Genomic DNA, 55,367 nt, shown 5'->3' with positions numbered 1-55,367 from the left:
GCATACCCGTTCCTCTTGATTCGTCTTGTCGCGCGATGCTGGCAGGTTGAATCGAGGGGCGCCAGCCCGGCGCAAGGCCGCCCACAGCGCGGTGGGGCTATTTGTCCAGGTCGACGATCATGTCGTCGGGATGCACCACGTTGAGCTTCTTGCGCGCCAGCTCGTCGACCATGTCCGGATCGGCATGGCGTGGATCGAGCAAGGCGACGCGGTTCTTCAGCTCGGCGCGCTGCTTCTCCAACACGGCGAGGTCGCTCTGGCGCTTGTCGAGCTGGCGCTGGATGTCGCCGTACGCGAGCGCGCCGTTCGGACCCATGATCGCATAGCCACCGAAAAACGCGCCCACGATCAGCAACGCAGCCGGCGGACCGGCGCGGTGGAGCATGGTGCGGAAGGTGGAACGCTTGGCCATCCCGCGATTCTCGCAGGTCGCGACTCGTGGATCAAGCAGGAATTTTACCTGTTCAAGATAAATCGAGCACGACATCGCGCCGACGAGTCAGCTGCGCAGAATCGAGCGCCCCGCATAGACCGCCGCCTCGTCCAGTTCCTCCTCGATGCGGATGAGCTGGTTGTACTTGGCGAGCCGGTCCGACCGCGCGAGGCTGCCGGTCTTGATCTGCCCGCAATTGGTTGCGACGGCCAGGTCGGCGATCGTCGCATCCTCGGTCTCGCCCGAACGATGCGACATGACCGCGGTGTAGCCGGCACGCTGGGCCATCGACACGGCCTCGAGAGTCTCGGTCAGGGTACCAATCTGGTTGACCTTCACCAGCAGCGAATTGGCGAGGCCGTCCTTGATGCCCTGCTTCAGCCGCTTTGGGTTGGTCACGAACAGATCGTCGCCGACCAGCTGGACCTTGTCGCCGATCAGGTCGGTCAGCGCCTTCCAACCCACGAAATCATCCTCGGCCATGCCGTCTTCGATCGAGAAGATCGGATAACGGCGCGTCAGGTCGGCGAGATATTCGGCCATCTCGTGGCTGGACAGGATCTTGCCCTCGCCCGAGATGTCGTACTTGCCGTTCTTGAAGAACTCGGTCGCGGCGCAGTCGAGCGCCAGCATCACGTCGTCGCCCGGCTTGTAGCCCGCCTTCTCGATCGAGCTCATGATGAAATCGAGCGCGTCGCTGGTCGAGGCGATGTTCGGAGCGAAACCGCCCTCGTCGCCGACCGAGGTCGCCAGGCCCTTGTCGTGCAGGCCCTTCTTCAGCGTGTGGAAGATTTCCGAACCGCAGCGCACCGCTTCGGCGATCGACGAAGCGCCGACCGGCACGACCATGAATTCCTGGAAATCGATCGGGTTGTCGGCATGCTCGCCGCCATTGATGATGTTCATCATCGGCACCGGCAGCACATGCGAGGAAACGCCGCCGACGTAGCGGTACAACGGCAGGCCCCGCGCATCGGCCGCCGCCTTGGCCACCGCGAGGCTGACGCCCAGGATCGCGTTCGCGCCGATCCGGCTCTTGTTCTCGGTGCCGTCGAGATCGATCATCACCCGGTCGACATCGGCCTGATCCTCAGCCTCGAGGCCGAGCACCGCGTCGGCGATCTCGGTGTTGACCGCTTCGACCGCCTTCAGCACGCCCTTGCCGAGATAGACGCTTTTGTCGCCGTCGCGCAGTTCGACCGCTTCATGCGCGCCGGTCGACGCGCCCGAGGGAACGGCGGCGCGACCGAAGGAACCGTCATCGAGCAACACGTCGACTTCCACGGTCGGGTTGCCCCGGCTGTCGAGGATTTGGCGCGCGTGGATGTCGATGATTGCGGTCACGTTATGATCCTTCTAACGATTGATGCCCCAGACAGACGGGCGTGCCTCTATCGGCTATCATCGGCGGCGGCAATTCGTCTCGTTCGATGGAACCGCGGACTGCGCTGGCCGGTTGACGATGGACAAGCGAGGAAAGGGCGACAGCATGGCTGACGAAACTCCCAAGGCCCCCAAACCGGCCAAACCGGTGAAGAAGGCCGCGACCACCGCGACACCGCGGAAAGCGGCTGCCGCCACGACCTCGCCTGCCGCGACAACCGCAAAGCCGGCCCCCAAGCCGGCCAAGCCGAAGAAAGGCCCGACCGTGGAAACCACCGCAGACACCGCCACCCCACGCTTCAAGGCCGAGACCAAGGCCGCGACGCAGACGCTGAAGGACAGCGCCTCCAAGCTCACCAAGGACGCCGGCGACAAGGCCCGCGCCTATGCCGAGGACGGCAAGGCCCGTGCGGGCGGCGTGCTCGACGAACTGGCCAAGATGATGACCGAGGCCGCCGGCACCGTCGACGAGAAGGTTGGCCCGCAATATGGCCAATATGCCCGCAGCGCCGCCGACGCCGTCTCGGGCTTTTCGGAATCGATCAAGCAGAAGAATCTCGACGACCTGATCGACGATGCGCGCGGCTTCGTGAAGAAGAGCCCGGCCGTGGCGATCGGCACCGCCGCGGCGATCGGTTTCGTGCTGGTGCGCTTGATCAAGTCGGGCCTCGACGCGGCCGACCGCGACGACGCCTGATCCGACAGGAACCGGGGGGAACATGGCCGAGCAACCGCCGGAAGAGCATGACAGCAACAGCATTGCGGCCCTGTTCTCGCGCCTGATCGACGACGCCGAACGCTTCGTGCGCGCGGAGATCAGGCTGTATCGCGCCCAGTTCCTCAGCCGCGTCGGCGAGGCGCGCACCGCGATCATCCTCGGCGTGGTAGCGTTGCTGCTGGCCCAGTCGGCGATGATCGCGACGGTGCTCGGCCTGTTGCTGATCCTGCGGCGTCCGCTGGGCGAGGTCGGGGCGACGATCCTGGTCGTGCTGCTCTCGCTCGGGGTCGCCGCCCTGCTTGTCCGCCTCGCCATCGCCAAGGTTCGCAAGATCACCGATATGTCGGACAAGCCCGAATGAGCCCGCCTAAAAACCTGCCCGAGGCAATCGACGACGCTACCGACCTGCCAGCGGCGAAGCGGCGGGCCGAGGCGGCGCGCGCTCGCCTGGCCGGGACGCTCGTCGACCTCCAGGCCCGGCTCAACCCGAAGGCGCTTGCCCGCGAGGCCATGGGAGAGTTGAAGGAGGCGGCGCAGGAAATCGGGCGGGACGGTCTGGAAAGCCTCAAGCGCCACCCCCTCACCCTCGCGGGGGGCGCCGCGGCGGTCGGCCTGCTCCTTGCCCGCGGGCCGATCAAGCATCTCATCGAGGTCTATCTCGATGAAACTCCCGAGCGTCCCGCGAGTTTGAAACCCAAACGGGCGCCTGCCCGACGGAAAGGATCCTCCGAATGAACGCCCCCACCACCGAAAAGCCCGCAACCCCGAAGGCCACGCCGCGCAGCACCGCCGAAAAGGCGCTGGAGACCACGCGTGACACCGCGCGCGAGGCCGTGCGCCGCACCGCCGAGGGGATCGAAGCCAATCCGCTCGCCGTTCTGGTCGGCGGCGTCGCGATCGGCGTGCTCGCCGGCGCGGTGATCCCGCGCACCGAGCAGGAGGGCAAGCTGCTCGGCCCGGTCGGCAAGCGCATCACCGACACGGCTGCCGGCGCGGCTCAGGCAGCGAAGGAAGCGGGCAAGGCGGAACTCGACGCGCTCGGCCTCAACAAGGCGGCAGCGCGCGACCAGGTCGGCAAGCTGCTCGACGGCGTGGTCAAGGCGCTGTCCAGCGCCGGTTCGGCCGCCGCCGCCAAAGCGTCCAGCAAGTAACAAAAAGCCGCGCTGGATGGTTCACCTCGCGGAATTCACGCTCTAAGGACGGGTGACTCCTCCCTTGGGAAGCCCGATCCATGAGCAAACTCCACCTGGTCTTCGGCGGCCGCGTCAAGGACCCCCGCCATCTCGATTTCGACGATCTCGATTCGATCGAGGTCGTCGGCATCTATCCCGATTATGCCAGCGCCGAGAAAGCCTGGCGCTCCGCCGCGCAGCGCACGGTCGACGATGCCGAGATGAAGTTCGTGGTGGTGCATCTCCACCGCCTGCTCCAGCCTGACGTGCTGGAAACGCCCAAGGCCTAATCCTTCGCCGCGAAAACGCCGTAGCGCTCGCGCCACGCCCCCACTTCGTCTTCAAGATGCGCGGGCGCGGCTTCTCCCGATAGCACGAGGCTGGCGACGTCGTTGTCCGGGTGCATCAGCATCTTCCTCGACCCGTCGCTGAACCAGACCGGGACCAGTTGATCGCACAGGCTGTCGAGGATCGTCGCCGCCATGCCGGTCTCGATCGCTTCACTGCCGGCGAGCGCGCGGACGTTGATCGATACGCCTTCGAAGCAGTTGCGCGGCTTCTTCTCGAAATTGAGCGACACGAGAACGCCTGACCGGTCCGGCCGGGCCTCGTCGGGCATCGCCGCGACCCGGCGCCAGGCGCAGAACCAAGTCCGGCAGATAGGCGGCCGCACCGCATGGATGCCGCATCCGCGCGCCGTCAGATAAGTGCAGGGCGTTCCCGCCGGCTTGCTGAAATCGGGCGTATCGACGGTGAGCACGGTGCAGCACGCCGTGCACGCCCCGCATACGCGATCGGCGAGGACCGGCCCCAGCAACATGGTCTCCAAGTCTGTCTCGCTGTCCATCCGGGGCCAATACAGGCGTCGCGGTCGCCGCGCCATCGGCCTCGGTTCGTCGCACGCCGCGCTCGAACCGACCGCCGGGACAGAGACTCTCCCGGCCCTGTTCATCTGGGAGACAGCTTCACCCGAACACGCAAGGGCCGTCGGGGGGCAAAGTAGAGGAGATTGCTCAATGCGTGTCATTCCCCAAAGGGCAGGCGTGCCTTTCCTGGCTGCCGCTCTGGCCGTGTCCGTGTCGGGCGCCGTGTCCGCGCAGGATCAGCAGCCGCAGCAGGACCAGCAGCAGCAGAGCGCGCCCGAGTCTAACGTCGTCGTCTATGGCACCCCGCCCGCGATGACCGCCGGGCCCGAGGTCAAGGGCGTCATCACCGCGCGCAATGGCGACAAGATGAAAGTCAGGACCGCCGACGGTAGCGCCGTGGTCATCGCCGTCACCGATTCCACCCGCATCAAGGGCGGCGGCGGGCTGTTCGGCGGTGGCGGCAAGCTCGGCGCAGATGCGCTGCTCAACGGCATGCCGGTCACCGTCAAGACCTTGCAGGCGGACGGCCAGCCAGGCGCCGAGCTGGTCGCGAGCCAGGTCAGCTTCCGCAAGAACGACCTCAAGACCGCGACGATGATCCGCAACGCGACGGACCAGCGCTTCGATGAACAGACCGCAGCAACCGAGTCGCTGCGCGGCCGCCTCGGCGATATCGACAAATATAACATCAAGGGCACCACCAACGTGCACTTCGATACCGGCAAGTCGGAACTCTCCGCTGAGGACAGGGCTCAGCTCTGCTCGACGGCCACCACGGCCGAGGCAACCGAAAACGCCCTGATCCTGGTGGTCGGCTACACCGATTCGACCGGCAGCGACGATATCAACCAGGCACTCAGCGAAAAGCGCGCCAACCGGGTCATCAATTACCTCCAGCAGAAATGCGGCTGGAAACCCTATCGCATGCTCACCCCCACCGGCATGGCCACGGCCGACCCGCTGGCGAGCAACGACACCGAAGAAGGCAAGGCGCAGAACCGCCGCGTCGCGGTCAATATCCTGGTCAGCAAAAGCGTCGACGTGATGTGAAGGGCGCGGGAGCAGCTCCGGAACGTGCCCAATGGCGCTTTCTAAGCTGAATTGATCCACCTCCCCGTTCCGGCTGAGCGGCGAACGGGGAGGTTATCCATCAGGCCGGGAGCGGCACCCCGCTCCCGGCCTGATGTCCGATCAGGTGAGCCGTCATTCCCGCGCCAGTGGCGCAAGGAACACCCGCTCATAGCTCCTTAACGGCGGCTCGGCGAAGCGTTCGATGACGGACGCAGCCTCGGGATCGAGCGGAACCTGTGTGCGATAGTTGTTGTAGCTTTCCTCATCGGGAAACCCGTACAGCGCGATCGCCACATCCTCGGCGCCGGGCTGTCCCTTGCCCGGAAAACTGATCGTCGCATCGCCCGGCGCCGCCCGCGGCATGAAAAAGCCGTAATGGACCCCGCCATGCCGTTCGATCAACCGGGTCCAGGCCCGGCCATAGTCCTCGAACGCCTCCAGCCTGTCCGGATCGAGCCGGTACCGGATCTCGCAAAACACCGGCTTGGCCTTCATCTTAATCCCCTTACGCAGCGTCACGCATAGGGCGTACCCGCCATCGCCGCGACCAGCCCCACACTCCCCCGGTCGACGACCGAGAGAAAGGCGTCATTCGCTGCCCCCCCATCCCCCGTCCGGCGATAGGTCCCATGCGCCTCGAGAAATGCCACCGTCCAGGTCGCCAGCAACAGGCCGGCCGCCAGACGCGCGTCGCCATCGGCCTCCCGTCCGACGCTCTCGGCCAGCGCCGCCGCGACCACGCCGGCCAGCTCGTCGCGGATCGCCCGCGCCCTCGCCTTCAGCGTGTCGCTCGCCTCGATCGTCGCGATGAAGCGCTGGCTGATCGCGGAGAACTCCACGAACGGCCGCCCTTCCGCCACCAGCCGATGCGCGAGCAGGCGCAGGCTCTCGATCGGCGGAACCCCCGGATCGCGATCCCGCAACGCCTCGCGCAGGACCGCGCGGCCCTCATCGTCGCGGTCGAAGAACATGTCCTCCTTGCGCGGAAAATGATTGAACACGGTCATGCGCCCGACATCCGCGGCGCCGGCGATCTCGTCGATCGTCACCGCGTCGAAGCCGCGCTCCAGGAACAGGCAGGTGGCGGCGTCCGAGATCGCCTGCCGCGTGGCGAGGCGCTTGCGCGATCGGCGGTCGGTCGGCGTTGACAGGTCGCTCATTCACTCCCACCTATTATGTATCGAGTATATATTGGGATTGAGTATATGGAAACGCCCTATGATGTCGTCGTGGTCGGCGCGGGTCCGGTCGGCCTCCTTGCCGCGATCGAGCTGACCCTTGGCGGCGCCAGCGTGCTTGTATTGGAACGGCTGACCGAACCGAGCAAGGTGCTGAAGGCCGGCGGCATCGGCGCGCTCGGCATCGAGGCACTCCGGCGGCGCGGCATGGCCTCGGCGATCGACGCCGCGCAGGCCCGCGCCTTCGCCGCGATGGCGCGGCCGACGGGCCATGGCCAGGCGGCGCCGCGCGGTCCCGGGGGCCGCTATAGCGGCCATTTCGCCGGCCTGATGCTGATCCGACGCAATGCGCAGGTCGAGCCGGACCGGCTCGGCAGCCCGATCGACCAGCAAAATATCGAAGCGATGCTGAGTGAGCGCGCCGGCGCGCTCGGGATCGAGGTCCGCCGCGGATGCGAGGTCCACCGCCTGACGCAGCGGCCCGACGGGATCGATGTCGACTGGAGCTCGGAGACCGGTAACGGCCAGGTCCGCTGCTCATGGCTCCTCGGCTGCGACGGCGGCCGCAGCGCCGTCCGCAAGCTGTCGGGCTTCGCCTTTCCCGGCTGCGACCCGACGATGACGATGTACCAGGCCATCGCCGCGGTGGATCATCCCGAACGGCTTGCCGCCCATGGCTTCCACTACACGTCCGGCGGCATGTACATGTCCTTCGCCGGCCGCCTGGTCATGCTGGATTTCAGCGGCCCGCCCGAAGCCCGCGACGCGCCGATCACCCGCGACGCGTTCGAACAGGTGCTGCGCCGGGTCAGCGGCGCGGACGTGCGCGTGACGGCGTTCGAAAATGCCAGCCGCTGGACCGACAATACGCGCCTCGTCGACACCTACCGCGACGGCCGGATACTGCTCGCCGGCGACGCCGCGCATATTCATTCGCCCTTTGGCGGCCAGGGCCTGAGCCTCGGGCTCGCCGATGCCGCGAACCTCGGCTGGAAGCTGGCCGCGGTGGTTCGCGGGACGATGCCGGAAAGCCTGATCGACACCTATCAGGCCGAGCGGCGGCCGGTCGCCGAAGCCGTGCTGGCCAACACCCTCGCCCAGGCCGCGATCATGCGGCCCGACCCGCAAGCGGCCGCGATGCGCGCCATCGTCGCGACGCTGATGGAGGGCGACGAGGCCAACCGCTTCATCGGCGGGATGATGAGCGGGCTGGCCAACCGCTACGATCTCGGCTCGGAGCATGACGCGGTCGGGCGGCTCATCGGCGACCGGCCAGTCGGCGGCGGGTCGCTCTACGACCTCATGCAGGACGGAATGGGCGTGTTCCTCGACGCCTCGCCGGACGGGTCGGCCTCCAGGCTCGTTTCAGCCGCCACGCAACGGGTGTGCTGTGCGACGGTCGATACGGGGCCCTCGATGCTGATCCGCCCCGATGCGTGCGTCGCCTGGGCCGGCGAGAAGGATAGCGTGCTCGGCCTGGAACAGGCGCTGGATCGTTGGTGCGTGCCGGCATAGGCTGGGTGCATGGCAGCCGTTGGGCTTAGCCCGTCAGACTCTTGGCGAATGCCTGCCATGCGGGCATCGCGTTCAGCGCGATGCGGATCAGCTGAGTCGCCAGGAAGAACCCGCCGCCCCAGATCGTCGCGGGATGCAAGGTGCCGCGCGTCCTGACATCATAGACCACCAGCGCCGCCAGCAGGATGTCGGTAAGGATCATCCCGCCGAACGCCGGGCTCAGCCCGATATGCGTGAAGCGCGTCACCCGGGCGAGCGGCGTGGTCAGGATCGCCAATGTACCCAGGAGCATCAACCGCTTGTGCCAGGTAGATCGCTTGCGCATCGTCACGCCCGCGCCGACCAGCACCGCGAAGGTGAGGATCGCCCCCAGGGGAAAGACCAGAGGCGGCCCCTGCGGCGGCAGGTGATGAACCGCCGCGACGTGCTTGGTGATGATCGCGGTCGCGATACCCAACGGGACCATGACGACGGCGAGCACGACCGCAACCGGCCCGACGAGCCGATGCATGTCGGTGCGCCCCGCCGAGATCAGCGCGGTCTGCGCGACATAGAGCAATATCCATGCGGTGAAGACGAGACCGTGAAGATGCAGCAGGGCCGATAGCGGCTTGGCATGGAACGCCGGCGCGAGATAATAGCTTGGCGCGAAGCCAACGAACGTGGCTACGGCGATAACGATCGCCATGGCTGCGAAGAATCGACGCTCGCCCACCGGCTTCCCGCGTCCCACCTTTGTTGGTGTAGCCACACTTGCTCCTATTGAGGGACGGCGACCCTTCATCCGGTCGTTGCGTGAACCATGCCGCGGCGGCACCGTGTGGGGCGCTCTTCATCTGGGTAGGAAATGGGAAAATCGCCATGCGGTCCGCGGTTGCCAAGCCCACAGCGATGAGTTTGAAGATGCACATCTTGCGCAATGTTGCCGAGGCCGGTCGACGCGCTTCAGCCCGGTCGCGGCAAAGAAAATTGGCGCCGTTCCCAAATGCGACCAGTCGTCATCCGTATCAAAAATTTACGAGACGATGTCGAATATCGATCCGCTCATTCGTCGTTCCGATGCCACTCGATGGGAGCGGTGGTCCGACGGCACGCCGGCAGCGACGGCGGCAATGCAGTCGTCACGTGGGAGAAACGAGGCTGTGCGGAGGTTATGCGCGTCGCGCCAAAAAGCCCCGCCCAGCAATCAGGTGCCGAAACTCGGCCGACAGCGAAAGGACATCGCATGACAAAAGTTTCGGGCAATCAGCCTGCCACCACAAGAGAGTCAGAACTCCTCGTTGCCATGACGGGCAAAGCCAGTTCGGCCAAGGCCGCAGAAGGGGACAAGCCGGTGTTCGCCTATATCGCCAGTCTACCGCAGCCGCACCGCGCTATCGCCGAGCGTGTCGACGAACTCGCCATGCAGGCAGTGCCTGACCTCAAGCGCGCGGTGAAATGGGGCATGGCCTATTATGGTGTGCCTGACGGCTGGTGCTTCTCGTCCGGCGCCTTTGTCGGCCATGTGAAGCTGATGTTCATTCGGGGCACCGAGCTAAGCCCCGAGCCTCCGGTAACGCCTGTCGGAATGGGCAAGGCCACGCGCGGCGTCGAGCTGGCATCGACGGATGAGCTGGACGAAGCCCAGCTACTGTCATGGATGTCGCAAGCTGCGCTGAAGCCGCTTGCTACGGGGAAAAAGCCGAAATCAGGCTGACGGCCCGTGGCTGGGCGTTTGGTGATGTTGTGAAGGCGCTCAGACCGGCGATTTGCGATCGACATGGTCGCGGGCGGCAATCGCGACGCCATCATCGCTCCCGACTTCAGTGCGTTTTACGAGCGGATTGGGGTTGAGGCAGAGGGCAGTCTAACGTCCTCCCTTAAGCCTTACGATAAGCCCAGGCCAGCATCGGCCGTGCCAGCGCCACGCCCGCCAGCAGCCCCCCGATCGGCTCGACGATCGTCACCGATACCGCGAAGCTTTGCGACAGCACGGCAAAGGCGATCTGGATCGCCATCCAGATGCCGGCAAGGATCGCGATCTGGGTCAGCCGGCTATGGTGCCGCGCGATCGGGATGGCGCTCGGCACGCCGTACAGCATGAAATAGGCGCCGATCACCGCGAACACCGATGCGTCGGCCCCGGCGCTGGCCAGCGCCGATCCGGGCGTCAGGATCAGCCGCGCGAGCGCGCCGCCATAGGCGCCCGCGACGAAGATAACGCCCAGCCCGACCGGCCGGATCGCCTTTTCGACATAGCGACCGGCGATCAGCAGGAAGACCAGGTTGAAGATCGCCGAGATGAAATCGCGCGCCAGAAAGGCGGAGGCGAGCGGCGACAGCCAGGACCGGATAGGGTCGTTGCTCCACCCGCCCGCCAGGAAATCACCCGGGGTGAAGCCGAACCAGATCGCGGCGGCGTCCAGGCCGAACACCGCCGTGGCGAGCAAGACGGTAAAGACCGACAGCGCAACCAGCGCGTCGGTGAACCGGCCCCGCGGAAGATCGATTCCGTTCAGATGAATTCGATCTTCGAGACGACGTAATAACGGTCGCCCGACGGCACCGTCACTTCGACCTCGTCGTCGACCTTGCGCCCGATCAGCGCCCGACCCAGCGGCGAATTGTACGAGATGCGACCGCCCTTGGCATCGGCCTCGGTCTGGCCAACGATCTGATAGCGGATCGGCTTGTCGTCCTCGTCGAGCAGGGTGACGGTCGCGCCGAACACCACCTTGTCGCCCGACAGGTCGCGCGGATCGATCACCTGCGCGCGGCTCAGCTTGTCCTCGATATCGGAGATCGACGCTTCGATCTGCCCCTGCCGCTCCTTGGCGGCATGATATTCGGCGTTTTCCGAAAGGTCGCCGTGCGCGCGCGCTTCCTCGATCGCGTCGACGATGGTCGGGCGCTCCGCTTTCAGCCGCTTCAGGTCCGCATTGAGCTTCTCATAGCCCTCTTGCAGCATCGGCATCTTGTCGACGGTCGCCATCCCTTTAGGTCCTTCGTCAAAAAATCTTCTTCAAGCCGGCCCTTCACGGACCCGCCCGCACGTCACTCTCATGTGGGAAATTATTTGTGCGAGTGCGAATAATAGGATTGCAGGGGCCGTACTTCAAGGCTGCGTGTCGCAAGCGCCACGATCGCCTGTGCCGCAGCCACGCTGGCGGGGGCCGTGGTGAAGTACGGGATCTTCTGATTCAGCGCCGACGCGCGGATCGGCTGCGAGTCCTTCAGCGACTGCCAGCCTTCCGTCGTGTTGAAGATCAGGCCGATCTGACCGTCCTTGATCCGGTCCACGATATGCGGCCTGCCCTGCGCCACCTTGTTCACGCGCTCGACCGGCACGCCGTGCGCGAGCAGATAATCCGCCGTGCCGCCGGTGGCGACGATGGCGAAGCCATTCTCGGCGAGCAGCTTCACGCCCGGCAGGACCACCGGCTTGTCGCTGTCCTTCACGCTGACGAACAGGGTGCCGCTTTTGGGCAGCACATTGCTCGCGCCGAGTTGCGACTTGGCAAAGGCCATGACGAAATCGCTATCGATCCCCATCACTTCGCCGGTGGACTTCATTTCCGGTGAGAGCACTGGATCGACCCCCGGGAAGCGATTGAACGGGAACACCGCTTCCTTCACCGCGACATAGTCGATCGCCCGGTCGATCGCCGGCAGCGCCGCGAGCTTCTCGCCCGCCATCACCCGCGCCGCGATCTTGGCGATCGGCGCGCCGATCGCCTTGGCGACGAACGGCACCGTCCGGCTGGCGCGCGGGTTGACCTCGATGAGATAGACAAGGCCGTCCTTCACCGCGAACTGGATATTCATCAGGCCGACGACCGACAGCGCCTTGGCCAGCGCCTTGGTCTGGCGCTCGATCTCGGCGATGATCTCGTCCGACAGGCTGTAGGGCGGGATCGAGCAGGCGCTGTCGCCGGAATGGACTCCCGCTTCCTCGATATGCTGCAGCACGCCCGCGACCGTCACGTCGGTCCCGTCGGAGATCGCGTCGACATCCACCTCGATCGCGTCGCGCAGATACTGGTCGATCAGCACCGGCGAGTCGCCCGACACCTGCACGGCGGTCTGGATATAATCGTCGAGCTGCGCCGGGCCGTCGACGATCTCCATCGCCCGGCCGCCCAGCACATAGCTCGGCCGCATCAGCACCGGATAGCCGATCCGCTCGGCGACCTTGATCGCTTCGTCGCGGCTGCGCGCGATGCCGTTGGCCGGCTGGCGCAGGCCGAGCCGGGTGATCAGCGCGGCGAACCGCTCGCGGTCCTCGGCCAGGTCGATCGCGTCCGGGCTGGTGCCCAGGATCGGAATCCCCGCCTGTTCCAGCGCATTGGCCAGATTCAGTGGGGTCTGACCGCCGAACTGCACGATCACGCCGACCAGCGTGCCGTTCTGCTGCTCGACATGCAGGATCTCGAGCACGTCCTCGGCGGTCAGCGGCTCGAAATAGAGCCGGTCCGACGTGTCGTAATCGGTCGACACCGTCTCCGGGTTGCAGTTGACCATGATCGTCTCATAGCCGGCCTCGGCCAGCGCGAAGCAGGCATGGCAGCAGCAATAATCGAACTCGATGCCCTGCCCGATCCGGTTCGGCCCGCCGCCCAGGATGACGATCTTCCGCCGATCCGACGGCATCGACTCATTCTCGGGCTCGCCGAAGCTCGGCGCCTCATAGGTCGAGTACATGTACGGCGTCTTCGCCTCGAACTCGGCCGCGCAGGTGTCGATCCGCTTGAACACCGGCCGCACGCCGAGCTTGTGGCGGAGCTTGCGCACCTCGTCTTCGGTGATGCCGCCGGTCATCGCCACCACCGCCTCATGGATCAGGCCCGATCCGCGCGCGATGCCGCGGTCCATGCCGCCATGGAGATTGGCCGATTTGAGCGCGAGCCAGGCAAGCCGCTTGTCGCTGAAGCCCATCGACTTGAGCCGGCGCATGCCCGCCGCATCGCGCGGCAGGCCGCCGCGGCACACCTCTTCCTCGGCCGCGATGATCTCGGCGATCCGCTCCAGGAACCAGGGATCGTATTTCGCGATCGCATGCACCTCGGCGACGGTGAAGCCCTCGCGCAGCGCCTGCGCCGCGACCAGCAGCCGGTCGGGCGTGGCGCGCGCCAGTGCCGCCTCGATCTCGTCGCGCGGCGCGCCGACCAGCGCATCGACCTGGTTGAAGCCGCTCAGCCCCGTCTCCAGGCCGCGCAGGGCCTTCTGCATCGATTCATGGATGTTGCGGCCGATCGCCATCACTTCGCCGACCGACTTCATCGCGGTCGACAGGATCGGCTCCGCGCCCTTGAACTTCTCGAAGGCGAAGCGCGGGATCTTGGTGACGACATAGTCGATCGTCGGCTCGAACGAGGCCGGGGTCGCGCCGGTGATGTCGTTGATGATCTCGTCGAGCGTGTAACCGACCGCCAGCTTGGCCGCGACCTTGGCGATCGGGAAGCCGGTCGCCTTGGACGCCAGCGCCGACGAGCGCGACACGCGCGGGTTCATCTCGATCACGACGAGGCGCCCGTCCTTCGGATTCACCGCGAACTGGACGTTGGAACCACCTGTTTCCACACCGATTTCACGCAGCACCGCGATGCTCGCGTTGCGCATGATCTGATATTCCTTGTCGGTCAGCGTCAGCGCCGGCGCGACGGTGATGGAATCGCCGGTATGGACGCCCATCGGATCGACATTCTCAATGGAGCAGATGATGATGCAATTGTCGTTGCGGTCGCGCACGACCTCCATCTCATATTCTTTCCAGCCGAGCAGCGATTCCTCGATCAGCACTTCGGTGGTGGGCGACGCATCGAGCCCCTTGCGCACGATCTCCTCGAACTCGGTCCGGTTATAGGCAATGCCCCCGCCCGATCCGCCCATGGTGAAGCTGGGGCGGATGATCGCCGGCAGCCCGGTCGTCTCGAGCCCGGCAACCGCTTCTTCCAGCGTATGCGCTATGGCGGAGCGGGCGGATTCCAGCCCGATCTTGTCCATCGCGTCGCGGAACTTCAGCCGGTCCTCGGCCTTGTCGATCGCCTCGGCATCGGCGCCGATCATCTGGACGCCGTATTTCTCCAAGGTGCCGTCGTTGAACAGCGCCAGCGCGGTGTTGAGCGCGGTTTGCCCGCCCATCGTCGGCAGGACGGCGTCGGGCCGTTCCTTCTCGATGATCTTGGCGACGATCTCGGGCGTGATCGGCTCGACATAGGTCGCGTCGGCCAGTTCGGGATCGGTCATGATCGTCGCCGGGTTCGAATTGACCAGGACGATGCGATAGCCTTCCTCGCGCAGCGCCTTGATCGCCTGCGTGCCGGAATAATCGAACTCGCACGCCTGGCCGATGACGATCGGGCCGGCGCCGATGACGAGGATCGAGGAGATGTCAGTGCGTTTTGGCATTAGTGGCTCGATCCCGTTTCGGCCATGCAGCCCCAACCTTCATATTCCACGTCGTACAATATCTCGATCTGCAGGCATTGCAGCGTCAGCGCCTTGATCGACGCCGCGTCCGCCTTCTGGTGTCTCGCGAGGAACAGCGATTCGCCGCCATCCTCATTCTCTTCGCGCTCGATCATCGAGAAGCCGAACTTGCCGGCCTCCTCGGAGAGCTGGTCCAGCGCATCCTCGTCGCCGGTGAAGCTGACATCGACCAGTCGCTCGAGCTCGGGCCGGTCGCCGCTCTCGGCCAGCCGCGCGAGCACGTCCTGGTCGCCGAGCCATTCCTGCTCGAACCTGGTCTGGTCTACCTCGGGCAGGCTCATGCCGCCTTCTCCAGCGATCCGACGAACTTTTCGAACAGATACAGGCTGTCCTGCGGCCCCGGGCTCGCCTCGGGGTGATATTGCACGCTGAAGGCCGGCCGGTCGGTCAGCTCGAACCCGGCGTTCGACCCGTCGAACAGCGACACATGAGTCTCGCGCGCGGTGGCGGGCAGCGTTTCGCTGACGACGGCGAAGCCATGGTTCATGCTGGTGATCTCGACGGCGCCATCGCTCAGCCGCTTGACCGGATGGTTCGCGCCGCGATGGCCCTGGAACATCTTGGTGGTCTCGGCCCCGACCGCAAGGCCGAGCAGCTGATGGCCAAGGCAGATGCCGAACAGCGGAATGCGCGTCTCGAGCAGGCCCTGGATCACCGGCACGGCATACTCACCGGTCGCGGCGGGGTCGCCCGGGCCGTTCGACAGGAAGATGCCGTCGGGCTTCAGCGCCATGACCTGTTCATAGGTCGCGGTCGCCGGCAGCACGCTGACCTTGGCGCCGGCCTTGACCAGGTTGCGGTAGATGTTGCGCTTGGCGCCGTAATCGATCGCGACGACATGCGGCCGCGCATCCTCGGCCCCGCCCGCGCCATAACCGAAGCCGAGCCGCCAGATGCCGCCCTCCCAGCCATAATGCGTCTCGGTGGTGACCGAGATGGCGAGGTCCATGCCCTCCAGCCCCGGCCAAGCCTTCGCCATCTCCAGCAATAGAGGGATGTCGAACTTGCCGTCCGCCCGGTGCGAGATGACGCCGTTGGGCGCGCCGCCGGTGCGGATGCGACGGGTCAGCGCGCGCGTATCGATGCCGGAAAGGCCGATTCGGTCATGCCGCTTCATCCAGTCGTCGAGCCGCTCGACCGAGCGGAAATTGGACGGCGCGGTCACGTCCTCGCGCACGATGATACCCAGCGCATGCGGGTCGTTCGCCTCGATATCCTCGGGGTTCGCGCCGACATTGCCGATATGCGGGAAGGTGAAGGTGATGATCTGCCCGGCAAAGGACGGATCGGTCATCACTTCCTGATAACCGGTCATCGCGGTGTGGAAACACACCTCGCCCACCGCCTCGCCTTCAGCGCCGAATCCGCGCCCCCACGCAATGTCCCCATTGGCAAGGACGAGGACTCCCGTCGCTCCTTCGGGCGCAGTTACGGGTTTGGCGTCGGCCATCGTGGCGGGCACTCCTTCGGGTTTCGATGTCGCTAAGCGGCGGTCGCTAAGCCTCGCGGGGCGGAGCGTCAATCTGTTAAAGATGGGGCCGCCGCGCTATCTGTACGGATTACCGAAAAGGACCGACAATGATTCGCGACGACATCAAGGCCGCGCTCATCACCGCCATGAAGGGCGGAGACAAGCAAGGCACCGCCGCCCTCCGCCTGATCCAGTCAGCGATCAAGAACCGCGACATCGAAGCACGCATCGGCAAGGCGCCGGAGGACGACGACACCCTGGTGGTCGAAGTGCTGCAGAGGATGGTCAAGCAGCGCCGCGAATCGATCGACATGTTCGTGAAGGGCGGCCGCCAGGAACTGGCCGACGCCGAATCCGCCGAGGTCGCGGTGATCGAACGCTTCCTGCCGCAGCAGATGAGCGAGGCGGAAACCACGGCGGCGATCGAGGCGATCAAGGTCGAGCTCGGCGCGAGCGGCATGAAGGACATGGGCCGGGTGATGGCGGAACTGAAGGCGCGCCATGCGCAGAGCCTGGACATGAGCAAGGCGAGCGGGCTGGTGAAGTCGGCTTTGGCGTAAGGTCCTTACGACCGAACATCACCCCTCCGTTCGTTTCGAGCGAAGTCGAGAAACCTGGCTGGCAATGCCCTTGTTGGGTCTCGACGACGCTCGACACGAATGGGGAGCGTGGGGCACAATGCCCCATGGCTTTCTGGGCATACATGTTGCGGTGCGCGGACGGCAAATTCTACACCGGCCACACTGACGATCTCGATCGGCGCATCGGCGAGCATCAGACCGGCGGGTATTGCGACTACACCTCGCGCCGCCTCCCGATCGAGTTGGCTTGGTCAGAGAATTTCGGATCGCGGATCGAGGCACTGGAGGCCGAGCGAATCGTAAGCGGCTGGTCCAGAGGCAAGAAAGAAGCGCTGATCGCTGGCGACTGGTCGATGGTCTCGCATCTCGCGAAGCCACCCAAGGAAAGAAACATACGTCCCGTGCCACAAGGTTTCTCGACTTCGCTCGAAACGAACGGTGGGGTGGGTGAATCTGCAAAAAACAAGCGGGGGAACAAAGGCGCGCGCCCGGAGGAGGCGCCACAATGAGCCTCTCCCCCCAATTCCTCGACGAACTCCGCAGCCGCACCCTCCTCTCGGCACTGATCGGCCGCACCACCAAGCTGCAAAAGGCCGGCCGGGAATTCCGCGCCTGCTGCCCGTTCCACAACGAGAAGTCGCCCAGCTTCTACGTCAACGACGACAAGGCCTTTTACCATTGCTTCGGCTGCGGCGCGCATGGCGATGCGATCCGCTGGATGACCGATCAGCGCGGCCTGCCCTTCATGGATGCGGTAAAGGAACTGGCCCAGGCCGCCGGCATGGAACTGCCGGCGATGGACCCGCGCTCGGCCGAAAAGGCGGAGCAAGCCAAGGGCCTGCATGACGCGATGAAAGCCGCGGCCGACTGGTTCGAAGGCCAGCTCGGCGGTCTCGATGGCGGCGAGGCGGTGGCGCTGCTCAAGCGCCGGGGGATTACGGACCAGGCGCGGCGGGATTTCGGTCTCGGCTTTGCCCCCGATTCGCGCGGCAAGCTGCGCACCGCGCTGCGCGATTTCGGCGATCCGATGCTGGTCGAGACCGGGCTGCTGATCTCGGTGGAAGGCAAGGACCCGTACGACCGCTTCCGCGGCCGGCTGATGATCCCGATCCGCGATCCGCGCGGGCGCACCATCGCCTTTGGCGGGCGCATCATCGGCGATGGCGAGCCCAAATATCTGAACTCGCCCGAGACGCCGCTCTTCGACAAGGGCCGCACGCTCTACAATCTCGACCGCGCCGCGCCCGCATCGCGCAAGTCCGGCCGGGTGCTGGTGGTCGAGGGCTATATGGACGTCATCGCCCTAGCCCAGGCTGGTTTTGGCGAGGCGGTCGCCCCGCTCGGCACCGCGCTGACCGAGGCGCAGCTCGAACGCCTCTGGCGCCTCTCCGACATCCCGATCCTCTGCTTCGACGGCGATTCGGCCGGACAGAAAGCCGCGATGCGTGCCGCCCACCGTGCGCTACCGATGCTTGCCCCCGGCCGCAGCCTCGCCTTCGTCACCCTGCCCGAGGGCATTGACCCCGACGATCTGGTCCGCATGAAGGGCCCTGCCGCGTTCGAGGAACTGCTCCGCGCGCCCGAACCCCTGGTCGACCGGCTCTGGGCGCATGAGCTCGCCGCCGAGCCGCTGAACACGCCCGAACAAAAGGCCGGGCTGAAGATGCGCCTCAACGAGATCGCCCAGTCGATCGCCGACAAGAATGTCAGCATCGAATATCAGGCCGAATTCCGCCGGCGCTTCGACCATCTGTACGCTCGGGTCCGCGAGCCCTTCCGCGCCTTCCAGCCGGGGCCGAAGCGCAAGCCCGGCCAGAAGTGGAAAGCGCCCGATCCACCCGTGGGCGACGTCGCCAAGGGCGTGCGTGCCACCGGAATCGACCGGATCCTCGCCAAGGCCGTGCTCGCCGGCCTGATCCGCCACCCGGCCGAAATCGCCCGTCACATGGAGGTTCTCGGCTCGCTGAAACTTGCCGACGGCGCGCTGGGAAGGCTGTTCGAGGCGGTCGTCGATCTCGCCGTTGAAGATCAGGCGCTTGATAGCGACGGCTTGCTCACCATATTGGCGAAATCAGGATTCGATAACATCGCCAGCAATCTGCTACGGGCCGACCAATTATCGTGGTCGTTCACGCTGAAAGGCGCCGAACCCGTGCGAGCGAGGGAGGATCTGGACGAAGCCATCGCCATTCTGGTGGCACGGCCGGAAGTGGATGCGGCACTGGCGGAAGCAACGGCGGCGCTCATGGCGCGTTATTCGGACGAAGCCTTTGAACGGCAGGTTTCGCTGGTGAAGGAACAACAGGCGCTCGACGCACGACTTGCAAATCTGGTGCAAGCGAACGAAGACGCCAGAGCTTTAGGTACCGAGGGCAATTAATGGCGAAGACGGAAATGGCGGACGTCGCTGACACGACCGAAAACAGCGATGCGCCGCTGATCGACTTGAACGATGCGTCGATCAAGAAGCTGGTCGCCCGCGCGAAAAAGCGTGGCTACATCACCTATGAGCAGCTCAACGAAGCGCTGCCACAGGACCAGATGTCGTCCGACCAGCTCGAGGACGTGATGTCCGCGCTGAACGAGATGGGCATCAACATCGTCGAGAACGACGAAGCCGGCGAGGACGGCGAAGAGGCGGATCAGCCCGAGGACGAGGTCGAATCGGTCGATTCGTCCGAGGAAAGCGCACCCGCGCTCGACGTGAAGAAAAAAGAGGTCATCGATCGCACCGACGATCCGGTGCGCATGTACCTGCGCGAGATGGGCGCGGTCGAGCTGCTGAGCCGCGAGGGCGAGATCGCCATCGCCAAGCGCATCGAGGCCGGCCGCGACACGATGATCCTCGGCCTGTGCGAAAGCCCGATCACCTTCAACGCGATCATCGACTGGTCGACCGCGCTCAATGAAGGCACGATGCAGCTGCGCGAGATCCTCGATCTCGATGCGATGCTGTCCAAGGACCCTGCCCCCGAGTCGCTGACCGACGACGACGCCGAAGGTTCGGGCGAAATCTCGGAAAAGACCGCCGGCCCCTCGTTCAAGGAAGAGGAAGAGCCGGAAGAGGCCGCCGCCGACGAGGACGAGGATTCGATGACCGAGCGGCGCACGCCGCGGCCGTCGGATGACGAGGAAGAGGACAACACCCTCAGCCTCGCCCAGATGGAAGAGCAGCTCAAGCCGCAGGCGCTCGAGCGGTTCGCCAACATCACGGCGATCTACAAGAAATTCTCGAAGATGCAGCAGCAGCGGCTCGAGGCGATGGCCGCGGGCGGCGAGCTGTCGGGTGCCGAGGAGCGCAAGTACCAGAAGCTGCGCGAGGACCTCACCGCCGAAGTCGAGAGCGTCCAGTTCCACAATGCGAAGATCGAATATCTCGTCGATCAGCTCTATGCCTTCAACCGGCGCCTGACCGCGCTGGGCGGCCAGATGCTGCGCCTTGCCGAGCGCCACAAGGTGCCGCGCAAGGATTTCCTCGACCGCTATATCGGCCATGAGCTGGACGAGCAGTTCCTCCCCAGCGTGTCGAAGCTCGACAAGAAATGGACGGCGTTCGTCGCGAACGAGAGCGATGCGGTCGACCGGATCCGCATCGAGATTTCGGAGATCAGCCAGGCGACCGGCATGTCGCTCGGCGAGTTCCGCCGCATCGTCAACATGGTCCAGAAGGGCGAGCGCGAAGCGCGCATCGCCAAGAAGGAAATGGTCGAGGCGAACCTGCGGCTCGTGATCTCGATCGCGAAGAAATACACCAATCGCGGCCTGCAGTTCCTGGATCTCATCCAGGAGGGCAATATCGGCCTGATGAAGGCGGTGGATAAGTTCGAATATCGCCGCGGCTACAAGTTCAGCACCTATGCCACCTGGTGGATCCGCCAGGCGATCACCCGCTCGATCGCCGACCAGGCGCGCACCATCCGTATTCCGGTGCACATGATCGAGACGATCAACAAGCTGGTGCGGACCAGCCGCCAGTTCCTGCACGAGCAGGGCCGCGAGCCCACGCCCGAGGAAATGGCCGAGCGGCTGTCCATGCCGCTCGAAAAGGTCCGCAAGGTGATGAAGATCGCCAAGGAGCCGATCAGCCTCGAAACGCCGATCGGCGACGAGGAGGATTCGCATCTCGGCGATTTCATCGAGGACAAGAACGCGGTCATCCCGGTCGACGCCGCGATTCAGGCCAATCTCAAGGAAACGGTCACCCGCGTCCTTGCCTCGCTCACCCCGCGCGAGGAGCGCGTGCTGCGCATGCGCTTCGGCATCGGCATGAACACCGATCACACGCTGGAAGAGGTCGGCCAGCAATTCTCGGTGACGCGCGAGCGTATTCGGCAAATCGAAGCGAAGGCATTGCGCAAGCTCAAGCATCCGTCACGATCGCGCAAGATGCGCAGCTTTCTCGATCAGTAAGAACCGCAATATCTATTTTGCGCAAAAAGCGCCCCGGATTTGTTTCCGGGGCGCTTTTTCGTACACTAAAGCCTGAGTGAATCCGGCTGACGAAGAAAATACGACTGATCCGGGGCGCAAGGCCGAGAAAATGGGTGCGATTTGGAAACGCCTAACGGGGTTTTAACCAAGTCTTTACGCCCTTCGGTATACTCCGTGAGCCCATTGATGAACCGCACCGGGATTCGCCGGCGCGTTCACGAAAACCCCGGGGGGTCATGGCTTTCGATTCGGCACTTGGTCAGCGTATCGGCGGCAGCTGGGGCACCATCGCCACGCTGGCGTCCGTCGACGGAACCGCGACTCATGCCGTGCCGCGCTCGCTGTCGGGCGCGAACGTCGCGGTAAGGGACCTGGCCGACGCGGTGCACGCCCTGTGCTGGCTGCATGGCCGCCACCCGGGCGTGGTCGATCGCGCCGCTGCCCATAATCACCAGCCCGCCGCGCAGGACTGGTTCGAGTCGGCCGCCGCGGCGTTCGTCGGCGAGCGTACCTATCTCGCGCGGCTCACCGCGGTGGCCGGCCCCCTGCCCTCGACTCCCGGCCAGGCCGAGTCCGAGGCCGCCGTCGCGGGTCAACGCCACGCGCTCGAGATGCTGGCCCAGTCCGACCGTACCGGCTGCGCGACCGGTGCGGCGATCGCCTTCGTGCTCGACTGGGCGGCGATACGAGTCATGCTCGATGCCGCCGCCCGCCGCTTCGGCATCGAGCCGCCCGCCGCCGACCTGCCCGACGAGATGGAGACGGCCTCCCTCGTCTCGGCGCTTGCCGAAACGCCGGCGATCGAACGCGCCATGGCGTTCGGCGCGCAGCAGATTCTCGCGCAGCATCGCGGCCTGTGGGATCTGCTCGAAGCCCGTGCGAGCGCGCGCAATCACCCGTAACGCCGGCTTGCGTCAGGCGTAGTATTCCCTCTATCCCCAAACCCGATATTCGAAACGGGATTGGACGGCTGAATGAAGCGCTTCGAGGGCACGCAAAGCTATGTGGCGACGGACGACCTGAAGGTCGCGGTCAACGCGGCCGTCACCCTGCGCCGCCCGCTGCTCGTCAAGGGCGAGCCCGGCACCGGCAAGACCGTGCTCGCCTATGAGATCGCCAAGGCCGTCGGCGCCCCGCTGATCGAATGGAACGTCAAATCGACCACCAAGGCGCAGCAGGGGCTGTACGAATATGATGCGGTCGCCCGGCTGCGCGACGGTCAGCTCGGCGACGAGCGGGTCCATGACATCTCCAACTATATCCGCCGTGGCAAATTGTGGGAGGCCTTCACCGCGCCCGAGGTGCCCGTTCTGCTGATCGACGAGATCGACAAGGCCGATATCGAATTCCCCAACGATCTTCTCCAGGAACTCGATCGCATGGAATTCCATGTCTACGAGACCAAGGAGACGGTCCGTGCGGTCGAGCGCCCGATCGTCGTCATCACCTCCAACAACGAGAAGGAACTGCCCGACGCCTTTCTGCGCCGCTGTTTCTTTCACTACATCAAATTCCCCGATCGCGAGACGATGCAGGCGATCGTCGACGTGCACTTCCCCGGCATCCAGAAGATCCTCGTCTCGAAGGCGATGGACATCTTCTACGACGTGCGCGACGTGCCGGGCCTGAAGAAAAAGCCCTCGACCAGCGAGCTGCTCGACTGGCTCAAGCTGCTCCTGCACGAAGACATGCCGCTCGAGGTCCTGCAGAACCGCGATCCGACCAAGGCGATCCCGCCGCTGCACGGCGCGCTGCTCAAGAACGAGCAGGATGTCATGCTGTTCGAACGGCTCGCCTTCATGGCAAAAAGGCAGGCGAACAAGAACTGATCATCGCGCGCGAAGCGAACGTCACGCGCAACTGGCGCGAAACAGGGTTTACGTGCTAGTAATCATCGCCGATCAGGCAGATGCGGAACCATCGGGACGACGGCGCTTATGCGTATCCTTTCCTCGAACGCCCTTTTGTCAGCGGCCGCCTGCGCCATGTCGTGCGCGGTAATGTCGCCCGCCGGCGCGGCATCCCTGCTCGATTATGTCGGCGAATGCGTGCCCTTCGCCCGCGCCGCCTCGGGCATCCAGATCTATGGCGATGCCTGGACCTGGTGGGACCAGGCCGATGGCAAATACAAACGCGGCGACAAGCCCAGGATCGGATCGGTCATCGTCTTTGCCAGGACCGCGCGCCTGCCGCTCGGCCATGTCGCGGTGATCAGCCGGGTCATCACGCCGCGCGTGGTGATGGTCACGCATGCCAACTGGTCGCGCCAGAATGGCGAACGCGGCCATGCCGAGCAGGACGTGACCCTGACTGACATGTCGCGCGACAATGACTGGAGCGAAGTGCAGGTCTGGTACCGCGACCGCGACGGCCTCGGCACCACGACCTATCCCGTCTACGGGTTCATCTATGGCACGCCGGAGTCGAAGCAGGTCGCCAAAGCCCGCCCGGCATCCGAACTGACCGGCGACGATCCCGACTATGTCGGCGCGATGATCGATGTCTACGCGCGCTGAGCATAAAAGCATCGACTTGACCGGGATGCAGCGCCTACTCTCCCGACGATGTTCCTGAACTTTCTCGACGAGCTCCGCGCCGCCGGCATTCCGGCGAGCATGAAGGAGCATCTGATCCTGCTCGAGGCGCTCGACCGCGACGTGATCGAGCATACGCCCGAGGATTTCTACTATCTCTCGCGCGCCGTGTACGTGAAGGACGAAGGCCTGCTCGACCGGTTCGACCAGGTCTTCTCCAAGGTGTTCAAGGGCGTCGCCACCAGCTTCGGCACGCAGCATGCAGACATCCCCGAGGAATGGCTCCGCGCCGTCGCCGAGAAATACCTGACGCCCGAGGAAATGGAGGCGATCAAGTCGCTCGGCTCCTGGGAAGAGATTATGGAAACGTTGCAGAAACGGCTCGAGGAGCAGCAGGGCCGGCACCAGGGCGGCAACAAATGGATCGGCACTGGCGGCACCAGCCCTTATGGCAATTCGGGCTATAACCCTGAAGGCGTCCGCATCGGTGGCGATAGCAAAAACAAGCGCGCGCTAAAGGTCTGGGACCAGCGCGACTTCAAGAATCTCGACAACACCAGGGAACTCGGCACCCGCAACATCAAGATCGCGCTGCGCCGCCTGCGCCGCTTCGCGCGCGAAGGCGCCGCCGACGAGCTCGATATCGACGCGACGATCGACGGCACCGCCCGCCAGGGCTGGCTCGACGTGGTGATGCGGCCCGAGCGGCACAATGCGGTCAAGCTGCTGCTGTTCCTCGACGTCGGCGGATCGATGGATCCCTGGGTGAAGCTGTGCGAGGAGCTGTTCTCGGCCGCGACCAGCGAGTTCAAGAATCTCGAATTCTTCTATTTCCACAATTGCCCGTACGAGGGGGTGTGGAAGGACAATCGCCGCCGCTTCACCGAGCGCACCCCGTTATGGGACGTGCTGCACAAATACGGTCATGACTATAAGCTGGTGCTGGTCGGCGACGCCTCGATCAGCCCCTATGAGATCACCCATCCCGGCGGCTCGGTCGAGCATTTCAATGAGGAATCGGGCGCGGTGTGGATGCACCGCCTGACCACCACCTATCCCGCGGCGATCTGGCTCAATCCGGTGCCTGAACAGCAATGGGGCTATTCGCAATCGGTCCGCATCATCCGCGAGCTGATGAACGACCGCATGTACCCGCTGAGCCTGGCCGGGCTCGACGACGCGATGCGGGAATTGACGCGGAAGCGGTGACGGATCAGGCAATTCAACGACCGACCGCAGTCCTTGTCTCCGAAGCGCTGAATATCACGACCATCGGGATGGCGGCTATGGTTCGCCCGGCGTGATCCATCTCGAATCGCTGGTTGACCTCACTTTCGTGCCGCGGCTTCGACCGCCCTTGCGATCGCGCTGATCTGATACCCCACTCGCCGGTTACCGGGCATCGCGTAGAGCGCCTTCAGATAGGCGACATCCACGTCGGTCACGGATTGCGGCGGGCTCGCCTCGGGATCGAACAGGGTGAGGATCGTACCGACCTTCGCCCCGCCTTCCACCGGCCTGGTTTTCGCCAGCGCGCGCATCGCGACATAGTCGGCAAGCTGGATCACCGTCTTGCCGGCCATGACCGGGGAGTCGATCACCACCGTCGAGGTGTCGATGATCCGCTTGCTCGATGGATTGAGGATCGATGCGGTCTTCACGTTGAGCGAGGAGGGGCCCATCGGGTTGCTGCTCGACGGCGCGGACAGGCGCTGGCCATCCTCGTTCACCGTGGCGGTCGCGCTCCATGCGCGTACCGGGCCGCCGCCGTCGATGAGCCGGCGGATCTGCGTGGTCTCCAGCCCGGCGAGCAATTCGGGATTGGTCGCCCGCATGCCCTTCACCAGCGCACCGCCATCGGGAGTCGCGACCAGCGCGACATTGCCCGTGCAGTCCTCCGGCGCCACCTCTGCGCCGACCGCCTTTGCGACCTTGCGGATGCGCGCCACGATCTGGCGCGATATCTCGGGCGTGAACCCGATCACCATCGGGCACACCGGCGCCTCGAACCGGGCCACCTGGCCGTCGCTCTTGCCGGCGGTGATGCTGCTGACGAAACGGGCCGCCTCTTCGCGATCCAGCGGCTTGCGCGCGGTCACGACGACATCGTCCTGCGACGAATCCTGGGCGGCGGCCTGTACTGCCCCCATCAGGCCGATCGCCATGGCGACACTCAATCCGATCTTACGCATCCCACGCTCTTTCCAAGGAAAATCGTGACTTCCCCCTGAACGTCCCGACGCCCGATGGCCAGCCGTTACGCCGCGGCCCTAGCCAATAATGCTTCAGCCAGCATCGGCTGTGCTGCGAACGCCCCGTCCTGCCAGCCCGGGACCAGCCGATCGACCACCAGCATCAGCGCCAACCCTTCATCCTGCGACCATTGCTTGCGCCCGCGTCGCACTGCCTTCACCGCCACCGCCGGCGCGTAGACCTTGTTCGGCCCATCGACATAATATTTGTAGATCAGCCATTGGCCGAGCCCTTCCATCTGCAGGAAGATATCGTCGAGCGGCTTCCACTTCTCCTCCGGCCCGACGAACCACATCGCGTGCCGCACGCGCACCGCCGTCAGCGCCTTGCGCGCCAGCCGGCGCGCCTCGGCATCGGTCGGTGCAGCCGCGGCGGCGTAGAGCAGGTCGGTCTCCGCCTGCCAGGCGCTCACATAGGCGGGATCGTCCTTGAATGCGGCCTGGATCGAATCGTCGTTGATGTCCTCGGGCAGACCATAGCGCTTGCTCAGCGCGGCCATTGCTGGGTTGGCGAAGGCGAATTGCCGCGTGTGCATCATCTCGTGCAGCAGCACCCCGTCCATCAGTGTTTCAAGGCCGAGCTCGCTCGTCACCCCGCCTTTCCGCCACACCGACGGCATACTCATCACGAAGAAGCCGCGCGGGTCTTTCGGATTCGGGCCCGCAAAGGACATCACGCCGACGCGCGCGCCGTTGCCGTCGGGCATCGTCACCTTGCCGTGATGCAGCCGCCCGCGCCACCGGATCGGCGCGCCGGTGTGCGGCACGGCATTCGCCTGGCAGGTCGCATCGACCGCCACCACTTCCGGCATCGGCACAGCCGGCAGGTGAAGCAGGTTCGCCTCGGCCCAGCGCCAATTCCCCAGCGCCCGTTCGATCCATAACCGGTCGGCCGGTTGCAGATGGCAAGCGCGTCCGTCACCTGCCGCGACCGATACCGGCCCCATGGCTAGGCAAGCCAGAAGGCCAAGGTGCCGCATCCACATCATCGGTCGCATGCTCGCCTCCCCCGGTCCCGCGGCGCATCAATACAGCAGATAGGGCTTCCGCTCTTCCACCCAGGCGCTCTCGTCCGGGCGCGCTACAGCATCCAGGTCGCCCGCGACCGCCGCCGCGTCGTCGACCCATTCGCGCAGGCCGGGCCCGCCATTGATCACATCGATCGCCAGCTTGCCGAATTCATATTCGTACGGAAAATCGCGCCACAGGTCATAGTCGGGGTATAGCAGCCGGATCGCCTTGAACCCGAGCGCCTGTACCCGCCACGGCTGGAAGGCGTGATGGTCGTAGAACGGCCCCTCGGCATGGATATGCACGCCATTGCAGAGCTTACCGACATGCTTGTGAAAGGTCGGCTGGAACCAGATGTCGCGCAGCGCGCAGCCCTTCAGCCAGTCGGGTGCGAGCCGCCGCATCTCGGCGATCACCGCGCGCGCATCCACATCAGGCGCGCCGAACAGTTCCAGGGGCCGCGTGGTGCCGCGCCCTTCCGACACATTGGTGCCCTCCAGCATCACGGTACCGGCATAGGCCCGCGCCATGTTGACATTGGGCGCGTTCGGACTCGGGTTGATCCAGATCCGGTCGTCCGGCCAGCCGAACCCCGGCGCAACCTCGGGCACCCAGCCCTCCATCTCGATCACCCGGTAATCGACATCGAGCCCCTTCAGCGCGACGAACCAGTGGCCGAGTTCGCCGAGCGTCATCCCGTGCCGCATCGGCATCGGCCCGGCGCCGACGAAACTCTCCCAGCCCGGCAACAGCGTCAGCCCCTCTACCGGACGCCCGGCCGGGTTGGGCCTATCGAGCACTACGACGGTTTTGCCATGCTCGGCCGCCGCCTCGAGCACATAGAGCAAGGTCGTGATGAAGGTGTAGATGCGGCAACCCAGGTCCTGCAGGTCGAACAGCATCACGTCGAAGGTGCCCATCGACTGGCCGGTCGGCCGGCGCACTTCGCCGTACAGGCTGAACACCGGCATACCATAAGTCGGATCGGTGAAGTCGGGCGACTCCATCATGTTGTCCTGCAGGTCGCCGCGCACCCCGTGCTGCGGCCCGAACACTGCGGTAACGTTCAGCCCGCTCGCCACCAGGGCGTCGAGCGAATGCGTGAGATCCGCCGTCACCGAGGCCGGATGAGCAAGCAAGGCGATACGCTTCCCCTCCAGCGGCGCACGCAGGGCGGGGTCGGCGAGCAGGCGATCGATACCGAATTTCATGGGGCGGTGGGTGCCGCGAGCCGTGCCGTAAAGCAATCCCGATCGTGGAAATCCTCCGGCCCCGCCGGATGCGCCAACGCCCAGAAGGACTTGGTCCCGTCGCGTTCCTCGATCACCGTGGTCAGCGCGACATCCCAGTCGACACCCGCCAGCCCTGGCAAGTCGGCGGCCGCCCGCAATTCCGCGACCTCCGCCTCCGGCTGCCACATCACGTCACTCACCGCCGCACCGGCCGCGCGGCGCATCCCGGTACGATGATCGTCGAAATCATAGGCCGCCCATTGCGCCGACGGCGCGATATTGAGCTCCACATAGCGCGACGTCCCTTCGTCCCCGACAAAGGCCTCGAAGCAGCTATGCCGCCACAGCTCGTCCCTGAAGCCGGGCTCCGCCGGCTCGGGCCACAGCACATCGCCGATCGCGCCGGTAACGCGATAGGTCAGGCTCAGCCGGTTCCCATCCCGCCGCGCCGTGACCGCGATCGATCGTACCGCATTGCTCGGACAATCGGGGTGCGGGACGAGCGAAAACGATTCCCCCTGCCCTTCTTCCTTCCCCGGCGAAGGCCGGGGTCCAGTCGGGATGTCGGTCATGGTTGCGCGATCCGGTCGTAAAGGTCTTCCCAATCGGGATTGAGCCCCTCGATCTCACGCACCTTCCACGCCCGCTTCCATTCCTTCATCCGAACCTCTCGCACCCTCGCAGACTCAAGATCGCCGTGCATCTCGTACCAGACCAGCAACCGGCAATCGTATTTCTTCGTGAAGCCCGCAATAACGCCGTTACGATGCTCCCACGCACGCCGGATCAGATGGTTGGTCGAGCCAATGTAGATCGCGCCGTTTCGCCGGTTCGTCATGATGTAAACGTAGAATTGCTCTTCCATTCCAGCGTCCCCCAACTGGACCCCGGCCTTCGCCGGGGAGGGCTATGGTGGCAAGAGCGACATCCTCAAATGCCCCTTATAGCAGCGCGAAAACCACGCCCATCACCGCATAAATCACCAGCCAATACCCCGCATCGATCAGGAACAGCCGCAGCGACTGGCGCGAGAACAGATAGTTCACCCCGATCGACGGCACGATGAAACCAAGCGCGATGCCGCCCGAGATCATCACCGACAGGCTCAGATCCGGCGCGCCGTAGGTGGTCAGCGTGTGATCGAGGATGAAGGCCGAGAACAGGTTGAGCAGGAAGGTCAGGCCGAAGATCATCGGCATGTTGGCGTTCTTCATCGCGTCGTCGCTCAGGCCGCGCGCTGCCTGCCACGCCTTGCCGAAGATCGGGCCGTACCACAGCCCGCCGACAAGAAACCCCGAAACCGCGGCGACCAGGATCGCCAGCCAGTGCACTTCCGTTCCCATCGTGCTTCTCCCCTCGTTTCGCCCACGGCACGATATGCCCGTTCTGGCCCGACTGGAAGTCGACTCTCCGGCCCATGAAGGCGATGACTGGAAAATCCCGCGCGATGCGCCTATGTGGCCCGTTCCCCATGGCAACGATTCTCCCCACCCCGCCGAAAATCGGCATGGTTTCGCTCGGCTGTCCGAAGAACCTGGTCGACAGCGAACGCATCCTGACCAAGCTCCGCTCGGACGGTTATGCGATGTCGCCCGACTATGCCGGTGCCGACGTCGTGCTCGTCAACACCTGCGGCTTCCTCGATTCCGCCAAGGAAGAGAGCCTCGAAGCGATCGGCGAAGCCATCGCCGAAAATGGCCGGGTCATCGTCACCGGCTGCATGGGCAAGGAAGCCGAGACGATCCGCGCCCGCTTCCCCAATGTCCTCGCGGTCACCGGGGCGCATCAATATGAGGAAGTGGTCGGCGCGGTGCACGAGGCAGCGCCGATGCCGCCCAGCGCCTTTCTCAACCTGGTGCCCGAAAGCGGGCTGAAGCTCACCCCGCGCCATTACAGCTATCTGAAGATCTCGGAGGGCTGCAACCATCGCTGCTCTTTCTGCATCATCCCCAGCCTGCGCGGCGACCTGGTCAGCCGCCGCCCCGACGCGATCCTGCGCGAAGCCGAGAAACTGATCGAGGCCGGCACGAAGGAACTTCTGGTCATCAGCCAGGACACCTCGGCTTATGGCGTCGACATCAAACACCACCCACGCATGTGGCACGGCCATGAAGTCCGCGCGCACATGACCGACCTGTCGCGCGAGCTCGGCAAGCTCGGCGCCTGGGTGCGGCTACACTATGTCTACCCTTACCCGCATGTCGACCAGGTCATCCCGCTGATGGCCGAGGGGCTGGTGCTGCCCTATCTCGACATCCCGTTCCAGCATGCCTCGCGCGCCGTGCTGAAGGCGATGCGCCGCCCGGCCAACGAGGCGAAGGTGTTGGAGCGCATCAGGAACTGGCGCGCGATCGAACCCGATATCGCGATCCGCTCGACCTTCGTCGTCGGCTTCCCCGGCGAGACCGAGGATGATTTCCGCTATCTGATGGACTGGCTGGAAGAAGCCCGGCTCGACCGCGTCGGCGCCTTCCGCTTCGAACCCGTCGAGGGCGCCGCAGCGAACGACCTGCCCGATCCGGTGCCCGAAGAGATCAAGGAAGAGCGCTACGCCCGGCTGATGGAGCTGACCGCGCGCATCTCGGCGGAAAAGCTGGAAGCCAAGATCGGCCGCACGCTCGACGTGATCGTCGACGCGGTCGAGGGAGACGGCGCGACCGGCCGGTCCAAGGCGGATGCGCCGGAGATCGACGGCGAGGTTCATCTTCGCGACGCCGGCCATCTCCGCCAGGGCGATATCGCCCAGGTCGAGATCGAGGATGCCGACGAGCACGACCTGTTCGGCGTGCCTGTCGCGTAACCAAAAAGGGAGGCGGCGCCCTGACGGTCGCCACCTCCCCCTCCGATCGCGGTCAACCCCTGTTGGTTACGCCGCCGATACCATCGACGATGCTGCCGACCAGCACACCGCCGGCAAAGCCGGTCAGGGCGCTGGCGAAGATCCCCGCCTCGCCGATCACCGGTGCGAAGACGGTGCCCGCGAGTACGCCGCCGATGGCCCCGGCAAGACCGACGATCCACCACCAGGGATCCGGCTGCGGCGGCCGTGGACCGCGCCACCAGCCGGGCCATTTAGTCCCGCACCACCCCATCATCGCCAAGAATGCATATCCCATGGACAACCTCTCCTGCGTCTCAAATGGCGGACATCGGTCCGACTGGCCGGTGTCTCGCGGGGAGCATCCTCTCATTTCGGGCGTATTCAAGTCATGTTGGCACCGATCTGAGGATTTTCGGGATGCAACTGGCATTCAACATGGCGCTTACTTGCTCACGACATGATATGGTCTTTCACCGTAACCAGTGTTTCCGTCGCTGCCGCATATTGACAGTGTATTGCTTAAACAATACACTTTCGCGACGATGACGAAGGGGTGACAATGGTCAAGACAGCGGTCCTGATGTCGGTGCTCGCGGCGACCCTCGCCGCCTGCGGCCCGGCGCATTTCGACGAGCTGGCCTATTCGGCCGATGTCGATGCGAATCAGAGCGTCGCTCTTTTCACCTGCCGCATATCGTCGAGCGGCAAGTGCGTCTTCCGCTTCGACGGCAATGCCAGCCCCTCCACCGCGACCGTCGCGGTGAACGAGACCGGGGCCGTCAGCGGAATCGGCCCCGGCACCAGCTATTGCGCGACGTCAGGCGCGGACGGCGCGACATGCCATCCCCAGACGCTCCAGGCAGGCAAGCAGACGATCCGCCACGTCAAGCGCAGCTCCTAGGCTTCGGCCCGCTCGCTGCGATAATAAGCGAAGGTCAGCCAGGTCGCGACGGCGCCGAGCAGGTGCCAGATCGCGTGCCCCTGGATCAAGCTGGACGGCGCACAGGCCAGCCCGTGCTGGTCGAGGTTCCAGATCGCGAAGGCGATCGCGTTGACCAGGATGCCGGCCAGATAGAAACGCAGCCGCACCCCCTGCCGACGGGGACGCGCAAGGCCGAGTTCGAGGACGATCGCCGCGATCAGCACCACCGCGAACAGCCAGCGCCGGACCTCGGGCGCGACGATCAACACCCCGACAAGAACGAGGCACAACAGCAGGTAGAGCGCGATCGCCTGCCCGTCCGCCATACGCCGCCAGCGAGCCAGCGCGCTCACCAGCAGGAACGACCCCACCAGATACATGCCGAGCACATCGAGGAACTGCCCCCACAAGGTCAGCGTCGCATGGAGCAGCACGGAGCCAAGCCCGACGATGATCGCGGTGATCCCGAAGGCGACCGCGGAAACCGGCGTCATCGCCGAATGCCAGGCCGGCGCGCGGGCCAGCACGATCATCAGGCACCCGGCAAACACGAAGCCCAGCGACGACCAGCTATTGGCCCGCTGGAGGATCAGCGCGCCGATGCGCGGCATCTCGCAGAAACATCGCGTCGCGGTGCAACTCGCCGGAGCATAGACGCTCCAGTCGGGGCCGAGCGCCAAAAGCAGCAAGACGATGCCGATCCCGGCAAGGGCAGTCGCCGCCAGGGCGATCGCCAATGGGCGCAGTCCTGTCTCCTGCATCGCTCTCCCCCTTTGGGGGAGGCTAGCGCGCGCGAGGCAGGTCGCCAAGCGCGCGCCGATCCGTCAGGCCAGGTTTGCCTTGTACAGCTTGAGCAACTCGCCCCACGCCTTTTCCGCGGCCGCCTCATTATAGGTCTGGCTGCCCGGCACGCACCAGCCATGGTCGGCGGGATAGACCTCGACCGTCGCGGGGCGCCCGGCGGCCTCGAACGCTTTTTTCAGTACGTCCTTCGCCTCGGGCTGGCGCGCATCGTCATTCTGGGCGACCGCGACCAGATAGGCCGCCTTGGTCTTCGGAATCAGCAGATGCGGGCTGGACGGCTCGGCGGTGACGAGCCCGCCGCCATGAAAGCTGCCGACCGCGCCGATCCGCCCCGGTACCGCAGCCGCCGTGCGGAACGACAATGGCCCGCCCATGCAATAGCCCTGCACGCCGACCTTCTTCTTTTTATTGGTCTGCGGTTGCTGGTCGAGAAAGGCGAGATAGGCGGCGGCATCCGTGTCGACGCCGGCGTCGGTCATCGCCTGGCGGAAGCCCATGACCTTGGCGCGGTCGTCCGGCTTGCTGAAATCGAACGCCCCGTCGACCACGGGCGCGCGCTTGCTGCGGTAAAAGGGGTTGGGCACGAGCACGACATAGCCTTCGTTCGACAGGCGCCGGCCCAGTTCGCGGAACACCGGGCGCAGGCCGAGAATGTCGGGCCAGACCACCACCGCCGGCCAGGGCCCCTTGCCCTTGGGGTAGAAGAGCGCGGCGTCGGCTTCGCCGTCGGCGGTCTTCACCGTCACGTCGGTCTCGACGACATTGTCCGCGAGCGCCGTCGTCGCCAGCCCGGCCACCGCCACGCCAGCGATCACGAACGCCCGGCGGGACAATGCGGACGTCTCTACCAGCCCTTGATGGATGTCGCTGTCACACATGCCGTCTCTCCCGGTTTTTGCGTGGCATCATTCGACGGGCGGCGTCGGCGCCTGTCAAGGGCTGTGGCGGCCCTATCGGCCCTAACTCCGCTGCGGCAGGGCATAGGCGATCACCTGGTCGCCGATCGGCGTCTCCATGAAATGATGCCCGCCGGTCACGATCACCAGATATTCGCGCCCGCCCTGTTCATAGACCATCGGCGTTGCCTGCCCGCCCGCCGGCAGCACGTCGGACCAGAGCGTCTTGCCCGTGCGCAGGTCGATCGCGCGGATCAGATTGTCGGTCGCCGCCGCGACGAACACCAGGCCGCCCGCCGTCACCACCGCACCGCCATTGTTCGGCGTGCCGATATGGAAGGGCAGCATCGAGGGGATGCCGAACGGCCCGTTGGTCCGCGCGGTGCCGAGCGGCCGGTCCCACAGGGTCTTGCCCGTGGCGATCTCGATCGCCCTGATCCCGCCATAAGGCGGCTGCTTGCAGAGGAGGCCGGTGAAGGGCATCCGCCAGCCGGCATTGACGTTGATCGCATAGGGCGTGTTCGCCTGCGGGTCGCCCGCGCCCTCGATGCCGCCGATCTTGCCGCGTGCCTGGTCGCGCGGCGTCCAGCCGCGCTTGTTCGCCTCGGCGCGCGGCACCAGCCGGACATAATTAGGCATGTCGTTGTAATTGGCGACGATCACCCCGCGCTGCGGATCGACCGCGATACCGCCCCAGTCGCTGCCGCCATTATAGCCGGGATATTCGATCGAGGGCCGATCAGCCTCGGGCGGCGTGAAGAAGCCCTTGTAGCTCGCCCGGTGGAACTGGATGCGGCAGATCATCTGGTCGATCGGCGACATGCCCCACATGTCGCGCTCGGTCAGCGCCGGCTTGCGCAGCGTCTGCCACAGCGAGACGATCTGGGTCGGCGCGCGCTGCTCGGGTTCGACCCCGCCGCCCGGCGCCCTGATCGTGCCCACCGGCGTCAGCGGCCGCCCGGTGCGACGGTCGAGCACATAGAGATCGCCCTGCTTCGACGGCAGCACCAGCGCCGGCGTGCCCTTGTAATCGATCAGCGTCGCCTGGCTGCCGAAGTCGTAATCCCACACATCCTTGTTCACCGCCTGGAAGCGCCAGCGCGGTTTGCCCGTCGTCACGTCGATCGCGACCAGCGAGGTGGCGAAGAAATTCTCCGCCGGGCGGCGCAGGCTCGAATAATAATCCGCCGTCGAATTGCCCATCGGCAGATAGACCAGGCCCAGCTGCTCGTCGCCCGACGCCGTGGTCCACATGTTCGGCGTGCCGCGCGTATAGGTCTGGCCCGCCGGCGGCATGCCGGTGATGTCGGGGCGCATCATGTCCCACGCCCAGCGCAGCTTGCCGGTCACCGCGTCATAGGCCTGGATCACGCCCGACGGCTCCCAGCGATCCTGTCCGTCGAGCACCTGGTGCCCGGTCACGATCACCCCGCGCACGATGGTCGGCGCTGAATTGATCGAGACATAGCCCGGCGGCACCGCGCCCATGCCGGCCTTGATGTCGACCTGCCCGCCCGTGCCGAAATCGGCACAGGGCTTGCCCGTCGCCGCGTCCAGCTCGAAAATCCGGCCGTCGAGCGTTCCCTCGACGATCCGCGCCGCGCAGGCCGTTCCGGCGGCGGCGCCCGGCACCGCATAATAGCTCACCCCGCGGCAGGCCGCGGTATAGGGGATCGCGTCGTCCGCCACCTTGGGGTCGAAGCGCCAGCGCTCCTTGCCGGTCGCCCCATCGAGCGCGATGGCGAGGTTCTTCGGGGTGCAGAGATACAGGCTGTCGCCGATCTTGAGCGGCGTGGTCTCCGCGCCATAGGTCCCGGCGATCGCCTTGCTCGACGGCATGTCGCCGGTGTGGACCAGCCAGGCACGCTTCAGCCCGCCGACATTGCCGTTGTTGATCTGCGCCAGCGGCGAGAAGCGCCGCGCGCTATAGGTGCCGCCATAGGCCGGCCAGTCGGGCCCGGTCGCCTGGCCCGAGGGGTCGGCGAACCCGGGCGATTGCGGCGCGGGCAGCGCGGCCACCGCCACATCGTCGCGCGTGCCGAGCATGCCGAACAGCACCACCGTCGCGACCAGCAGCACCGCGATCGCGCCCTGCGCGATGCGCCAGCGCTTCGGCGCGCTCGACAGGGTCGGCATCACCGCCAGCACCGCCACCAGCAGCACGATCGGCGCGACGATGCGCGGTACCAGCGCCCAGACATTGGTCCCGACCTCGGCAAAGGCCCATAACAGGGTGAGCGCAACCACCGCGACATAGATCCAGCCGCCCAGCAGCCGCTGGCGCACCAGCAGTACCCCGGCGGCGACCATCGCCACGCCCGTCACCAGATAATAAAGCGACCCGCCCAGCACGGCGAGCCAGACCCCGCCGATGCTCAGCACCGCCCCGATCAGCGCGACGACGAGGCCGATGATGGCGGCGATCCAGCTGTGACGGACCGGCATGACGATTTCCCTGTTGCCCCGCTTCACCCAAACCAGCGAAGGCACTGGTTGTTTCCATGACAAAATCGTCATCGCCGCCCCCTTCCCTTTGCGGCGCTAAGGTGAAAAGACGGGCTCCCCCGCCGCTGGCAAGGTGACTGATTGACAATGCTGCTCCGCTCGACGCTGACCCTGGTCGCGCTGTTCGCCGCGACCCCCGCTTTCGCCCAGGCCCTCACCGCCGAGGAACGCGCCCAGGTCGACCGGATCGTTACGGACTCGCTGAAGGCGACCGACGTCCCCTCGGCCTCGATCGCGGTGGTGCGCGGCGGCGAGATCGTCTTCGCCAAGGCCTATGGCAAGCAGGCCGAGAACCAGCCCGTTCCGCGCGACGAGGCGCCCTACCAGATCGCGTCGGTCTCCAAGCAGTTCACCGCCGCCGCGCTGCTGCTGCTCCAGAAGGACGGCACGCTCAGCCTCGACGACAGCGTCGCCAGATATGTCCCGGACATCACTGACGGCGACCGGATCAGCATCCGCCAGCTGCTCAGCCACACTTCGGGCCTGCAGGATTACTGGCCGCAGGATTACAGCTTCAAGGCCATGGCCACCCCGGTCACGCCGCAGGGCATCGTCGATCGCTGGGCGAAGAAACCGCTCGATTTCGCGCCGGGCACGCAGTGGCAATATTCCAATACCGGCTATGTCGTCGCCGGCATGATCGTCGAGAAGGTCGCCGGCATGCCGCTGCTCGACTTTCTCGAGCTGCGCATCTTCAAGCCGCTCGGCATCACCGCCTACGATCAGGATCTCGCAATCGGCAAGGGCTTCCCCCAGGGCTATGGCCGCGCCGCGATGGGCCCGGTGCGCGTCGCTACTCCCGCCGCGCATGGCTGGCTGTTCGCGGCGGGCGAGCTGGCGATGAGCGCGCGCGACCTCGCGAAATGGGACGTCGCCCGGCTCGACCGCAAGATCCTCGCCCCCGACGACTGGATGCTCCAGGAAACCCCGGTCAAGCTCACGGACGGCAGCTCGACCGGCTATGGCCTCGGCGTCTCGATCGGCAGCGCCAATGGCCGGCGCTTCATCGAGCATAGCGGCGAGGCGGTCGGCTTCCTCTCCGAGAATATCGTCTATCCGGACGAGAAGGCGGCGATCGTCGTGCTGACCAACACCTGGTCGAGCGACGCCTTCATCTCGATCAGCCAGGCGCTCGCCCGGACCCTGCTCCCGCCCCTGCCCCCGGCCCCGGCCGATACCGCGGACGCCGCCGCGCTCGGCACCGCGCGGCGCGTGTTCGATCAGCTCCGCACCGGCGCGCTCGACCGCGCGCTGCTGACCGACAATGCCAATTATTATTTCACCCCCGTCACGCTTGACGATTACCGTACCAGCCTGGTCCCGCTCGGCGATCCGGTCACCTTCGTCCAGACCGGCCGCGCCCGGCTGCGCGGCGGTTTCGTCGGCCGCTCCTACCGCGTCACCTATGCCAGTCGCGCGCTGACCATCAGCAGCTATGCCGACCAGAGCGGCAAGATCGAACAATTCCTCATCACCCCGGTGCAACGCTGATGCCGACGAAATTGCTCCAGCCCGATCGCGGCCAGCCCGCGCAGGCGATCGAGATCGTCGAGGCCGACGGCTTCGAGGCCTGGCTCAAGGCGCAGCCGCCCCGTATCCGCGCGGCGGTCGCGGCGCAGAAGCTCAGCAGCAAGACCGGCGCCAAAGCGGGCGCCAGCGCGATCCTGCCCGGCGAGGCCGACGACTGGTCGGTCATACTGGTGGTGAAGCACGCCGCGCTCGGCGCCTGGGACCTCGCCAGGCTGGCCGAGACGCTCCCGGAGGGAAGCTACCGCCCCTCGCGCGACGCGGGCGCCGCGATGCTCGGCTGGGTGCTCGGCCAATACCGGTTCGACCGCTACCGCAAGCCCGAGGGCGAGGGCCCGCGGATCCTGTTGTCGGGCGAGCCGGCGCGGTTCGAGGAGATCGTCCGCATCGCCGCCGCCACCAACAAGGTGCGCGACCTGGTCAATATCGGCGCGTCCGATCTCGGCCCGGCCGAGCTCGAGGCCGAAGTCGCGACTCTCGCCGAGGCGCATGGCGCGACGCTCCACGTCACCCGGGGCGAGGCGCTGGCCAAGGGCTATCCGATGGTCCACACCGTCGGCCAGGCCGCCGCCAAGGGCCGCGAGCCGCGGCTGATCGAGCTCGAATGGGGCGATCCGAAACACCCGCGCATCGCGATCATCGGCAAGGGCGTGTGCTTCGATTCCGGCGGGCTCGACATCAAGCCCTCGTCGGGCATGCGGCTGATGAAGAAGGACATGGGCGGCGCGGCGCACGCGCTGGCGCTGGCCGGGCTGGTCATGGCGGGGCGGCTCAAGGTCCGGCTTCACCTGCTGATCCCCGCGGTCGAGAACGCCATTGCCGGCAATGCCTTCCGCCCCGGCGACGTGCTCAAAACGCGCAAGGGCCTGACCGTCGAGAACACCAATACCGATGCCGAAGGCCGGCTGATCCTCGGCGACGCGCTCACCCGCGCCGGCGAGGACAAGCCCGCGCTGATCCTCGATTTCGCGACCTTGACCGGGGCCGCGCGCGTCGCGGTCGGGCCCGATCTCCCGGCGACCTTCGTCAATGACGAGCCGCTGGCCGACGCGCTGTTCGCCGCCTCGCGCGAAGTGGACGATCCGCTGTGGCGCCTGCCGTTATGGGACGGTTATGACGAAATGCTCAAATCCGACATCGCCGACATGGTGAACGCGCCCGATGGCGGCTATGCCGGCGCGGTGACGGCGGCGTTGTTCCTCCGACGCTTCGTGCCCGAGGGCACGCCCTGGGCGCATCTCGACACCTTCGCCTGGCGCCCCGCCGCCAAGCCAGGCCGCCCCAAGGGCGGCGACGCCCTCGGCCTGCGCGCCGCCTGGGCGATGCTGAAGGCGAAATATAGCTGAGGCGCCACACATCCCCCGTTCGCCCTGAGCTTGTCGAAGCCTGTCCTGAGCGCCTGCCTTGGCAGGCAGTCGAAGGGGGCTGCTCTTCTAAGTCGCCAGCCATGAAGAAGGTTAGTCGACGGGCTCGGCACGAACGGGTGAAGATGTAGGACCGGGCCCTACTGCACCACGATCGTCCCGGTCATCCCGAAGGTCGAATGCATGAAATGCGTGCAATGCGCCTCGTAGCGGCCGGCCACAGGCGCGGTCAGGTGCACATCGGCCGACTGGCCGCCGTCCAGCGCGATCTTGCCCCTGGCGACCACCGCCCGATCCTCCGATGCGACGCGCGCCGCGTCGAAGAACGCCTTGGCCTCGAAATCATGCCCGCCCTTCGCCTGGTTGACGACGTGCAGCACATAGGGCTGCCCGTGCTGCAGGGTGATCGTGTCGGGCGTGAACTTGAAATTGGACAGGTCGATCTCGACCCGCTGGGCGTTGCCCTGCGCGGGCGCCTGCGCCCCTACGAGGCCGAGCAGCGCGACGGCGGACAGAAAAAGCGGTTTCATGTGGCGATACTCCGAACGGGCACCCCTGCCGATACCTCAATAGGAGCGCGCTGCCGGTGCGTTCAACCATATCTTGGTTGGGGGCATTCTCGCCCTGCCCCCGCGGCGCAACGGATGTCACTGAATACCGTGCCGGCCGGCGACGTCGCCATCATGGATAAACTGAGCAGTCACAAACGGCCCGCCATCCGTAAGGCGATCCGCAGCGCCGACGCCAGGCTGTTGTTCCTGCCGCCCTACAACCCCGATCTCGATCCGATCGAGCAGGTCTTCGCCAAGCTCACGCACCTGATGCTCAAAGCCGCTGCAGCGGATCAGCCATCCCGGCGAAGGTTGGTTCGAGAAGGATCTGGCGTCGCTGTTCCTCGACCTTGCGCAACGGCTATCCGAAATAGAAGTCGTCGGGTGTCAGCGCCTCGAGAATCCCGCCCCACAGGGTGATCGTGTTGCCTTGCGATATCGTAATGACAACATCGCCGCCAACCTGGGCACTCGCGGCCATCACCGTATCGTAATCGGTGAAGACCGATGGATCGAACACCAGCAGGTCGTGTGCCGGTCCACGTCCGACCTCGGCGGAGAAATCGTAGATGATGTCGTTGCCGGTCGCCCGATCGCCGAAGTAGAAATGATCCTCGCCCGCCTCGCCGCGCATCTGGTCGTTCCCGGCACCGCCCATGAGGCCGTCATTGCCGGCACCGCCGTAGAGAATATCGTTCCCGGTGCCGCCGACCACCTGATCGTTGCCGTCGCCGCCCCAGAGCTGGTCGTCGCCCGCATCGCCATAGATGAAGGCACCGGTGTTGGTCCCGCTCACCTGGATCAGGTCGTTGCCGTCCTCGCCATAGAGCAGGTCGCCGCCGCCGGCCTTATCGAAGATGAGATCGTCGCCCGCGCCGCCGGCCAGCTCGTCCCGGCCCTCGCCGCCTTCGAGACTGTCATTGCCAGCCTCGCCAAAGAGGTGGTCGTCATTGCCATAACCCTCGAGCGTATCTTTTCCGTCGCCGCCGTAGAACCAGTCGGCAACGCCCCCCCCGAGCCCCGAGCCAACCGACGAGCCAGCGATGTGGTCGTTGCCCCCATAACCGAACACCGTCTCGGTAGCGCCACCACGACTCATATTAATGGAGTCGGCATACGGCGTTCCATAAACAAGATTACTTTCCGCGTTATCAACGAACGAGGCGCCTCTATTATTAGAGCGCGCGAGAAACCCATCTGTAACAAACAGATAAATACGTTCTACGTTCTCGACGCCACCCGTACTTTCGCTATCAAGCAACATGACAGTGTCATAGCCACCCCCCACTTCCTCCCGAACGCTATCATCGTTTCCTTGAGCCCCGACTATCCAATAGGTGTCGTCGCCGGCGCCGCCATAAAGCGTGTCCCTGATGGTGCCAGAGTTGTTGTTATAGACACCCGTGTAATTATACCCCCAGCTGTACAGGATATCGTTGCCGTCGCCGCCATAGAGCGCGTTGCTGCCCCAGCCGCCGTTCAGGAGATCGTCGCCGGCGCCGCCGTAGAGCGTGTCGTCCCCTGAAAGATTGACGAATTCGTCATCGCCGAACAGGCGGTCATTGCCGTCCCCGCCGTATAAGGTATCAGTGCCTTGCCCGCCTGCGACGAAATCGTCGCCCTCGTCACCATAGACGATGTCGTCGCCGCCGCTGCCGCGGCTCGGATCGAACGCCGATCCGCCGTACAGCGTGTCATTCCCCAGCCCGCCATGAATGAGGTCATAGCCCTCCTTGCCGTCCACCTGGTCGTCACCGGCACCCGCGTCGATATCGTCCTGGAGGTTGGTGCCCACCAGGACGTCGTTGCCCGGCGTGCCGGTGATCGTCGCCATGGCGACTATTCCAGGATCGTTCTCGGGCAGGATCGTCGCCACATAGCGTCCCCCGAAAGGATATCCGACGCCACCGATGGTCGAGACATCGACCCTGCCGCGATCATTTGCCAGAAAACTGCTAATGGCTGCCATGGAATCTCTCCGGATCAGCCACCTGAGCGCGTGACCGGGGCCATGAATAACTCTCTAACAGGCCGATGCAAATCGGTTTTTGGCGCCACTGTCCTTTAGGCTGGCTCGTTGGGAGGCGTTGACAAATTGTCGCATCCACAGGCGGATTGAGACGAGATGTACGAAGCCGAAATAGCTATCGATGGGTTGCGAGACGCCCGGCGTTCTTGACCTTGTCGAAGCAGCGCTCGACCATGTTGCGCAAGGCATAGATGTCGGCATCGACGGGTAGTTGCACCTATTTCGGCCCGCCATCCGTAAGGCGATCCGCAGCGCCGACGCCAGGCTGTTGTTCCTGCCGCCCTACAACCCCGATCTCGATCCGATCGAGCAGGTCTTCGCCAAGCTCACGCACCTGATGCTCAAAGCCGCTGCAGCGGATCAGCCATCCTGGCGAAGGTTGGTTCGAGAAGGATCTGGCGTCTCTGTTCCTCGACCTTGCGCAACGGCTATCCGAAATAAAAGTCGTCGGGTGTCAGCGCCTCGAGAATCCCGCCCCACAGGGTGATCGTGTTGCCTTGCGATATCGTAATGACAACATCGCCGCCAACCTGGGCACTCGCGGCCATCACCGTATCGTAATCGGTGAAGACCGATGGATCGAACACCAGCAGGTCGTGTGCCGGTCCACGTCCGACCTCGGCGGAGAAATCGTAGATGATGTCGTTGCCGGTCGCCCGATCGCCGAAGTAGAAATGATCCTCGCCCGCCTCGCCGCGCATCTGGTCGTTCCCGGCACCGCCCATGAGGCCGTCATTGCCGGCACCGCCGTAGAGAATATCGTTCCCGGTGCCGCCGACCACCTGATCGTTGCCGCCGCCGCCCCAGAGCTGGTCGTCGCCCGCATCGCCATAGATGAAGGCACCGGTGTTGGTCCCGCTCACCTGGATCAGGTCGTTGCCGTCCTCGCCATAGAGCAGGTCGCCGCCGCCGGCCTTATCGAAGATGAGATCGTCGCCCGCGCCGCCGGCCAGCTCGTCCCGGCCCTCGCCGCCTTCGAGACTGTCATTGCCAGCCTCGCCAAAGAGGTGGTCGTCGTTTCGATTGCCTTCAATCCGGTCGTTTCCTTCGCCGCCGTAGAGCCAGTCCGCCGCGGGATCGCCCCGGAAATAGTCATTGCCAGCGCCGCCATATACAAGCTCGGTGGTGTCGCCCTGATCCACATAAAAACGGTCGTCGCCCGGTGTTCCATAGACAACGTTGCTTAGCTTATTATCGTTAAAGGTCACGCCGCTAAAGGGCTGGATTGCTGCGAATCCGGGAGAAATGAATAGATAGAATCGCTCGATGTTCTCTCCAGGAAACATCCCGTCATTATTCAAGATCATGGCCGTATCGTAGCCACCGTTGGGGTCCTCACGCATGATATCCCGGAAACCGTTGGCGCCAATTACCCAATAGGTGTCGTCGCCGGCGCCGCCATAAAGCGTGTCCTTGATGTTGGCAGAGTTGTCATAGACATCCGGGTTGTAGTCATACCCCCAGCTGTACAGGATATCGTTGCCGTCGCCGCCATAGAGCGTGTTGCTGCCCCAGCCGCCGTTCAGGAGATCGTCGCCGGCGCCGCCGTAGAGCGTGTCGTCCCCTGAAAGATTGACGAATTCGTCATCGCCGAACAGGCGGTCATTGCCGTCCCCGCCGTATAAGGTATCAGTGCCTTGCCCGCCTGCGACGAAATCGTCGCCCTCGTCACCATAGACGATGTCGTCGCCGCCGCTGCCGCGGCTCGGATCGAACGCCGATCCGCCGTACAGCGTGTCATTCCCCAGCCCGCCATGAATGAGGTCATAGCCCTCCTTGCCGTCCACCTGGTCGTCACCGGCACCCGCGTCGATATCGTCCTGGAGGTTGGTGCCCACCAGGACGTCGTTGCCCGGCGTGCCGGTGATCGTCGCCATGGCGACTATTCCAGGATCGTTCTCGGGCAGGATCGTCGCCACATAGCGTCCCCCGAAAGGATATCCGACGCCGCCGATGGTCGAGATATCGACCCTGCCGCGATCATTTGCCAGAAAACTGCTAATGGCTGCCATGGAATCTCTCCGGAGATCAGCCACCTGAGCGCGTGACCAAGGTTATGAATAACTCTCTAACAAACCAGTGCAAATCGGTTTTTGCAGCCGCTGTCCTTTAGGCTGGAATTACGGTGACAGGAATTGCGGTGACATGACCATATCTCCACGCCTGCAGCCGCGCAGTGCCGGCCCAGCAGGTCGCGGTACAGCGCATAATCCTCATCGCCGAAGAAGGTCTGCGCGCGACCGCTGCCGCGCTGCGTCACATGGTGGGCGTGACCCGTGAAAACCGCGCGAGCACGGCGACCCATGCGGTAAACTATCGCGACATCGCCGACCGGTCAATTGAATGGACTGTCGCTGGAACTACGGTCAAATTGAGTGGACTGTCACCGGTACCATCCGTCGCCCCCGCCTTGACCTCGTGCTTCGAGATCTTCTGGCGGCCCGGCTGGATAGAACTCACTACCCATTTTACCGTCGACAGTTCCAATGAAACGAAAATGGCGCCAAGATCGGTGCGGATAGTGGTCTGTTCGATCGGGCAGTCCAAAAGCTTCACGGTCGCGTCCAGGGTTGGTGTTAGCAACCGCATCCTGCCAAAGGCCGGGCCGCCATCCACCCCACATGGAATCTGTCACCGGTACCTTCTCGCTCCAGGCCGATCATGGCGACGCGCGTGGACGCGGCACCGCGACCTCAAGGGCGGCGCGAACGTCCCTTACTGCACCACGATCGTCCCGGTCATCCCGAAGGTCGAATGCATGAAATGCGTGCAATGCGCCTCATAGCGGCCGGCCGCCGGCGCGGTCAGGTGCACATCGACCGACTGGCCGCCGTCCAGCGCGATCTTGCCCTTGGCGACCACCGCACGGTCCTCCGGCGCGACGCGCGCGGCATCGAAGAACGCCTTGGCCTCGAAATCATGCCCGCCCTTCGCCTGGTTGACGAAATGCAGCACATAGGGCTGGCCGTGCTGCAGGGTGATCGTGTCGGGCGTGAACTTGAAGTTGGACAGGTCGATCTCGACCCGCTGCGCGCTGCCCTGCGCAGGCGCCTGCGCCCCGGCTAGGGCGAGCAGCGCGACGGCGGACAGAATGAGCGGTTTCATGTGGCGATACTCCGGACTGACAACCCCCAGGCGCTACATGGGGGGGAGCGTTCGGGCCGTTCAATCATATTCAGGTATGAACGCCGACCACTCATAGCGCCCGCCGCCCTCGCACGCTCAATCTAGCAGAAGCGGGCCCGACTACGGGCGACCGGCACTCGCCTAGATGAAGATTTCGCGCCTCAACTAATGCCATCCGAACGCACAGGGTGCTATCGTGCCATTCCGTCATCATTCACATACGCTCTTGCGCCGAAGAACGGCTTTCTCATCGTCGCCATAGCCATGATAGGTAATGTCAACGCAAATCTTCTTCGAAGAAGTCCTGTCAGCAAATCCCTTGTCTAGAATATTGAATTCAACGTTCGTTTCTCCAGGCAACACCTCAATTTCGCACTCACCCGCTATATCTATCCCAGTCCGGTTCTCATAATTTCTGGTAACGCCGAATCTATTATAATACATCTTGTAGGTAACGATGCAGATTTTTTCGGACGCCGTTATACGCCCGACTAAGCCGCCCTCTCCTCTTACGACATTGACGTCAAAACCCGGACCGACATCGCGACATCCGCAGAGAAGGAAGATCAGCAATAAATATAGCGATCTCATTTTAATGCCCCACCACCAACGCCGCATAGCTGTCGGCGTTATTCAACCCGTCATTCCAATGCCATGGCAGATAGCTGGACCAGCTGTGCGTCAGCGCGGCGTCCGCGGTCATCCTGTAGGCGTTGTCCACGGCCCCGAATATATGTGTCGGTTCATGGATCAGTGTGCCTTCGCGATGCCACGCCGGCTCCGTGTAATAACTCGGTAGGATATTTATCTTTTGAGAGCCCAGGCTGGTGTAGGCCACGGCGTTGCCCGGCGCGCGCGCTGCGGTGACTTCACGGGCCGACGGCGTATGGTAATTATATTTCGCCCCGCTGTCCGCCAACACGCGCTCCGAATTGCCAAGCATGGCATCGACTTTCTTGAGCGTCGAATTGCTCGTCGAACCGAAGACTTTCGAAATAGCGGCTTTCACGGCCGCATCGCCGGCGGAGAGCTTACCGCCGCCCTCGATTCGACCGATCGCGCTCCTGACGGACCGCACATCTGTGAGCGCCTTGGCCTGTTCCTGCATGAGAACCGCACAATCGCTCTTCGAAACCGTGCCATCGCAGCCTGCAAGGCCTCTGGGATCGCTGCGATTGATCGGATCGTTTCCGACATAGGAATACAGATCCATTTGATCCTTGTATCCGATCGGGTCGGTCTGCAGAAATCGGCCCAGCTTTGCCGAGTAGATCCGCGCCTTGTAATGATACATCCCAAGGTCCGGCAGCCATGCCTGCCCGGTATATTGAAAGCGGCCGACATTGCCCGATCCAGGCACGCCATATTCGTCATAGCGATTGATCGCGGTCGGATTGCCCCAGCAATCTGCCTGCGCCACGATCGAGCCCTGGTGATCGCTGTGGAGGAACCGCGTCTGCGAACAGTCCAGCGCGCTGCCGGTATCCGCCAGGATCGGCTCATCCTGGCCGGCGCCATGAACATAACGTGCCAGCATCGCACCCGCGCCGTCATATTCGGCGACCAGCGCATCGCCATCGTACAGAAAGCGGGTGGTGCCCGACGCTCCGCCGGAGGTCTGGAACAGGCGGCCGAGGGGGTCATAGACCATGGTCGTCGTGAGCGTGCCCACCGCCGAGACCAGGCGGTTTTCCACGTCATAGGTGAAGCTGCTTCCGCCGGTCGATGCCAGGTTGCCGTTTGAATCATATCCAAGCGACCCCGCGCCGACCACGGTATATTGGTTCAGCCCGTTCACCGCATAGCCGGTCGTCCCGGCCACATATCCGGCGAACGCATAGGCGTCGTTCGATAGGTTCTGGCTGACGATCTGGCTCGCCGGATTATAGCTGAACGTCGTCGCGCCGTTCGACGCGCCCGAGGTGAAGGACTGAATCTCCGAAGCCAGACGCGACACTGGATCATAGCCATAGCTCGTCCCGCTGCTGGCGCGCAGCGTCGCCACTCGTCGCCCCTGCGCATCATAGGGGATGGTCAGGAACGGAACCGTGCCGGAACTCGCCGTATGCCAGGCCGCACTCGTCATCCGGTCGAGACCATCATAGCCATAGTCGACATAAACGCCGTCCGGATGGGTCAGGCGGATACGGTTGCCGTCGGCATCATATTGATAGCCGAGCGTGCGGCTGAGGCCGGCCATGCTGGTGTTGCTCGAGGTGAGCCGACCCGCGGAGTCATAGGACTGGGTGACCCCTTCGCTGCCCGCCGCGCTACTGTCGAACCGCGCGCTGAGCTGAAGCCCGCGTATGTCGTAATCATAATAGACGCTACGCACCGCCCAGGACGGCGGCGTCGTGCAGGCATAGCCGGCCACGCAGGCGCCGCTCACCAGTTTGGAGGTCATCCGGTTCAGCGCGTCGTAACCATAGGTCAGCATGCGCCCGTCACGCTTTCTCACGCTGGTCCGGTTGCCGTTCGCGTCATAGCCATATTCCTCATAGTCGGTTGCGCTGACGGCGCCGACCGCCGTCGCGGAGGGGAAACGCCAGCGATTTTGGCGATCCTGGCCGTCATATTCATATTGCGCCACATTGCCGTCGGCGTCGGTGACATATTGCTGCTTGCCATTGGGCGTATAGCTGTAGCCCGCATAGACCTGCTCCAGCGGCGTCCCCACCGCCTTCCTCGTCTGGGCGAGATGCCCGGCCGCGTCGTAGAGCAATTTGGTGATGCGGTCGGTCCCGAAGCTTCCCTGCGCGCCGAGGGAGCAGGCGCTTGCCGGCAAGGACGCGAAAGCGGCTGGATTCATCCGGATCGCAGTGCATTCGAGCCGCCCCATCGCATCGTAGCTGTACTGAGTCAGGATATGGATAATGTCTTCGCCCGACGTGCCTTTGGTGATGACGCTTTCCGTTACCTTTCGGTCCATCGCGTCATAGGCGGTCCTGACGATCTTGAAGACGGTGAAGCCGGCCCAGTCGGCCGGCCTGACGGTCTCCGCCTGCCATGCGGCGAGTTCTCCCGTCTCGACCTCCACCAGCCGTCCTGACGCGTCATAGCTGTTGCGCGTCGCGGCATGATGCAGCCCCCCCGCACCATCGGGATCCGCGGAAATATCCCCCGTCAGGCGCTGCATCAGGTCATAGCGGTGCCCGCTGGTAAAGGGCGACGCCGCGGATTGCGCCACGGCCTGTCCCGCCCCCATCATCATGGGCAGCGCGGCGATGGCGCCGATCGACTTGCTGTTCATCGAACGGATTCTCCCGAAGCCACTCATGGGCAACTCGTCAGCCCCGCACGGGGCGAGGTTTCGGACATGACATTGCCGTAGTCGTCATAGCCGTAGCACGAGCGCAGATTGAGCTTTCCGGCGCCCTGATCGACTACCTTGCCCCGGGGCAGCAGCGTATTGGCTGATCCGGCCGCGCCATATTCGTAGGTCGTCACGACCTTCACCGCACCGGCTGCGGTCGAACAGGCGGCCGCGCTGCTGCCGGCCGCGCCTTCGCATAGCGTCTCGCTCGTCAGCATCGACACGGGGCTGGCCGCCTGGACCAGCGAACCGGCACTGTTCTTCACATAGGCATAGAGGTCGGCATAGGTGAATAGCTTCACCTGCCTGACATTATGGGCATCCGCAGGGCCGACTTCCGAGACCGGCTGACCGTGCCCGTTGTACGCGATCGCCGTCACGCCGCCCGCGGGGTCAGTGACGGTTCTGGGCTTGTCGCAGGTCATCGAACTCCATGTGCAGGGATCGAATGTCTGGTGACGCGCCAGGGTCGGCCCGCCTGATGGCTTGGGATAGGCGATCTCGTCGACCGCATTGCCGGCGGCGTCGCGGACCGAACTCACATAGTTGAGCTCAGGCCATTGCGCCTTCGTCTCCATGCCATCCTGGTTGGTCTGGAATGTATAGACACGGTTGAGCGGGTCGACCCACTGAACCAGAGCGGATTCGCCATCGCGCAGTGTGTTTTGAGAGTAATATTTGTTGATCACTCCGCCCGGCTCGGTGGACGTGACCAGACCGGCAGACACATTATAGGCGTAGCTGGTCGTCTTTCCCGGCAGGATCGCGCTTACCACCCGGGAATCCGACCCCATCGAACAGGCGGACGGCGGGCTGGCGGGAACGGGGACGCACTGCGGCACATAGTTGAAGACATATTTTATGTTTTCCACCGTGCTGCCGGGATTGGTGATCGACAAGGTCGAGGAGGGGCCGCTCACGCTGCGATAGACGGTCACGCCCCCCATCGCGTCCGTGACGGAGGTGGTGCCGATGACCGGCGGGGAAGTGGGGGAACCGGTCGATGTATAGGAATAGGTCGCCGTCGGCCACGGATGGGACAATACGCAGGAATCCGCGTCCGGATCGCAATATTCGACGGCGTTGTTGATCGCCTTCGCCGATGTCCGGGTGCCCCACCCCGCACCTGTCACGATGTTGCTCTGATAGGTGAACTTTATCTGATAGCCGGTGTTCGTGGTCACCGATTGAATGCGCACGGCGGGGAAATATGTCTGGGGAATAACCTTGTAATGGATCGTCCAGACTACCCCGCTGCCGTAGACGACCGAATCCGCGAGACGATATACGTCCTCTGATCCGTCCCCATATGATCCGTAATGATCCCAGATGCTAAGGCCGAATATTACCTTGGTGCCGTTCCTCTGCTTGTAGACCGGGACCGCGCTAGTTTGGGAGCTGATAGTGGCGCCCGGCCCCACGCCCCAACTCCCGAAACTGTCGCCGGCCGGGCCGAAGGATGCGGTAATGGACTGATACGGCGCATCCATCGTGTCGACTTCGTAATAGGTATTGTCGAACGAATCGCGGAAGATGCCGCCGCCGAGATATCGCGCGAAGTGCAACCCGTTTTCTCCGGGCGGCCCGATGTCGAGCTCCGCGCGGAAATAGACCGGGTTGCCGGTCCGCACGTCGACTCCGTTCGAATCGATGCGCGGGCTCTTGGGCGGTGGCGGGAGCTGGGCGGAAGCCTGGGCACCGATCGACGCCAGTATCGCCATGGCGATATAACCTGGTCCACCGGCAAGCGACGAAAAACGTCTGGACGACGTGGATCTTCCGATAATGCGCGACATCTGGAATGGGCTCATTACAGTTCACCCCGATAAATATACGCCATTCAGTCAGTAATTTGATGCCGCCCGGCCGGGCGGGCCCGCGATCATGCGTGTCTGCCGGTCGGTCATTGGAGTCCCCCTCCGCTGCACGCAAGGACCGGCCCAGTGACTTGCACCGAGAGCGTGCCGGTGGATGACGCGCCCAGGCTGTCCCGCACCAAATAATTGAAGGTCGTGCTGCCCCTGTCGCCGGCATCGACCTGTACCGAGCTGCTGCTGACTATTGTCGCGACCGTGTCCGATCCGCCGCTGACGGAAAGCAGCACGAGCGGCAAGTTGTTCTCCGGATCGCTGTCATTGGCGGTGAGGTTCACCGTGGCGCTGGTCCAGCAGCGCAGGCTCAGCGAATCCGCGACGGCAACCGGCGGAAGGTTTGTCGGGGTGGGGGTAGGTGTTGGTGTGGGTGTGGGCGTTGGCACGGGGGTAGGTGTTGGTGTTGGCGTTGGTGTTGGTGTTGGCGTCGTCGCGCAGGAGGGCGCGCCGCTCGTCCCCACGAAATACTGAGTCCGGTTGCCCGCCGGATCGAAGCATGTCGCCATGGTTACGCCGCTGCTCGGCCCGCCGGTCCTCGTCGTCGTGACCAAACGGCCGAGCGAATCGTACGTGTAGCTCGTCGTTTCGGAGGCGTGCGCAGGGGTTCCGGCGACGAGCACCGCGGGCGCAACCCCACAAAGCAGCAACCGACGCGCCGGCATATGGCGATCCCTCCTCCGCCGTCCGGATCCTGCCCGAACCGCACGCCGAAACTCCGTTATCCCGCCCGAGTCGTCAATCGCGCGGGCGGCAGATGGATCGGATTTGGTTGCTTTAACCGACTCATTTTGCAGGGTTTATCCTGCGCGCTGGCGCCAAGCCCGTCGAATGGCGCTTCGAAAACGGATATGCCGGCGTCACGCCGATAACCGGTTGAAGCGAACAACACAGGATGCGACCACAGTGGACTTTCGGCGACCTTCCGCCGCGCCTGGCTGGCGCAAACGTCCGGCCGCTTTCCCGCTCCAATGCGGCAAGAAACGCGGCATCGCCCACCGGACGGCCGATCGTCTCGGCTTTCCGCAGTCTCGCAAACCGCGCCTCCTCCTCCCCGGCCGAAAGCAAGGCGTGGAAGTCGGGCTGGCGCTCCCGCACCGGCGCGACCGCCGTCACCCGGTCGTCCGCGACTTGGCCAGATGCGCATGAACGCTCGACCGAGAGACCGCCCCTGCCACATTCCCCCCGAATCGTAATCATCGATCAGACATCGCCAGACTACGTGCCAATCCTAAGATCAGGCACAGGAGATGCTTCGAAAATGGCGGTTATTTTACTCGCCGGGGATTGAGGTTACCTCGAAACGCAGGGGCTTGCCTTTACCCTGCCGGAGCCAGTAGCGCTGGCACGCGCGACCGATTTTCTCAAGCGTCGCAGGCGACTGCGTCACCCTCGCGATTCGTGCGGCGACGTCGCGAGCCAGGCGCCGGCCGGCTTGGGCGCATGCCGATAGCTGGCCCGATTATCTCCATTATCGCGCGAATTGCGCCAGCGGATGGCACGCCCCCGGCCACAGCACAGGTCAATTCAATCGCCCCGCGCACCCGCCTAAGCTGCGCCCGCCGCCGGCATCGCCACCGCCGCCGAAGGGATGCGCCATGACAGTAAACCCGACCCGCCCCACCTATTCGCAACTACAGCCCCAAGAACAACCGATAGGGGTCGCGAAATTCGGAAAGAACCCGCCCAATCCACATCCCGCACTTTATCACCGCGCGTTTCTTGCCGCACCCGCATCAATAGTAACGACTACGCAACCCCCGCCGCAAACCGCTAATACCGCCCGATTCCGCCCCTCTCGCAAGTGGGTCGCGAAATTCCGCGAATACTGTCCGATTCGCCCCCGCTTCCAACACCAATACTTCACGCGAGGCGGCGCGCCCTCACCCCAGCGCCGCGCCTGCCTCGATGATCGGCACGAACTTCGCCGCGGTCAGGCTCGCCCCGCCGACCAGCGCGCCGTCGACATCGCCTGCCCCCAGCAGTTCCGCCGCATTGTCGCCCGTCACCGATCCGCCGTACAGGATGCGCACCGCATCGGCCTCCACGCCGATCAGGTCGCGCAGCCGCGCGCGGATCGCGCCGTGCATCGCGGCCACGTCGTCGACGGTCGGCGTGCGCCCGGTGCCGATCGCCCAGACCGGCTCGTACGCGATCGACAGCCAGTCGGCCGCCGCGCCCTCGGGCAGCGATGCCGCGAGCTGCCCGGTCACCACGTCTTCCGCCCGGCCCGCATCGCGCTCGTCGAGCGTCTCGCCGACGCACAGGATCGCGCTCAGCCCGCCGCGGCGCAACGCCTCGGCCTTGGCCTTCACCTCGGCGTCGGTCTCATGGCAATCCGCCCGGCGCTCGCTATGCCCGACGATCGAGAAGACGGCCCCCGCCTCCTTCACCAGCGCGACCGAGATGCAGCCGGTATGCGCGCCCTTGTCGACCGGGTGCACGTCCTGCGCGCCGATCGCGAGACCAGGCACGCGCGCCGCAGCGCCGGCGATCAGGGTTGCCGGCACCGCGATCGCGACATCGACGCCGGGCGCCGCCACCGCCGCCGCGGCGATGCCGTCCAGCTCGGCCAGGGCAGCCAGGCTGCCGTTCATCTTCCAGTTCCCTGCAATCAGCCTGCGTCGTGCCAAAGCCGCGTCTCCCCGTTTGATGCGTCAGCCGATAGCGCCCCCTTTCCGGATCGCACAAGCTTGAAGGAGCGTGCCGGTCCCCGTAAAGCGTCGCAGTTCGTTACCTTTCAGCCCCAATAGATCGGCTCTTCTCGACCATGCTCAGTCTCATCCGCCGCGCCGTCAATTCGAAGGTGGGGGTCTTCATCACCCTCGGCGTGCTCGCGCTGATCGCGCTCCTGTTCGGCATGGAAGGCACCGGCATGGGCGGCTCCGGCCGTATATCGGGCGATTCGGTCGTGAAGGTCGGCGGCACCCAGCTCAGCGAGGTGGATCTGCGCGAGCGCGTGCAGAACCAGCTCGACGGCGCCCGCCGCGAGCAGCCGACGCTCGACATGGTCCAGTTCGTCAACCAGGGCGGCGTCGAGTCGACGCTGGAAGGCACGATCAACACCTTCGCGCTGACCGAGTTCGCGCAGGACCAGGGTCTGGTCGCGTCGAAGCGGCTGGTCGACGGCCGCATCGCCAGCCTGCCCGCGGTCCAGGGGCTCGACGGCAAGTTCAGCCAGAGCGCCTATGAGCAGTTCCTCGGCCGCGCCCGCCTGACCGACCGGCAGCTCCGCGCCGAGATCCTCAACGACACGCTCACCCAGCATCTGCTGGTGCCGACCTCCGGCGCGTCGCAGGTGCCGGTCAAGATGGCCCTGCCCTTCGCCTCGCTGCTGCTCGAAAAGCGCGACGGCCTGGTCGGCTTCATCCCCACCCCCGCCATGGGCAAGGGCGCGCCGCCCACCGATGCGGAACTCGCCACCTTCTACAAGCGCAACCTCGCCCGCTACACCGTGCCGGAACGCCGCGTGATCCGCTACGCGACCGTCACGCTGGACGGCATCAAGGCGATCGCGATCCCGACTGAGGCCGAGATCGCCAGGGGCTATGCGGCGCTGCAAAAGGCGAAGTTCCAGGCGACCGAGAAGCGCGACATCGTCCAGGTCGTCGTGCCGACCCAGGCGGCGGCGGCCACGCTCGTCGCCGCGGCCAAGGCCGGCTCGCTGGAGGCGGCGGCCCGCGCCGCCGGGCTCGAGCCCAACACGGTGAAGGCCGCGGAGAAGCCCGCTTACACCACTGCCAACTCGCCCGAGATCGCCAATGCCGCCTTCGCCGCCGCCAAGGGCGCGGTGCTCGGGCCGTTCCGCACGCCGCTCGGCTTCACCGTGCTGCGCGTCGACGGAATCGAGAAGGTCGAGGCCAAATCGCTCGAACAGGCCCGGCCAGAGCTGGTCACGCAGCTGAGCGCCGAAAAGGCGACCGCCATGCTGCAGCAGAAGCGCGACGCGATCGACACGGCGATCGGCAACCACGCGACCTTCGACGAGATCGTCGCCGACCAGAAACTGGCGGCCGCCAACACCGCGCCGCTCACCGCCAACGGCCTCAACCCCGACGATCTCGCCGCGAAGGCCGATCCCGCCTTCGACCAGGCGCTGCTCGCCGCCTTCGCCGCCGAGCAGGGCGACGATCCGCAGCTGGTGCCGGTCGGCCAGGACGGCAGCTTCTCGCTCGTGTCGCTGGCGCGCATCGTGCCCTCGGCGGCCCGTCCGCTCGCGCAGATCCGCGAGAAGGTGGCCAGCGACTTCGTCATCGACCGGGCCCAGCGCGCCGCGCGCCAGGCGGCGGTCGACGTCACCGCGCGCGTCAACAAGGGCATGACGCTCGCCCAGTCCATGGCCGAGACCAAATTGGCCATTCCCGGCCCGCAAACCGTCCCCGCGATCGCGCGCGGCCAGATCGAGAATACGCGCGAGCCGGTGCCGCCGGCGATCACGCTGATGTTCAGCATGGCGGAGAAAAAGGCGCGCATGATCGAGGCGCCGAACAAGGCCGGCTGGCTCATCGTCTATCTGAACCATATCGAGCACGGCAACGCCGCCGGCCAGAAGCCGGTGATCGACCGCGCCCGCGCGCAGATCGGCCAGGTGATCGGCCGCGAATATCTGCAGCAGTTCACGGAGGCGGTGCGCCGCTCGGTCGGCGTGAAGAAGAATGAAAAGGCGATCGGCGTGGTCCGCGCAGCGCTCACCGGCCAGGGCGGCTCCAATTAATCCTGGGGCGTCCGGAATGACCGAAGCCGCTATCGCCGCCCTCGCGGCGGGGCGGCCGGCCCTGGTGTGGCGCCGCCAGATCGCCGACACCGAGACTCCGGTCGCGGCGGCGCTCAAGCTGATCGAGCCGGGCCGCGGCGACTTCCTGCTCGAATCCGTCGAGGGCGGCGCGACACGCGGGCGGCACAGCCTGATCGGCCTCGCCCCCGATCTGCTGTTCCGTGCCGCCGGCCCCCGCGCCGAGATCAACCGCCACTGGCTGACCGACAGGGCAGCGTTCGAGCCGTGCGACGCGCCGACGCTGGAGGCCTTGCGCGCGCTCGTCGCCACCTGCCGCATGGACGTGCCGGCGGAGCTGCCCCCGGCGCTTGCCTGTCTTGTCGGCTATTTCGGCTATGAGACGGTCGGGCTGGTCGAAAAGCTCGATCGCCCGGCGAACGATCCGCTCGGCCTGCCCGACATGATGTTCGTCCGCCCGACGGTCGTGCTGATCTTCGACCGGCTGGCCGACGCGCTGTTCCTCGTCGCCCCGGTCTGGCCCGATACGGCGCGCGAGCCGGGCGCGATCGTCGTCGAGGCCCAGGACCGCATCGACGCCGTCGCCGCCCGCC

52 protein-coding genes and 4 pseudogenes (2 of these 56 cut by a window edge) are annotated in these 55,367 nt (G+C 65.0%); 24 read left to right on the top strand and 32 right to left on the bottom strand.

Features of this window, described 5'->3' with window-relative positions:
* From ACZ1I5_RS06585 to eno, 3 genes are all read right to left on the bottom strand, one after another.
* Positions 1-4, bottom strand: the beginning of a protein-coding gene (locus ACZ1I5_RS06585; RefSeq protein WP_465172906.1) for a DUF885 domain-containing protein. The gene continues 1,727 nt to the left of window position 1, outside the view; 4 of the gene's 1,731 nt are visible here — the first part of the coding sequence; its start codon is at positions 2-4; its stop codon lies off the left edge, out of view.
* Positions 5-97: 93 nt separating this feature from the next.
* Positions 98-412 carry an FtsB family cell division protein gene (locus ACZ1I5_RS06580; RefSeq protein WP_465172905.1) on the bottom strand — a complete coding sequence of 105 codons (315 nt, stop codon included), beginning with the start codon at positions 410-412 and terminating at the stop codon, positions 98-100.
* 87 nt (positions 413-499) lie between these two features.
* A complete protein-coding gene (gene eno / locus ACZ1I5_RS06575) occupies positions 500-1,777 on the bottom strand; it encodes a phosphopyruvate hydratase (RefSeq protein WP_465172904.1) in 1,278 nt (425 codons plus the stop codon).
* A 145-nt stretch (positions 1,778-1,922) separates the two neighbouring features.
* Between eno and ACZ1I5_RS06570 the strand changes: the two genes are divergently transcribed.
* The 5 genes from ACZ1I5_RS06570 to ACZ1I5_RS06550 all read left to right on the top strand — a co-directional run bounded on the left by ACZ1I5_RS06570 (position 1,923) and on the right by ACZ1I5_RS06550 (position 3,996).
* Entirely contained in the window at positions 1,923-2,513 is a 591-nt protein-coding gene (locus ACZ1I5_RS06570) for a hypothetical protein (RefSeq protein WP_465172903.1), read from the top strand.
* Between the two features lie 22 nt (positions 2,514-2,535).
* The gene (locus ACZ1I5_RS06565; protein WP_465172902.1) at positions 2,536-2,895 is read left to right on the top strand and encodes a phage holin family protein; all 360 of its coding nucleotides are present in this window, start codon (positions 2,536-2,538) and stop codon (positions 2,893-2,895) included.
* Entirely contained in the window at positions 2,892-3,269 is a 378-nt protein-coding gene (locus tag ACZ1I5_RS06560) for a DUF3618 domain-containing protein (RefSeq protein ID WP_465172901.1), read from the top strand. Before ACZ1I5_RS06565 ends, ACZ1I5_RS06560 begins: the two co-directional genes overlap by 4 nt.
* Entirely contained in the window at positions 3,266-3,685 is a 420-nt protein-coding gene (locus ACZ1I5_RS06555) for a hypothetical protein (protein WP_465172900.1), read from the top strand. Before ACZ1I5_RS06560 ends, ACZ1I5_RS06555 begins: the two co-directional genes overlap by 4 nt.
* An 80-nt stretch (positions 3,686-3,765) precedes the next feature.
* Entirely contained in the window at positions 3,766-3,996 is a 231-nt protein-coding gene (locus ACZ1I5_RS06550) for a DUF4170 domain-containing protein (protein WP_465172899.1), read from the top strand.
* Here ACZ1I5_RS06550 and ACZ1I5_RS06545 read toward each other — a convergent pair.
* Positions 3,993-4,553 carry a YkgJ family cysteine cluster protein gene (locus tag ACZ1I5_RS06545; RefSeq protein ID WP_465173908.1) on the bottom strand — a complete coding sequence of 187 codons (561 nt, stop codon included), beginning with the start codon at positions 4,551-4,553 and terminating at the stop codon, positions 3,993-3,995. The two genes, ACZ1I5_RS06550 and ACZ1I5_RS06545, sit on opposite strands and share 4 nt — an antisense overlap.
* A 169-nt stretch (positions 4,554-4,722) precedes the next feature.
* Here ACZ1I5_RS06545 and ACZ1I5_RS06540 point away from each other — a divergent pair, with 169 nt between their 5' ends.
* On the top strand, positions 4,723-5,622 hold the full coding sequence (locus tag ACZ1I5_RS06540; protein ID WP_465172898.1) for an OmpA family protein: 900 nt from the start codon (positions 4,723-4,725) through the stop codon (positions 5,620-5,622).
* 153 nt (positions 5,623-5,775) lie between these two features.
* Here ACZ1I5_RS06540 and ACZ1I5_RS06535 read toward each other — a convergent pair whose 3' ends face one another.
* Together ACZ1I5_RS06535 and ACZ1I5_RS06530 are read right to left on the bottom strand one after the other, a co-directional pair.
* Positions 5,776-6,138 carry an NIPSNAP family protein gene (locus ACZ1I5_RS06535; protein WP_465172897.1) on the bottom strand — a complete coding sequence of 121 codons (363 nt, stop codon included), beginning with the start codon at positions 6,136-6,138 and terminating at the stop codon, positions 5,776-5,778.
* A 20-nt stretch (positions 6,139-6,158) separates the two neighbouring features.
* Positions 6,159-6,803 (bottom strand): TetR/AcrR family transcriptional regulator, encoded by a 645-nt coding sequence (locus ACZ1I5_RS06530; protein ID WP_465172896.1) that lies wholly within the window; start codon positions 6,801-6,803, stop codon positions 6,159-6,161.
* 45 nt (positions 6,804-6,848) lie between these two features.
* Here ACZ1I5_RS06530 and ACZ1I5_RS06525 point away from each other — a divergent pair, with 45 nt between their 5' ends.
* Positions 6,849-8,336: an FAD-dependent monooxygenase gene (locus tag ACZ1I5_RS06525; RefSeq protein ID WP_465172895.1), complete on the top strand. Its 1,488-nt coding sequence runs from the start codon at positions 6,849-6,851 to the stop codon at positions 8,334-8,336.
* Between the two features lie 25 nt (positions 8,337-8,361).
* On the opposite strand, the gene ACZ1I5_RS06520 is transcribed toward ACZ1I5_RS06525, so the two are convergent.
* Positions 8,362-9,024: a hypothetical protein gene (locus tag ACZ1I5_RS06520; protein WP_465172894.1), complete on the bottom strand. Its 663-nt coding sequence runs from the start codon at positions 9,022-9,024 to the stop codon at positions 8,362-8,364.
* Between the two features lie 537 nt (positions 9,025-9,561).
* Between ACZ1I5_RS06520 and ACZ1I5_RS06515 the strand changes: the two genes are divergently transcribed.
* Positions 9,562-10,032 carry a DUF1801 domain-containing protein gene (locus ACZ1I5_RS06515; RefSeq protein ID WP_465172893.1) on the top strand — a complete coding sequence of 157 codons (471 nt, stop codon included), beginning with the start codon at positions 9,562-9,564 and terminating at the stop codon, positions 10,030-10,032.
* Positions 10,033-10,195: 163 nt separating this feature from the next.
* Here the strand turns inward: ACZ1I5_RS06515 and ACZ1I5_RS06510 are convergent, their stop codons facing one another.
* From ACZ1I5_RS06510 to carA, 5 genes are all read right to left on the bottom strand, one after another.
* Entirely contained in the window at positions 10,196-10,765 is a 570-nt protein-coding gene (locus tag ACZ1I5_RS06510; protein ID WP_465172892.1) for a rhomboid family intramembrane serine protease, read from the bottom strand.
* A gap of 65 nt (positions 10,766-10,830) precedes the next feature.
* On the bottom strand, positions 10,831-11,307 hold the full coding sequence (gene greA, locus ACZ1I5_RS06505; RefSeq protein WP_332715884.1) for a transcription elongation factor GreA: 477 nt from the start codon (positions 11,305-11,307) through the stop codon (positions 10,831-10,833).
* Positions 11,308-11,387: 80 nt separating this feature from the next.
* Positions 11,388-14,723: a carbamoyl-phosphate synthase large subunit gene (gene carB / locus ACZ1I5_RS06500; RefSeq protein ID WP_465172891.1), complete on the bottom strand. Its 3,336-nt coding sequence runs from the start codon at positions 14,721-14,723 to the stop codon at positions 11,388-11,390.
* Positions 14,723-15,085 carry a ribonuclease E inhibitor RraB gene (locus ACZ1I5_RS06495; protein ID WP_465172890.1) on the bottom strand — a complete coding sequence of 121 codons (363 nt, stop codon included), beginning with the start codon at positions 15,083-15,085 and terminating at the stop codon, positions 14,723-14,725. The genes carB and ACZ1I5_RS06495 overlap by 1 nt, the downstream gene beginning before the upstream one ends.
* Positions 15,082-16,254 (bottom strand): glutamine-hydrolyzing carbamoyl-phosphate synthase small subunit, encoded by a 1,173-nt coding sequence (gene carA, locus ACZ1I5_RS06490; RefSeq protein ID WP_465172889.1) that lies wholly within the window; start codon positions 16,252-16,254, stop codon positions 15,082-15,084. Before carA ends, ACZ1I5_RS06495 begins: the two co-directional genes overlap by 4 nt.
* Before the next feature lie 128 nt (positions 16,255-16,382).
* On the opposite strand from carA, the gene ACZ1I5_RS06485 reads away from it, so the two are divergent.
* The 8 genes from ACZ1I5_RS06485 (at position 16,383) to ACZ1I5_RS06450 (ending at position 25,030) form a co-directional block, all read left to right on the top strand.
* Positions 16,383-16,835 carry a GatB/YqeY domain-containing protein gene (locus tag ACZ1I5_RS06485; protein ID WP_465172888.1) on the top strand — a complete coding sequence of 151 codons (453 nt, stop codon included), beginning with the start codon at positions 16,383-16,385 and terminating at the stop codon, positions 16,833-16,835.
* Between the two features lie 125 nt (positions 16,836-16,960).
* A complete protein-coding gene (locus ACZ1I5_RS06480) occupies positions 16,961-17,365 on the top strand; it encodes a GIY-YIG nuclease family protein (RefSeq protein ID WP_465172887.1) in 405 nt (134 codons plus the stop codon).
* Positions 17,362-19,236, top strand: coding sequence for a DNA primase (dnaG, locus tag ACZ1I5_RS06475; protein WP_465172886.1), 1,875 nt, complete (start codon positions 17,362-17,364; stop codon positions 19,234-19,236). Before ACZ1I5_RS06480 ends, dnaG begins: the two co-directional genes overlap by 4 nt.
* A complete protein-coding gene (gene rpoD, locus ACZ1I5_RS06470) occupies positions 19,236-21,266 on the top strand; it encodes an RNA polymerase sigma factor RpoD (protein ID WP_465172885.1) in 2,031 nt (676 codons plus the stop codon). The genes dnaG and rpoD overlap by 1 nt, the downstream gene beginning before the upstream one ends.
* Positions 21,267-21,523: 257 nt before the next feature.
* On the top strand, positions 21,524-22,189 hold the full coding sequence (locus ACZ1I5_RS06465) for a DUF6975 family protein (RefSeq protein WP_465172884.1): 666 nt from the start codon (positions 21,524-21,526) through the stop codon (positions 22,187-22,189).
* A 72-nt stretch (positions 22,190-22,261) separates the two neighbouring features.
* Positions 22,262-23,116 (top strand): AAA family ATPase, encoded by an 855-nt coding sequence (locus tag ACZ1I5_RS06460; RefSeq protein WP_465172883.1) that lies wholly within the window; start codon positions 22,262-22,264, stop codon positions 23,114-23,116.
* Positions 23,117-23,287: 171 nt separating this feature from the next.
* The gene (locus ACZ1I5_RS06455; RefSeq protein WP_465172882.1) at positions 23,288-23,803 is read left to right on the top strand and encodes a CHAP domain-containing protein; all 516 of its coding nucleotides are present in this window, start codon (positions 23,288-23,290) and stop codon (positions 23,801-23,803) included.
* Between the two features lie 48 nt (positions 23,804-23,851).
* Complete coding sequence (locus ACZ1I5_RS06450) at positions 23,852-25,030, top strand: vWA domain-containing protein (protein ID WP_465172881.1); 1,179 nt, start codon at positions 23,852-23,854, stop codon at positions 25,028-25,030.
* A gap of 119 nt (positions 25,031-25,149) precedes the next feature.
* On the opposite strand, the gene ACZ1I5_RS06445 is transcribed toward ACZ1I5_RS06450, so the two are convergent.
* From ACZ1I5_RS06445 to ACZ1I5_RS06420, 6 genes are all read right to left on the bottom strand, one after another.
* The gene (locus tag ACZ1I5_RS06445; protein WP_465172880.1) at positions 25,150-26,013 is read right to left on the bottom strand and encodes a hypothetical protein; all 864 of its coding nucleotides are present in this window, start codon (positions 26,011-26,013) and stop codon (positions 25,150-25,152) included.
* 65 nt (positions 26,014-26,078) lie between these two features.
* Entirely contained in the window at positions 26,079-27,071 is a 993-nt protein-coding gene (locus ACZ1I5_RS06440; protein WP_465172879.1) for a hypothetical protein, read from the bottom strand.
* 27 nt (positions 27,072-27,098) lie between these two features.
* Positions 27,099-28,295, bottom strand: a complete 1,197-nt coding sequence (locus ACZ1I5_RS06435) for an exo-beta-N-acetylmuramidase NamZ family protein (RefSeq protein WP_465172878.1) — start codon at positions 28,293-28,295, stop codon at positions 27,099-27,101.
* Positions 28,292-28,888: a DOMON-like domain-containing protein gene (locus tag ACZ1I5_RS06430; RefSeq protein ID WP_465172877.1), complete on the bottom strand. Its 597-nt coding sequence runs from the start codon at positions 28,886-28,888 to the stop codon at positions 28,292-28,294. The genes ACZ1I5_RS06435 and ACZ1I5_RS06430 overlap by 4 nt, the downstream gene beginning before the upstream one ends.
* Complete coding sequence (locus ACZ1I5_RS06425; protein ID WP_465172876.1) at positions 28,885-29,181, bottom strand: GIY-YIG nuclease family protein; 297 nt, start codon at positions 29,179-29,181, stop codon at positions 28,885-28,887. Before ACZ1I5_RS06425 ends, ACZ1I5_RS06430 begins: the two co-directional genes overlap by 4 nt.
* 76 nt (positions 29,182-29,257) lie before the next feature.
* Positions 29,258-29,659 carry a DUF1761 domain-containing protein gene (locus ACZ1I5_RS06420; RefSeq protein ID WP_465172875.1) on the bottom strand — a complete coding sequence of 134 codons (402 nt, stop codon included), beginning with the start codon at positions 29,657-29,659 and terminating at the stop codon, positions 29,258-29,260.
* Positions 29,660-29,787: 128 nt separating this feature from the next.
* On the opposite strand from ACZ1I5_RS06420, the gene rimO reads away from it, so the two are divergent.
* Positions 29,788-31,116, top strand: coding sequence for a 30S ribosomal protein S12 methylthiotransferase RimO (rimO, locus tag ACZ1I5_RS06415; RefSeq protein ID WP_465172874.1), 1,329 nt, complete (start codon positions 29,788-29,790; stop codon positions 31,114-31,116).
* A gap of 52 nt (positions 31,117-31,168) precedes the next feature.
* Here the strand turns inward: rimO and ACZ1I5_RS06410 are convergent, their stop codons facing one another.
* On the bottom strand, positions 31,169-31,432 hold the full coding sequence (locus tag ACZ1I5_RS06410; protein WP_465172873.1) for a hypothetical protein: 264 nt from the start codon (positions 31,430-31,432) through the stop codon (positions 31,169-31,171).
* A gap of 264 nt (positions 31,433-31,696) precedes the next feature.
* Between ACZ1I5_RS06410 and ACZ1I5_RS06405 the strand changes: the two genes are divergently transcribed.
* Positions 31,697-32,038 (top strand): hypothetical protein, encoded by a 342-nt coding sequence (locus ACZ1I5_RS06405; protein ID WP_465172872.1) that lies wholly within the window; start codon positions 31,697-31,699, stop codon positions 32,036-32,038.
* On the opposite strand, the gene ACZ1I5_RS06400 is transcribed toward ACZ1I5_RS06405, so the two are convergent.
* The 3 genes from ACZ1I5_RS06400 to ACZ1I5_RS06390 all read right to left on the bottom strand — a co-directional run bounded on the left by ACZ1I5_RS06400 (position 32,035) and on the right by ACZ1I5_RS06390 (position 36,204).
* The gene (locus tag ACZ1I5_RS06400) at positions 32,035-32,820 is read right to left on the bottom strand and encodes a ceramidase domain-containing protein (protein WP_465172871.1); all 786 of its coding nucleotides are present in this window, start codon (positions 32,818-32,820) and stop codon (positions 32,035-32,037) included. The two genes, ACZ1I5_RS06405 and ACZ1I5_RS06400, sit on opposite strands and share 4 nt — an antisense overlap.
* 63 nt (positions 32,821-32,883) lie before the next feature.
* Positions 32,884-33,741 carry a dienelactone hydrolase family protein gene (locus ACZ1I5_RS06395; RefSeq protein WP_465172870.1) on the bottom strand — a complete coding sequence of 286 codons (858 nt, stop codon included), beginning with the start codon at positions 33,739-33,741 and terminating at the stop codon, positions 32,884-32,886.
* Between the two features lie 81 nt (positions 33,742-33,822).
* Positions 33,823-36,204: a membrane-bound PQQ-dependent dehydrogenase, glucose/quinate/shikimate family gene (locus ACZ1I5_RS06390; protein ID WP_465173907.1), complete on the bottom strand. Its 2,382-nt coding sequence runs from the start codon at positions 36,202-36,204 to the stop codon at positions 33,823-33,825.
* A gap of 147 nt (positions 36,205-36,351) precedes the next feature.
* Here ACZ1I5_RS06390 and ACZ1I5_RS06385 point away from each other — a divergent pair, with 147 nt between their 5' ends.
* Both ACZ1I5_RS06385 and ACZ1I5_RS06380 read left to right on the top strand, forming a co-directional pair.
* Positions 36,352-37,755 (top strand): serine hydrolase domain-containing protein, encoded by a 1,404-nt coding sequence (locus ACZ1I5_RS06385; protein ID WP_465173906.1) that lies wholly within the window; start codon positions 36,352-36,354, stop codon positions 37,753-37,755.
* The gene (locus ACZ1I5_RS06380) at positions 37,755-39,137 is read left to right on the top strand and encodes a leucyl aminopeptidase family protein (protein WP_465172869.1); all 1,383 of its coding nucleotides are present in this window, start codon (positions 37,755-37,757) and stop codon (positions 39,135-39,137) included. Before ACZ1I5_RS06385 ends, ACZ1I5_RS06380 begins: the two co-directional genes overlap by 1 nt.
* Positions 39,138-39,295: 158 nt before the next feature.
* On the opposite strand, the gene ACZ1I5_RS06375 is transcribed toward ACZ1I5_RS06380, so the two are convergent.
* Positions 39,296-39,685 carry a cupredoxin domain-containing protein gene (locus ACZ1I5_RS06375; protein WP_465172868.1) on the bottom strand — a complete coding sequence of 130 codons (390 nt, stop codon included), beginning with the start codon at positions 39,683-39,685 and terminating at the stop codon, positions 39,296-39,298.
* 138 nt (positions 39,686-39,823) lie between these two features.
* Between ACZ1I5_RS06375 and ACZ1I5_RS06370 the strand changes: the two are divergent.
* A pseudogene (locus tag ACZ1I5_RS06370) lies at positions 39,824-39,991 on the top strand (transposase); the annotation flags it as partial.
* Between the two features lie 76 nt (positions 39,992-40,067).
* Here ACZ1I5_RS06370 and ACZ1I5_RS06365 read toward each other — a convergent pair.
* A complete protein-coding gene (locus tag ACZ1I5_RS06365; protein WP_465172867.1) occupies positions 40,068-41,675 on the bottom strand; it encodes a calcium-binding protein in 1,608 nt (535 codons plus the stop codon).
* 129 nt (positions 41,676-41,804) lie between these two features.
* Positions 41,805-41,952 (bottom strand): annotated as a pseudogene (locus ACZ1I5_RS06360) (IS5/IS1182 family transposase); the annotation flags it as partial.
* A gap of 12 nt (positions 41,953-41,964) precedes the next feature.
* Between ACZ1I5_RS06360 and ACZ1I5_RS06355 the strand changes: the two are divergent.
* Positions 41,965-42,091, top strand: a pseudogene (locus tag ACZ1I5_RS06355) (transposase); the annotation flags it as partial.
* A gap of 72 nt (positions 42,092-42,163) precedes the next feature.
* On the opposite strand, the gene ACZ1I5_RS06350 reads toward ACZ1I5_RS06355, so the two are convergent.
* The 7 genes and pseudogenes from ACZ1I5_RS06350 to tpiA form a co-directional block, all read right to left on the bottom strand.
* The gene (locus tag ACZ1I5_RS06350) at positions 42,164-43,747 is read right to left on the bottom strand and encodes a calcium-binding protein (protein ID WP_465172866.1); all 1,584 of its coding nucleotides are present in this window, start codon (positions 43,745-43,747) and stop codon (positions 42,164-42,166) included.
* Between the two features lie 391 nt (positions 43,748-44,138).
* Positions 44,139-44,282: pseudogene (locus tag ACZ1I5_RS06345) on the bottom strand (IS110 family transposase); the annotation flags it as partial.
* Positions 44,283-44,450: 168 nt separating this feature from the next.
* On the bottom strand, positions 44,451-44,840 hold the full coding sequence (locus tag ACZ1I5_RS06340; protein WP_465172865.1) for a cupredoxin domain-containing protein: 390 nt from the start codon (positions 44,838-44,840) through the stop codon (positions 44,451-44,453).
* Between the two features lie 613 nt (positions 44,841-45,453).
* Positions 45,454-48,111: an RHS repeat protein gene (locus ACZ1I5_RS06335; protein ID WP_465172864.1), complete on the bottom strand. Its 2,658-nt coding sequence runs from the start codon at positions 48,109-48,111 to the stop codon at positions 45,454-45,456.
* Positions 48,112-48,134: 23 nt separating this feature from the next.
* Positions 48,135-49,895: a hypothetical protein gene (locus ACZ1I5_RS06330; protein WP_465172863.1), complete on the bottom strand. Its 1,761-nt coding sequence runs from the start codon at positions 49,893-49,895 to the stop codon at positions 48,135-48,137.
* 182 nt (positions 49,896-50,077) lie between these two features.
* Positions 50,078-50,551 carry an Ig-like domain-containing protein gene (locus ACZ1I5_RS06325; protein ID WP_465173905.1) on the bottom strand — a complete coding sequence of 158 codons (474 nt, stop codon included), beginning with the start codon at positions 50,549-50,551 and terminating at the stop codon, positions 50,078-50,080.
* 1,374 nt (positions 50,552-51,925) lie between these two features.
* Entirely contained in the window at positions 51,926-52,675 is a 750-nt protein-coding gene (gene tpiA, locus ACZ1I5_RS06320) for a triose-phosphate isomerase (protein WP_465172862.1), read from the bottom strand.
* Positions 52,676-52,812: 137 nt separating this feature from the next.
* On the opposite strand from tpiA, the gene ACZ1I5_RS06315 reads away from it, so the two are divergent.
* Both ACZ1I5_RS06315 and trpE read left to right on the top strand, forming a co-directional pair.
* Positions 52,813-54,756 (top strand): peptidylprolyl isomerase, encoded by a 1,944-nt coding sequence (locus ACZ1I5_RS06315; RefSeq protein WP_465172861.1) that lies wholly within the window; start codon positions 52,813-52,815, stop codon positions 54,754-54,756.
* 16 nt (positions 54,757-54,772) lie between these two features.
* Positions 54,773-55,367, top strand: the beginning of a protein-coding gene (gene trpE, locus ACZ1I5_RS06310; protein WP_465172860.1) for an anthranilate synthase component I. Its footprint extends 905 nt past the window's final position; only the first 595 of its 1,500 coding nucleotides appear in the window; the start codon lies at positions 54,773-54,775; the stop codon falls past the right edge of the window.

This window comes from Sphingomonas sp. BL-S-30 (assembly GCF_055521475.1).
Note: the sequence above shows the minus strand (reverse complement) of the source record. Positions and strands in the feature narration are given on the sequence as shown.

What these genes read in the sequence shown, in the direction of transcription:
- ACZ1I5_RS06580 (WP_465172905.1), bottom strand. Translation starts at nt 412, where the DNA reads ATGGCCAAGCGTTCCACCTTCCGCACCATGCTCCACCGCGCCGGTCCG.
- ACZ1I5_RS06570 (WP_465172903.1), top strand. Translation starts at nt 1,923, where the DNA reads ATGGCTGACGAAACTCCCAAGGCCCCCAAACCGGCCAAACCGGTGAAG.
- ACZ1I5_RS06565 (WP_465172902.1), top strand. Translation starts at nt 2,536, where the DNA reads ATGGCCGAGCAACCGCCGGAAGAGCATGACAGCAACAGCATTGCGGCC.
- ACZ1I5_RS06560 (WP_465172901.1), top strand. Translation starts at nt 2,892, where the DNA reads ATGAGCCCGCCTAAAAACCTGCCCGAGGCAATCGACGACGCTACCGAC.
- ACZ1I5_RS06555 (WP_465172900.1), top strand. Translation starts at nt 3,266, where the DNA reads ATGAACGCCCCCACCACCGAAAAGCCCGCAACCCCGAAGGCCACGCCG.
- ACZ1I5_RS06550 (WP_465172899.1), top strand. Translation starts at nt 3,766, where the DNA reads ATGAGCAAACTCCACCTGGTCTTCGGCGGCCGCGTCAAGGACCCCCGC.
- ACZ1I5_RS06545 (WP_465173908.1), bottom strand. Translation starts at nt 4,553, where the DNA reads ATGGACAGCGAGACAGACTTGGAGACCATGTTGCTGGGGCCGGTCCTC.
- ACZ1I5_RS06540 (WP_465172898.1), top strand. Translation starts at nt 4,723, where the DNA reads ATGCGTGTCATTCCCCAAAGGGCAGGCGTGCCTTTCCTGGCTGCCGCT.
- ACZ1I5_RS06535 (WP_465172897.1), bottom strand. Translation starts at nt 6,138, where the DNA reads ATGAAGGCCAAGCCGGTGTTTTGCGAGATCCGGTACCGGCTCGATCCG.
- ACZ1I5_RS06530 (WP_465172896.1), bottom strand. Translation starts at nt 6,803, where the DNA reads ATGAGCGACCTGTCAACGCCGACCGACCGCCGATCGCGCAAGCGCCTC.
- ACZ1I5_RS06525 (WP_465172895.1), top strand. Translation starts at nt 6,849, where the DNA reads ATGGAAACGCCCTATGATGTCGTCGTGGTCGGCGCGGGTCCGGTCGGC.
- ACZ1I5_RS06520 (WP_465172894.1), bottom strand. Translation starts at nt 9,024, where the DNA reads ATGGCGATCGTTATCGCCGTAGCCACGTTCGTTGGCTTCGCGCCAAGC.
- ACZ1I5_RS06515 (WP_465172893.1), top strand. Translation starts at nt 9,562, where the DNA reads ATGACAAAAGTTTCGGGCAATCAGCCTGCCACCACAAGAGAGTCAGAA.
- greA (WP_332715884.1), bottom strand. Translation starts at nt 11,307, where the DNA reads ATGGCGACCGTCGACAAGATGCCGATGCTGCAAGAGGGCTATGAGAAG.
- carB (WP_465172891.1), bottom strand. Translation starts at nt 14,723, where the DNA reads ATGCCAAAACGCACTGACATCTCCTCGATCCTCGTCATCGGCGCCGGC.
- ACZ1I5_RS06495 (WP_465172890.1), bottom strand. Translation starts at nt 15,085, where the DNA reads ATGAGCCTGCCCGAGGTAGACCAGACCAGGTTCGAGCAGGAATGGCTC.
- carA (WP_465172889.1), bottom strand. Translation starts at nt 16,254, where the DNA reads ATGGCCGACGCCAAACCCGTAACTGCGCCCGAAGGAGCGACGGGAGTC.
- ACZ1I5_RS06485 (WP_465172888.1), top strand. Translation starts at nt 16,383, where the DNA reads ATGATTCGCGACGACATCAAGGCCGCGCTCATCACCGCCATGAAGGGC.
- ACZ1I5_RS06480 (WP_465172887.1), top strand. Translation starts at nt 16,961, where the DNA reads ATGGCTTTCTGGGCATACATGTTGCGGTGCGCGGACGGCAAATTCTAC.
- dnaG (WP_465172886.1), top strand. Translation starts at nt 17,362, where the DNA reads ATGAGCCTCTCCCCCCAATTCCTCGACGAACTCCGCAGCCGCACCCTC.
- rpoD (WP_465172885.1), top strand. Translation starts at nt 19,236, where the DNA reads ATGGCGAAGACGGAAATGGCGGACGTCGCTGACACGACCGAAAACAGC.
- ACZ1I5_RS06465 (WP_465172884.1), top strand. Translation starts at nt 21,524, where the DNA reads ATGGCTTTCGATTCGGCACTTGGTCAGCGTATCGGCGGCAGCTGGGGC.
- ACZ1I5_RS06460 (WP_465172883.1), top strand. Translation starts at nt 22,262, where the DNA reads ATGAAGCGCTTCGAGGGCACGCAAAGCTATGTGGCGACGGACGACCTG.
- ACZ1I5_RS06455 (WP_465172882.1), top strand. Translation starts at nt 23,288, where the DNA reads ATGTCGCCCGCCGGCGCGGCATCCCTGCTCGATTATGTCGGCGAATGC.
- ACZ1I5_RS06450 (WP_465172881.1), top strand. Translation starts at nt 23,852, where the DNA reads ATGTTCCTGAACTTTCTCGACGAGCTCCGCGCCGCCGGCATTCCGGCG.
- ACZ1I5_RS06445 (WP_465172880.1), bottom strand. Translation starts at nt 26,013, where the DNA reads ATGCGTAAGATCGGATTGAGTGTCGCCATGGCGATCGGCCTGATGGGG.
- ACZ1I5_RS06440 (WP_465172879.1), bottom strand. Translation starts at nt 27,071, where the DNA reads ATGCGACCGATGATGTGGATGCGGCACCTTGGCCTTCTGGCTTGCCTA.
- ACZ1I5_RS06435 (WP_465172878.1), bottom strand. Translation starts at nt 28,295, where the DNA reads ATGAAATTCGGTATCGATCGCCTGCTCGCCGACCCCGCCCTGCGTGCG.
- ACZ1I5_RS06430 (WP_465172877.1), bottom strand. Translation starts at nt 28,888, where the DNA reads ATGACCGACATCCCGACTGGACCCCGGCCTTCGCCGGGGAAGGAAGAA.
- ACZ1I5_RS06425 (WP_465172876.1), bottom strand. Translation starts at nt 29,181, where the DNA reads ATGGAAGAGCAATTCTACGTTTACATCATGACGAACCGGCGAAACGGC.
- ACZ1I5_RS06420 (WP_465172875.1), bottom strand. Translation starts at nt 29,659, where the DNA reads ATGGGAACGGAAGTGCACTGGCTGGCGATCCTGGTCGCCGCGGTTTCG.
- rimO (WP_465172874.1), top strand. Translation starts at nt 29,788, where the DNA reads ATGGCAACGATTCTCCCCACCCCGCCGAAAATCGGCATGGTTTCGCTC.
- ACZ1I5_RS06410 (WP_465172873.1), bottom strand. Translation starts at nt 31,432, where the DNA reads ATGGGATATGCATTCTTGGCGATGATGGGGTGGTGCGGGACTAAATGG.
- ACZ1I5_RS06405 (WP_465172872.1), top strand. Translation starts at nt 31,697, where the DNA reads ATGGTCAAGACAGCGGTCCTGATGTCGGTGCTCGCGGCGACCCTCGCC.
- ACZ1I5_RS06400 (WP_465172871.1), bottom strand. Translation starts at nt 32,820, where the DNA reads ATGCAGGAGACAGGACTGCGCCCATTGGCGATCGCCCTGGCGGCGACT.
- ACZ1I5_RS06395 (WP_465172870.1), bottom strand. Translation starts at nt 33,741, where the DNA reads ATGTGTGACAGCGACATCCATCAAGGGCTGGTAGAGACGTCCGCATTG.
- ACZ1I5_RS06390 (WP_465173907.1), bottom strand. Translation starts at nt 36,204, where the DNA reads ATGCCGGTCCGTCACAGCTGGATCGCCGCCATCATCGGCCTCGTCGTC.
- ACZ1I5_RS06385 (WP_465173906.1), top strand. Translation starts at nt 36,352, where the DNA reads ATGCTGCTCCGCTCGACGCTGACCCTGGTCGCGCTGTTCGCCGCGACC.
- ACZ1I5_RS06380 (WP_465172869.1), top strand. Translation starts at nt 37,755, where the DNA reads ATGCCGACGAAATTGCTCCAGCCCGATCGCGGCCAGCCCGCGCAGGCG.
- ACZ1I5_RS06375 (WP_465172868.1), bottom strand. Translation starts at nt 39,685, where the DNA reads ATGAAACCGCTTTTTCTGTCCGCCGTCGCGCTGCTCGGCCTCGTAGGG.
- ACZ1I5_RS06365 (WP_465172867.1), bottom strand. Translation starts at nt 41,675, where the DNA reads ATGGCAGCCATTAGCAGTTTTCTGGCAAATGATCGCGGCAGGGTCGAT.
- ACZ1I5_RS06350 (WP_465172866.1), bottom strand. Translation starts at nt 43,747, where the DNA reads ATGGCAGCCATTAGCAGTTTTCTGGCAAATGATCGCGGCAGGGTCGAT.
- ACZ1I5_RS06340 (WP_465172865.1), bottom strand. Translation starts at nt 44,840, where the DNA reads ATGAAACCGCTCATTCTGTCCGCCGTCGCGCTGCTCGCCCTAGCCGGG.
- ACZ1I5_RS06335 (WP_465172864.1), bottom strand. Translation starts at nt 48,111, where the DNA reads ATGAACAGCAAGTCGATCGGCGCCATCGCCGCGCTGCCCATGATGATG.
- ACZ1I5_RS06330 (WP_465172863.1), bottom strand. Translation starts at nt 49,895, where the DNA reads ATGGCGATACTGGCGTCGATCGGTGCCCAGGCTTCCGCCCAGCTCCCG.
- ACZ1I5_RS06325 (WP_465173905.1), bottom strand. Translation starts at nt 50,551, where the DNA reads ATGGCGACATGCTTCGATCCGGCGGGCAACCGGACTCAGTATTTCGTG.
- ACZ1I5_RS06315 (WP_465172861.1), top strand. Translation starts at nt 52,813, where the DNA reads ATGCTCAGTCTCATCCGCCGCGCCGTCAATTCGAAGGTGGGGGTCTTC.